This is a genomic window from Methylobacterium hispanicum, assembly GCF_022179285.1.
Lineage (GTDB): Bacteria > Pseudomonadota > Alphaproteobacteria > Rhizobiales > Beijerinckiaceae > Methylobacterium > Methylobacterium hispanicum.
In genome coordinates this window covers 1-54,776 of sequence record NZ_BPQO01000020.1, presented here as the reverse complement: position 1 = coordinate 54,776, position 54,776 = coordinate 1, and the positions used below count along the sequence as shown (strand labels likewise).

Here is a 54,776-nt window from a genome sequence, read left to right as displayed (position 1 = left end):
AGGAGACCACGTCGAATCCGACGCCGCCGTCCTGCGCTTGGCCGCCCGCTCCGCCGATGAGCCGATCGTCGCCTGCGCCGCCCGACAGGACCGCGCCGACCACGCCCTCGCCGAAGAGCGCGTCGTTGCCCCCGCCGCCTTCGACCTGGGACACGCCTCCGCCCGCATGGATCTCGTCCCCGTGGGCGCTGCCGACGATCTTTTCGATGCCGGTCAGCCTGTCGCCCGCGGCGGATCCCGCGTTGCGGGCTTGGTCCGTCATGTCGAGGACCATGCGCGAGGCGGCGTTCCGCCACGTAGCCGTATCGAAGCCGTCGCCGCCGTCCATCCGGTCGATGCCGCTCGCGACGAACAGATCGTTCCCAGCGCCGCCCTCCAGCCAGTTGCGGCCGGAGCGGCCGTCGAGGACGTCGTCTCCCCTGCCGCCGAGCAGGTGGTTGTCCGCTGCGTTGCCCGTGATGCGGTCGTCGCCGTCGCCGGCCACGAAGTTCTCGAGGTCCGTTCCGGCCGCGACCGAGACCGCGCGGCCCGCGATGGTGCCGCCGGACGAGAGATCGAAGACGATGTTCTTCGTGACGGGGGAGGCGTTGAGCGTGTCGATGCCGCCGTCCGCGTCGCGCATGGTCGCGCGGGCGCCCGCCCCGTAGAGACCGAACTCGTCGGTGAAGACGTAGAGGTCGTCCGCGGTCTGCCGGGCGCCGAAGGCCGTCAGGCTCGCGCCGGTGAAGGTGCCGCGCGTGCCGGCGGTCGAGTCCGCGATGCGGACGGTCCAGGCGCCCGCGCTTTCCTCGCCCCGGAACTCGTTCGACATGAGCTGCCACCCGCCGGTGATGGCGGAGCCCGGCGCATTGTTGCGCAGCAGTTGCGAGACGGTGCCGGCGGGCGAGACCAGCTCGATCGTGAGCTGCCCCGCGTCGCCGTGACGAAGGCCGACGAGGTCCAGCACCATGTGCTCGACGTCGACGCCGGAGCCGAGCGTAAAGCGGTACTCGCTCGACCCGCCGTCCACGATCGCGTAGTCGCCGTTCGCAAGAGCACCCCGGACCGAGACCTCGTTGGCGCTCGTCTGCGCCGTCCGCCCCACGAGCCACGTCTCGGCCAGCCTGACGGCCGCACGCGCGTCGAGCAGGCCGTTGCCGTAGTCGTTGGAGAAGTGCAGGCCGCCGCCGTTCCAGTTGCCGGCGCCGTTGAAGGCCCAGGCGTCGCGCTCCGCGTACTGCGTCGGGGCGCCCACGGCGGAACCGACGTGCCGGGCGGAGTAGGCCATGATGTTCTGCGCGTCGCGCCAGCCGATGTCCGGGTTCGCGTCCAGCATCAGGGCCCCGACGCCGCTGGCCTGCGGGGTCGCGGCGGAAGTGCCGCCGAAACCGGTCGTGTAGTCGCCCTGCGAGTAGCCGCCCGCGCCCGTCCGGTCCGTCGTCGCGATCCCGGCGGCCCCGCCGTTCGAGAGACCGGAGACCAGGAGGTTCGCCCCGGGCGTGGAGTAGAAGGCGACGAAGCCCTGGTCCGTCACGGCCCCGACCGTCGTCACGTGCCGGTCGACCGTGAAGCCGTGCACCTCGGCGCTGTCGCCGCTGGCGCGGCCGTTGCCAGCCGCCACGAACGAGAGCGTGCCCAGACCGCCCCGGCCGTTGTCGGCACCGTCCCGGATCCCCGCGAAGAAGTACGCCTGCCAGCTGGCGTTCGACGGGTTGTCGGCGAACGCGCTGGTGAAGCCCCAGGAATGGTTGACGACGTCGAACCGCGACTGGATCCGCATCGCGTCGAACAGGGCTCCGCCGCCCGCCATCACGTCGACGCCGGTGATCTGGGCGTCGTAGGCGATGCCGACGGTCCCGATGCCGTCGTTGGCCGCGGCGATGATGCCGGCGGCGGAGGTGCCATGGACCCCGCCCGAGACGGAGTTGTCGGCCGGATTTGTGGACCTGAGCTGGCGCGATCCGTCGTAGCGGCCGGCGAACTCGCGGCTGGACGCGTCGATCCCGTCGTCGAAGACGCCGAAGCGGACGCCCGCGCCGGTATATTCAGGCCATACCGACGCGACGTTGAGATCGAGGCCGGGGCGGCCGCCGGCCTGTCCGGTGTTCTGAAGGTACCACTGGTTCCGGAACATGGAGCCGGCTGCCGAAGCGGACGCCGTAGGAGCGACGGAATGCGTCGACGGAACCGCGGAGACGAGCGCGCCCGCCGCTGCGGAACCGATCCGTCCGGCATCCTCGTCCCTTACGTCGTCGATCATGTCGTCTCCCGGTGCCGCCGCGGACCTCGTGCGGAGTCATAGCCTCCGGGATCTGAAATCCATGTTCCCGCGATCCGAGCAATTTTACCGTTCCGTCGATTGGCGGCGCACGAAGGATTCGCCACGTCGGCCATGGAAGGAACGAGGTTGACGGGTGCGCCTTTCGCGGCGAGACAATGCGAAGGAACGGCACCCGCCAAGGAACCAGCCCACATGACGGAGACGGTCACGTTTCTCGGAATCGTTCAGGCGAGCGGGAGCGCGCTCGCCCTCTCGGCAAGGGGCATCGGACCGTTCGTCCTCTACCTCGTCCTGATGGTCGCGTTCGTCGCGCTGCACCTCGCGGTCTACATGAAGGCGACCGCCCACGACGAGATGCGCCTGATCCGCGAGGGCAACCTCTCCGCCGCGTTGTCCACGGTGGGAGCGATGCTCGGCCTAGCCGTTCCTTTGACGTCCGTCGTCTCGATGACGGGGTTCCTGCTCGAGACCGTGATGTGGGCGGTGGTGGCGCTGCTCGTCCAGCTCGGCGCCTATTTCGCGGCCCGGCTCGTCGTGAAGGATCTGAGCCTGCGCATCGACCGCGGAGAGGTCTCCGCCGGCCTGTGGGTGGCGGGGGTATCGCTCACGGCCGGCCTGCTTCAGGCGGTGTGCATGAAGACCTGAGGCCCTGGGCATGAAGCGGGCACGCACCATCACCCTGGTCTCCTTCGCGGCGACCGTCCTCGCCTCCTGCGACGGTCCTCCGACCGTGCAGGAATGCTGGGCGGCCGCAGCCGCTGCCGGAGGCCGCGTACCCTCGGTCTGCGAGCACGTCCTGGAGCGGAACGAGGCGGCTTTCCTCACCGGGGGCGGCCTCCAGCCCGACGCCGACCAGTGTCTCGCCTTCGCGCGCAACGACAGCTACCCGGAATCCTGCGAGCGCCACGTCGACCGGGCGACCGGCACGGTGAGCGGTTCGGGCGGAGGCAGCCATGCCTGGATCTTCGTCGACCGCCGGGGCACCGCGTCCCCGGCCACGGCACTCCGCTCCCGCGGCTGGGCCCGACCGGCGGAATCGATCTCCTCGGCGCTGAAGTCGACCACGGCGATCCCGCGTGAGGCGGTTTCGTCGCACGCGCCCGCCCCGCGCGCCTTCTCGATCTTCGCCCCGTCCCGCGGCGGCTTCGTCTCCGGGAGCGGAGTCCGCGGCGTCAGCCCCGGCGGCTGACGCCGCGTGCCCGAGCCCCATTCCGGCCCGCGACGACGCGAGCCGCCACATACCGGTGCCGCATGCGCCGGCAACAGCGAGCGACCCATGGGCTTCCTGTCCGATCCCGCCTGGACCGAGTACGAGAGACGGATCGACGACGCCTGGAAGCGCGGCGACCGTCTCGGGCGCGAAAGGCTCTACGCATCCCCGCCGATGCGGCCGACGGCTTGGGACCGGGCGACCTCGTTCGCCCAGTGCACGCTGCTGGCTCCGTTTCTGATCGCGGGCGTGGTAGGGACCGTCATGGGGCTGTCCGGGTCGCCCCCGCGCCCGTCGCCGCCGTCCGCGGACCACGTCGTGACGATGCGTTTGGACTTCCCGACATGCGGGTCGTGGCTCGATCCCGAACAATGCCGCAGGAACGCCGTCGTCGGGACCGCGGACCGCTGAGATGCGCCGGCTGCCTTCGCCCGAACGTCCGGACTGGCGTGCCAAGGCGCGCCGCGAGGGGTTCGTCTTCCACACGCCGGCCGGCGCTCCCTACTGGAGGGAGGATGCCCGCTTCGAATTCACGCTCCGGCAGATCGAGGACGGGATCGAGGTTCCCACGGCCGAGATCGACGCCATGGTGCTCGACATCGTCCCTGACCTCGTCGGCGACGAGCTCTACCTGGCCCGGCTCGGCTACCCCCGGGAACTATGGGACTGGATCGCGGAGAGTTGGCGCAGCCGTGCGCCGTCCGTCTACGGCCGCTACGATCTCGCCTACGACGGCGCGGGTCCCGCCAAGCTCCTGGAGGCGCAGGTCGACACGCCGACGAGCCTCTACGAGGCCGCGGTCTGGCAGTGGGGTTGGCTGGAGGACATGATCGCCGCCGGCGGCCTGCCGCCAGACGCCGATCAGTTCAACTCCCTCCACGACAAGGTCGTCGCCGGTTTCCGCGCCGCGCTCGACCGTGGCCACGGCCCGCGGCTCCATCTCCTCCATGTCGGCGGTCACGTCGAGGACATGTCGAACGCGGCCTACGTCGAGGACTGCGCGAAGCAGGCCGGCTTCTCGACCACCCTGGTCCCTCTGGACCAAGTCGGCTGGGAGCCGGGCAAGGGCTTCGTCGACGCCGACGACGCGACGATCGACACCGCCTGGAAGCTCTATCCGATCGAACTCATGGCGCGCAGCGCCTACGGACCGATGCTGCCGCACGCGCCCACCCGCTGGATCGAACCACAGTGGAAGGCCGTGCTGTCCACCAAGGCGCTGCTGCCGGCGCTCTGGGCGCGTCACCCCGGACACCCGAACCTGCTGCCGGCCTTCCACGACGACGACCCCGGGGCCGCCTCGCTCGGAGGCGACTACGTCCGGAAGCCGCTGTTCGGCCGGGAAGGCGCCAACGTCGAGGTCGTCGGCCAGGGAGACGTCGTCGCGAAGACCGACGGGCCGCACGGCGACGAGCCGCTCGTCCGCCAAGCCCGGGCCGACCTGTTCCGCTCGCCCGCAGGCCACGCCGTGATCGGCTCCTGGATCGCCGACGGTCAGCCCGCGGGCATCGGGATCCGGGAGAGCCGCGGTCCCGTGACCGGCGACGACGCCTGCTTCATGCCTCACGCGATCGTTGGCTGACGCACCATGCCGCGACCCCATTCCATCGAATCGACTGGCGTTCAAGCCTGGATCGGACAATGCTCGAAGGATCGCAGGTCCCGATCCGCGCCGAAGGAACGAACGATGCTCCGGATGGGCCGGACTGTACGACGGCATGCAGGGAAGGAGCTCGTTTCCTTCGTGACCGAATGAGCTTCGCGATATCGATGGCCGGCTCCAGGGAACCGGACTCGTCGGACGCCCGCCGCCGCGCGTCCGACGAGTCCGCTCAGCCGCGCGGCAACCGGCTGGTGTTCCACATCGGCGGCGCGTGTCTCGGCATAGCGATGCCGCTCCTCGGCATCATCGGCGGCGCGCAGTGGAGCTACGCCGCCCGCGAGCGCCAGGAGGTCGAGGCGAGCGCGATCGCCCGCGCCCGGGACGTGGCGGCGGCCGTCGATCGGGAACTCGTCGGCCTGACCTCGTCCCTCGACGTGCTGGGTACGGCAGCCAGCCTGCAGCGCGGCGACGTCCCGACCTTCGGCGAGATGATGGCGGCGGTGTCGAGGCGGACCGGCGTCGTACCGATCCTCCGCGACGTCGACGGACGTCAGATCATCAACCCGCTCCTGCCCGCGGGCGCCGCATCACCGGAGCCGAGGATCCTCGACATCGACCGGGAGGCCCTGAGGACCGGCGAGGTGCAGGTCTCGAACCTCTTCGACGAGCGCTCGACCGGAGCGCCCGTGTTCGCCCTCGAGCTGGCGGTGCGGCGGAAGGACCAAGCCGCCTATCTTCTCGGGATCGCAGTGCCGACGGACCGGATCCGCGCCGGCATCGCGCCCCTGGCGGCGGGCGACTGGTCGGTGTCGGTCGTCGACGGACGCGGGCGCCTGATCTACGGCACGGATCCGGACGTCAAGTCCGGCGACCGGGTCGCTCCGCTGCCCGAGGGTGCCGCGCGCCTCCGCCAGGGGTTGTTCGTTCGCGAGGAGGCCGGCTCGCCCCGCGTCGTGGCTTTCGCGCGGTCCGAGCGGAGCGGCTGGACGGTCTCGGTCGAGACGAGCCAGGACGCCTACGAGGCGCCGCTGCGGCGCTCGCTCGAGTTCTTCGGGCTCGCCGCGGGGGCGGCGATCCTGCTGTCCCTGGCCTTCGCCGTGGTGGCGAGCCGGCGCCTCGCACGGTCCCTCGTCAGCCTCGCGGACCGCGCCCAAGCGGTCGGGCGCGGCGAAACGGTCGCTGCCGAGGTTCCCACGAGCGTCGCCGAAGTCGACGAGGTCGCGAGAGCCCTCGACAACGCGGGCGAAGAGGTCCGGCGGCGCATCGAGGCCGAGGAGGCCGCAGCGGAGGCCGGACGGCGCGTACTGTCCACGTTCGAGACGATCGGCGAGGGCGTCGCCGCGATCGACCGTGCGGGCACCTTCACCTACCTCAACGGCCTCGCACGAGCGGCCTTCGCGGGGGACGCGGACGTCGTCGGCCGGCCGGTCCGGGAAGTGCTGCCTCCCTCCGAACTGCCGGGTCTCGAAGTCCTTTTGACGAAGGCGCTCCAGGACGGCGCTCTGCAGCGGGGCGAGATCGCCCATGCACCGGCCGACCGGTGGTACGAGATCGCGGCCGTGCCATCGGCCGCCGGCTGCACGGTCTTCTTCCGCGACGTGACGGAGCGCCGGCGCAGCATCGACGCCCGGGAGATGATGGTCCGGGAACTGCACCACCGGGTGAAGAACACCCTCGCGACCGTGCAGGCGATCGCCGCAGCCTCCTCGCGCACGGCGACGGATCTCGACGAGTTCCGCGACACCTTCGCCGACCGCATCGTATCGCTTTCCCGCACGCACACCCTCCTGCGCGAGCAGTCATGGGAGCACGTCGACCTGCGCCAGCTCGTCGCCGGAGAGACCGCCGCCTACGACGAGGCGGGGCGCGTGCGCATCGACGGCGCCGAGCTCCATCTCCCGTCGGGTCTGGGCATGACGCTCGGCATGGCCCTGCACGAGCTGACGACGAACGCCGTGAAGTACGGCGCCCTTTCGGCTGCGTCGGGCTGCATCGCGGTCTCCTGGATGGTGACGGCCGACGAGGACGGCGAGCCCCGCGTGCGTCTGACGTGGTCTGAGAGCGGAGGCCCGCCGGTCGCGGAACCGACTTGGTCCGGGTTCGGGAGCCAGCTCCTCGGCAAGATGCTCGCGCGGCAGTTCGGAGCGCGGGTGGAGAGGGACTGGGATCCCGCCGGTCTCAGGGTCGTCATCGACACGCGGCTCGGCGCCTGAGAAAGGCGCCGAGTCCGTCCATGATCGCCCTCGGGCGATCGATGTCCCGGCCGTTCCCACGAACGCCTCGGCCCGCGCTGCCGATATGACCGGGCCCTCGTCGATACCGCTCCCGGCTCGGACCCTGGCCGTGCCTGAAGGCGGCGAGAGGCGAAGTGCGCCACCTTCGGATCTTGGCCCCGAGATCCAGCAGCTGAAGGTGGCTGCCCCTTGGGTCAAAACCCAATCAGCTTGCCCGCGTGAAGGACCGTTGAGGGTGGGAAGCGGTCCTTACGTGACGCGAGGTGGTAGCGCCCCAACCTTTCTCCGCTGATCCTGTGTGGCCCAGTATAGTAGTCGAGCTTTTGGCGGAGCCTCGCGGCAAATATCGAGATCTGCGCCACGCTCTCTCAAAAATCGCCTGAAGCGTGATGTGTTTTTTCGACCATATACTCCAATGTATGTCTTCCAAGGCCACCAGCACCGATAGGCAACATGCCCGCTGAATGCCCAGTCGATCTCCTTCTTCTGTATGAACTTTTCGGTCCTCGTGCGCTCCGCTATGCAAACGAACGTGTCGCCATCAGGGGCGAAATTTGGGTCACGGAACACGTAGACGCGCAGTGGCTCTGCCATACTCGACCTTAGCGCTAGCCTCACTATGTCCGCAACGGGTCGAAACCAGCCCCTCACATGGCCAAGCTGATTGGGTTTGACCCTAGAGCGAATACCCTAAGGTCCGCCAATCCGCTCGACGGGAGAGAAGCCGCTTCGTAGGATCGCATCCGTCCTCCGACTGCGGCAGGGACCGCAGGGTCGGACGATCTGTACGAACCGGAAGCGAGCGATGACCGACCTTGTGGATCTCCTCAGGCAGAATCTCGTGCAGCCGCTTGGCTACAAGGGGAGCTTCATCCGCCATCAAGCGCAGGGGGCCATCCCGAACGGTCGACGGATCTACAAGCGAAGTTCAGATAGGGGCGACACGACGCCCGACGGCACCATACTGGGCTCCTTCGACGCCGGAGACGCGGTCGGCGTGGGCGGGATCAACTACTTCGTGGCTTGGGACCGCGACCCGCTGATGCCGATCCTGCTGCCGAACAGAAAGGTCTCCGAGGAGATCCCGACCGCGCACGACGAACCGTCCGCGCCTTCGGCGCCGCGCTGCTGAGGTCCTCGTGAAGACGCTCGCGGACTTCGGATTCGACGGCAGGGCGGTGCTCGACCATCTCGTCGCCACCTCGCCCTGGGGCTCGATCGATCAGGCGATCGCGTCGCTGGCGGCATTCCCCCATCGGGACGTGGTCGCCGCCGTCCGCGGCCGTGCCGTGTTCAGGACGGTGCGGGGGCGACGGGGCGAGATCGTCGGGGGCGTGATGGAGGACGACAACGCGAGCCCGGCCGAAGCCTTCGAGTTCGCCACGGGTTTCCGGCGGGGCCCGGGTACGGACGTGCAGTGCTGCCACCTCTACGCGGCGTCGAAGGACCCGGATGCCTATACGGATCTCCGCAACATCTTCATGATACCTCAGTGCCTTGCGAAACGGACGGACAGCCAAGCCGCGGTCCTCCCTTCGCTCCACGCCTTGCACGTCCTGCGGTACCGGGCCTTCGAGCTGTACGGCTATCGCGGACCGGGCGGGACGACCGAACCGGGCAGGCCGGACGGCTACGACGCGCTCCGATGGGCCGAGCCGGTCGGCGCCGGCACGGAGGCGGGCGGCCTGGAGAGCAGATGGCGCATGCGACACGCCCGCAGGCGCCGGGACAGAATCACGAAGTCGGTCGCGCTCTGCGGGTGGACCTTCTCGGACTACAGGCCCGATCCGGCGGTGGTCTACGAGGGCGCCTGACCTCCGCACCGGTGCGCGGGAGCGGAACCGCCGGAGCGGCCGGGGCCAGCCGCCCTTTCCGCTTGCGGGAGGATGCGCGGGTCGTCCATCCAGGGTCTCGACGTCAGATCACGTTGAAGACCATGCGGTGTCCCGCATAGTAGATGAACATGAAGAGCGCGAGCGCCGCCCCGTAGGCGAAAGGTGCCAGTGCGACGTGCCGGACCCGCACCTTCGCGGGAGCGTCGTCGACGAGCACGGCGAGTAGGGCCGCGACGATGAGCGCATGCCCGATCGCGTCCACCTTGCCGAATTCCCAGACGGCCGAGACGAAGATGCCGATCAGAACCGCGGCCGCGGCACGACGGACGAGAGGCGTCCAGATCAGCGCGAAGGCGAGCACGAACTCGACGACGCCGGCGGCCAGCATGAAGGTCTCGGGAGAGAATCCGAACGCGAGCTGCGGCTTCTGCTGAAGGAGCGGGAACGACCACTCCGGGTAGGCCCACTTCTCGACCGACGCCCACATCAGCGTGATCGAGCCCGACCAGCGCAGGACGTCGACCGGCCGGGCGCCCCAGGCGGTTCGGCCGAGCCCCGTGAGCGCCAGATAGGCCGCGACGCCCAGGAAGACGGGGTAGTCGGCGAGATGAAAGGCGCCATACTTCGTCAGGGCGTAGGCGAACAGGCAGACGATGCCGACCGAGACCACGGGCAGGGTCGCGCGCCACAGTAGGCAGACGGCCATGCCGAGCTGGATCCACGAAACGAAGGCGAGGTCGGTCTTCAGCTCCGGGGTCAGGATGATGCCGCCGACGTTCCACAGGGAGACCAGGAAGAAGGCGGCGGTCGCGCGGAAGACCGTCTCGATGTTGGAGCGGACCCATGCCGTCGAACGATCCAGGCTGCGAAGGAGCGTCGCCCCCAACGGGGAGTACTCCACGCAGCAGCCGAGGATCAGGGCGCCGAGCGAGAGCGCGACCAGCTTCTCGAAATCGGGGCAGAGAACCTGCTCGAGGCCGCGCGGGCTGCCCGAGAGATCGTAGGCGCAGAACCATTTGACGTGGGCGAGCGCCGCCCCGGAGCCCCAGGCGTTGACGAGCAGGCCCGCAAGGAGCGGAAGGCCCAGGTTTCTGAGCGAGCGCATGGGCATCGAGGTTTCTAGAGCGGAACGCCGCGCGGAGGCGACGCGCAACGAGCCTCGGATATTCCTCCGGCGCGGCTTTCGCGCTTGTCGGCACTTGAATGCAAGGAATGGAAGAAGCCGCTCATTCCGGGTAACGATGCCTTCATGCCCGACTGACAAGGAATGAATGGATCATACACGACTGAAAGGAGCGGGCAATGAGCGGCACGGCATCGCGCGACCTCGCGAGCGAGATCGGCAGGATGTTCCAGGAGAACGACCCCTCTCGGGCCGTGGCCTTCATCGACGCGCTGATCGCTGGCGGCGACTACAGCGACATCGACCGCCTCCGCGCGGCGAACCCGGGGCAGGGGGCCCATGCCCTGCGAAACCTGCTCTCGCGCCGGATCGACACCGCGCCGCTTCCAGGCGGCGGCATGGCGGCGGTCTTCGCAGTGACGGTTTTCGGCTGCCCGCGATCGTTCGATGCGGATGCGCTCGCGGATCAGATCGCCGCTTCATGGGGGCCCGGTCTGACGTCGCTGTCGATCGACCGCAGCTACCGGGGGTCGACAGGGCTGCCGGCAACGCCGGAAAGCCGCATGGCACTGGCGAGCCTCGCGGCCGCCGCCGGCCCGGCCGCCGCGATCGCGGCCCTGCCGCGCGTGAAGCGGAAGCCGAAGCGCCCATGGGATCCGAGCATGATCGTCTGCGTCGCGACCACCAAGCGGGGGCGGGACGAGTACGAGATCGGCAGCAACATCCTCTTCGACAGCATCTCCGATGCGTTGGCGACGGAATGGAGCGATGGGGCCCGCGAGCGATGGGCCGGCCTCCGACACCCCGTCTACGTGCCCGAGCTGCTTGGTTCCGCCATCGAACTGTCGAGGCAGCGCTCGGTCCTCCAGAGGATCGGGATCGTCGCCTCGTGGGCGAAGGGTGGCATGCTGGACATCCTCCGCCTGCAGGACGGGGACATCGTCATGACCTCGCTCCACGGCGGCTCGGAGCGCGTCTCGGGTGCAGGTCTCCTGCACGAAGCGAACATCCTGAGCGCGGCGATGTCCGGGGGCGCGGTTCCGGAGATCCGGCACCCGCTCTCCATCGCCCGCTGCCACTGACGCGCGTGGCGAAGGCCCGACGACGCCTTCTGAGGCCGGACCGCCCGGACGTGAGCCCGGCGTGCTTCGGCGACCCGGGGCGCCGTTTCCGCATCGCGGCCGACGGCACGCTCGCGATCGGCGGTACCGTGTTCCGGTTCGTGGATGCGGCCGACGCGCCCGCTCCCGGCACCGAAGTCCACTTCACGGTGCTGCCGCACGGCTTCGTCTGCACGACCGCGGCGGCTTTCAACGCTTCGCTGAGCCTTCCCTTCGACTGGGAGCCTGGACATCGGGTGGTGCTGTCGGGATTGTCCGCGTCGTCGGCCGGCAACGGCATGAACCGGGCGAGCGTCGTGCACGTGACGACGACGACGGCCTTCGCCCTGGGACGCCTGCGCCGTTCGGCCGGGCAGTTCCTGTGCTCCACGCACGTCGACGCCTACGGCAGCGACGCCGGAATGCGCCGGGCGGCGGGCGCACGCGTCACCTGCAGGTCCTGCCTCGCGCAGGCCGATCGCCTTCGGGGCGCCCGGGGTCCCTTCAAGGAACCGTCGCCGGACGCTACACCTGCGGCAAGCCAGGAGACGCCAGATGCCGGATGAAGCTGACGAGATCGCCCGCCAGCACGTCGTCGAGGACGTGATCTCCCGCCTCCACCGCGCGACCGAGGAGGGCACCGACTACCGCTCGATCTTCACGGACGTCGCGCGTCAGCTGCTCGACCGCATGGATGCGGCTGGCACCGCGTGGAGCAGCCCGACGAGATACGAGGCGACGGCGCTCCTGATGCGCAAGATCGTGGATCCGGCGGCGCAGCGGCATTCCGCCGACCTGCATGAGCGTCGGATGCTCTACGCCGACTTGTTCGGCAAGGTGAGCGGCTCGGTGGTGAGCGGCGTGCGGGCCGACCGGATGCGTGCGGAACTCGTGCCGGACCCGGCCTGAGGGCCGCTCGGGGCCGCGACCAGATATCGGCCGGCCCGACCGTTCCTTTGCCGCGTGCGCCGATCCGTGACAGCATCCGAGCATCGCAGGATCGAGCCCGCGCCCGCGGGTGGACCGGAGTACGACATGTCCCCGTTGAGCGCGGACCAGCACCTGGAACGCATACGTCTCGCCGTCGTCGCCAGCCCCGTCTATCGCGACGTGGACGCGCTGCGCAGCGCGCCGAGCGACGTCCTCGACGGCTGGGCTTTCGCCCGGGAGGTGCAGCCTCTCGTCGACCAGGGGATTCTCGGAGCCGAGCCCGTCGAGCCGCGCGACCGCACGCTCGGGAACGAGGTATCCTGGCACTTCACCGACAAGGGTCTGGAGATGGCACGCGCTTGGCTTGCTCCTTCCGACCGTGCGGAGCCGGAGGCGTCGGCGCCGAGGATCTGATCGGCGCGGAGGGGCGGCCTCACGACCCGCCGACCGCGGTCGAAGGCACGACACGCAAGGAATGGATCCGGCGGCGAAACCAAGCTAGAAGCGCCGTCTCCACCACGGCAGCGCGACGGGTGCCTCCGCAATCTCAGGAGATCGAAACGTGGACGGGCTGATCAAATACCCCCGCACCCGCCACATCAAAGGCTCCGGACTGCAGAAGGGCGACGAGGATCTCGAGGTCGTCGACATCGCCCGATACAAGGGCTGCCGGCTGATCGTCGAGGAGAAGGTCGACGGCTCCAACACCCGCTTCGGCTTCGACGCCGGCGGCGAGATCTTCGCAGGCTCGCGTGGCCACCTGATCGACCTGTCGCGGCGCGACGTCCACCGCGAGCGGCAGTGGAACCGGTTCAAGGACTGGCTGGCCATTCATGCCGACACGCTCCTGGCGGTCTTCGAGGACCGGTACCGTCCCTTCGGAGAGTGGTGCTTCGCGGCGCACACCTCCTTCTACGACACGCTCCCGCATTGGTGGTTCGAATTCGACATCTTCGACCGATCGCGCGAGGCCTTTCTCGGCACCGACGAACGACGGGCGCTGCTGAAGGACCTCCCGGTCGTCTCGGTCCCCGTCATCTACGACGGGCCGGCGATCTCGTTCGAGCATCTGATGTCGATCGTGCCCCCGCGAGCGCCGGACCATCCCGACCACGGCCGCTCCTGGACCGAGGCCTCGCTCTACAAGAGCCTCGACTGGCAGGACGCGCTCGACCGTTCGATCCGTCGCGAAGGTCTCGATCCGGCCCGCAACGTCCACCACTTCGAGCCGACCCGCGCGGCCGAGGGCCTCTATCTCAAGATCGAGGAAGACGGGGTCGTGAAGGAGCGCTTCAAGCTGGTGCGACCGGATTTCACCCAGGCCGTGCTCGCATCCGACGATCACTGGCACAACCGGCCGATCGTACCGAACGTGCTGGTTCCCGGTGCCGACATCTACGCGTCGGCCCTCCATTGGCTGGCGCCGGCGCAGGTGCCCGAACCCGAAAGCCCGAGGCCGTGATCCCGGTCGCCTCCTTCCTGCCGTCCGCCCCGTCCTGGTCCCTCGACTGGGACGGCATCGACGCGGCCTATCCATGGATCGCCGCCCTGCGGGGCTCGGCGCACGATCCGATCCACCACCGGGAGGGCGACGTCTGGACCCACACCCGCATGGTCGTCTCCGAGCTCGTCGCCGACGCCGAGTGGCGCGGACTTCCGGAGGACCTGCGTCTCGCCGCCTTCGCGGCCGCGCTCCTGCACGACGTCGCGAAGCCCGCGACCGCGAAGATCGAGATGGTCGACGGGATCGAGCGCGTGCACCATCACGGGCATTCCCGCGTCGGCGCGGTCATGGCGCGCGGCATCCTCTGGCGCCAGGACTTCGAGCCCCGGCTGAGGGAGATCGCCTGCTCCCTGATCGCCCGGCATCAGGTGCCGTTCTGGGCGCACGAGCGCGAGTACGAGGACGCCCGCCGCATCGTCGCCGATCAGAGCCTCGGCTCCGGCAACCGTCTCCTCGCGATCCTGGCCCGGGCGGACGCCCGCGGCCGCGTCTGCGACGACCGCGACATGATGGAGCTCGCGGTCGAGGAGTACCGCGAGATCGCCGACCGGCACGAGTGCCTCGATCGACCCTTCCCCTTCGCGGGGGAGCGGGAACGCTTCCTCTACCTGTCCCGGCGCGCGGAGCTCGATCCCCGCTACCCAATCGGGGGCCCCGCCGACCGGCCCGAGCTGACCGTGATGTCGGCTCTGCCGGGCGCGGGCAAATCGACCTGGATCCGCACGAACGCCGGCGACCGTCCCGTCGTCTCGCTCGACGAGATCCGGCGGGCCCTCCGGATCGATCCCTCGAAGCCGCAAGGGGCGGTGATCGAGGTCGGCAAGGAGGCCGCCAAGGAGCATCTGCGCGCGAAGCGGTCGTTCGTCTGGGACACGACGAACGTCACCCGCGACATGCGGGAGCGGATGATCGGCCTCGGCGTCGCCTACGGCTTCGCGATCCGTATCGTCGCCCTGGAGGCGCCCCAGCGGGAACTGCACCTCCGCAATCGGGAGCGCGAGCACCCGGTCCCCGGCGAGGTCATCGAACGGCTCGTGGCGAAATGGGAGCATCCGGGACCGTCGGAGTGCGACCGCCTCGAAGCGCCCGCCCTCGGGCCGGCTCCTGAACTCGCTCATCTGCCGATCCCGGCCGGGAGCCCAGGTCCGTGAGCGATGCATCGCTCCCGTTCGGGAAGGCTCCCGCAGTCCTTCCCGCTCTCCATCGCGTGGTTCGCCGACCACCGCCCGGTGGTGGTGCAGTCTGGCCGCCGCGCGCGGCTTGAGGGCCGATGCCTCGCGCCGGAGCGGCATCTCGACGATATGGGAGGGGCCCGCCCGGCGTAGGGCGTCCGCGACCTCGCGGGGCATCGTCGACGACGAAGGGCCGCCTCAGGACCCCCATCCCTCAGCTTGGGGCAGACCTCGAGCCGTCTCCGGCGGGGGCAATCGCCGCTTCGCCAAGGTGACGATCAGTAAGACGACGCCGACGAGAGCCGCCAGGGCTGCGATCAGCAGGGCTCCGTCGGACACGTAAAGGACGTACTCGTTGACTCCGGCGAACGGCTTGCCGGGGCTCTCGATCCGCTTGGCGATGGCGAAACAGGGCGGGTTGCCGCATCCGAGACGGTAGGCCTCGAGACGGCTCGACAGAAATCCGTCCGCGATCGGCTTCGCCCCGTCCCAGGCATGGATTCGGCTGTCGCCGTACCGGACCGCGAAGAGGGTCACGGCGCTCGCGACCATCAGCACGAAGACGGCCGCCGTCGTCCAGGAGATGAGAGGCGATCGGTTCTGCTCATCCTCGAACGTCGTGTTGGGCGGTACGCGCGCGCCGCTGCGGTTGCGCCGCGCGGCCCGGACGTAGAGGGCCCAGGTCACCGCCAGGAGCGCCGCCGCCCCCAGGCTCACGAGCAGGCCCCAGTAGCCGCGGGAGATCAAAGCCTCCGCCGGCACGGCGGTGTCACCTCCCCCTCGGGCGAAATAGGCCCACGCGATCGCCAGGGGTATGAACGCATGCCCCGTCCAGGTCCAAAGCCTCGCGAAGGGTTGCATGATCGGCTCCGGGTGCGTCTTCCCGCGTCGGTGCCAGTATTATGTCAGGCTGCCGGGCCCTCCAAGGCCCCCCGATGGCCCTGCGGAAGCGGCGGCCGTGCGGGGCCGGATGCGGCGGAGGTGGCTCCCGGGCGCCGCCGGTCGCCCGAAGAGGCATCCGTTTCAGTGGCGATACTGATGCGCATCGACGGCGAAAATCCCGTATCCGGTCGGATCTCAGGGACGGGGCCCCGCCGGGACTTCCGCCCGGTCCTCGAAGATGGCGCCGTCGAGGGATCCATAGGCCTCGGAGATCACGTCGGAGCGGCTCTCGAACCGTACCGTGAAGTGGCCACGTTCGCTGTCGGCATCCGGATGCTCCGCGTTGCGGAAGTAGACCTTGCGGGTCATCTCGTCCCCTTCGTTCGTGTACTCCCAACCATCGGCATCTTCGACGTCGTTGCCGTCGCCGAAGTCGAAAGCCTCGAATTTCGCGTCCGCCGCAACACGCCTATCGTCGATCAGGGTCCGGGCCGCGGTCGGGCGGCGGTCGGCTTCATCCAGTGGCATGGCTCGCTCCTTCGGTTCGAACCGAAGGATAAATTCGGGCTACGCAATGCGCCAACGCATCCTGGCTTGAGGCTTTCGTACCGCTCCCCGATGCTCGGGCGAGATTTCTCCGAAGGAACACCCGATGTCCGATGTCGCCGCCTACAAGGAAGCTCTGAAGGCTGCCGTCGGGGGTGCGATCGATTCCGGCTTGTCCTACAACCGGGATGTCGATGCCTTCGTTGCGAAGCACTGCAGCGTACCCGATCCCGCCCGGGAGGTTTTTCTCGGCATCGTCGATCTGCCCGTCCACGATCTTCCCCAGGCCCGCAAGACCCTCGGGGAGATCGAAGCGAAGGTCGCGGCCGAGCCGCGAGGGACCTGGGCCGTCACGAGGAAGGTCCTCGAGAACGATGGACAGACCCGCACGGTCTACCAGCCGCTCCTAAGCGACGGGTCCGGATCGCTGGCCTCCGGCTGCAGATCCGACACGTCCTACGAGCCGCCAGCCTACGAGGCCGTGCTCCGACGCGCCTTCGAGATGGAGGTCTACGTCGCAAGGCGCGAACTGGAGGCCGAGCGTCTGTCGGCCAGGAACCGCGAGGCGGTCGAGAGCGGGCGGATCACGATCGGCGGCGAGTTCCGCGATGTGACAATCAACTCGCAGAAGTTTTCACGTGCGAAGGTCGTGGGGGTCGAAGCCGCGACCGGCAAGGTCAGCATCGAACTCACGAAGCGGGGCTCGCGGCGGCGCTGGAAGTGCGACGTCGACGCGGCGGCCCTCTCGCCTCCGCCCGCTCCGCGGAACGCGGACGAGACTATCGCGCCGGACAAGCCCGCCCTGTAGCCGACACCGCGTCGGGAGCCGTTGACCAACCGCCGAGGTTGGATACGAAATGCAGGCATGCCGTCCACGAAATAGGGGACGGCAGCGACGATCGCTCTCGCCAAGCGATCCACGTGCTCCGAGAATGCCTGCATGCGACACCTCAGATCATGCCTCCTCGCGGCTGCGGCTCTGCTCGGCTCGCAGGGCGTCGGCGCCCAATCCCTCTCCGGCCTCTCGTTGTCGGACACGCTCGCCAGGACGTCGACGATCGGCATGGCTCCGTCGGCCTCCAACGAGATGGGGCCGCACAGCCTCCGGAGATGGACGTTCCCGGACGGGAACGAGCTCTCCGTCACGGCCCGTCGATCGGACGGCCGGATCGTCTACATGGAGTCGAGCTGGGGCGGCCGCGTTCCGGGCAGCCCGACCGACTATCCCGGTGTGAAGTTCGGCGAGACCACCCTGACCGAACTGCGCCGCCTGATGGGCAGCAACGGCTTCACCTATGCCAGCCGCGCCGTCTTCAAAACCGACGAGGGCATAGGCACCTCGAACTCCTACGAGATCGCCGGCCGGCCGGGGGCCGTTCTGACGTTCATCACCCTCGTCCGGGGCAAGTACGTCGACGACGTCGGATCCGGCAAGCGCAAGCTCGGGGACGTCGCCAAGGTCGACTCCGTCATCCTGGCCGATGCGGGCTACCTCGAGGGCGCCTGGGGCAAGGAGAGAGGCATGGATCCGGCCGCGCGGCCGGTCGTCTGGACCGAGGGGGTGGAGCGCACCGCGAATTCCGCGCCCGCTCCGTCCGCATCCTCGGACGGTCCCGCAGCGCCGCTGCTACGCGCTCTGGAGTGCCAGAGCCCGTTCAAGCCGGAGAACGTGATCGGCGCCCTTCAGAGGTCCGGCGTGATCGGCCGGAAGCCTGCCCAGCGCATGGACGGCATCCCGTCGTACGTGCCCACGGTGCCTGTGACCTTCAACGGACTGACTGCGTTGACGATCGAGGCCTGGAATTATGAGGGCAGCCAGTTCACTCGCGGGCCCGGCACGGCCCCGCCGGTCCATGTCGCCATGACCGTGCTCGGCGACGAGAAACAGGTCACTGAAACGCTCAAGCGCAACGGGATCGCGCTGAAGGCCTGGGAGGACGACAAGCCGAACCTCTACGTGACGGACGGCGGCTACTCCGATCCCAAACTCGCCGCGCAGTACCGCGGGCGGAAGCTCAGCAGCGTGATCTGCTCGCTGCACTGATCCGCGATCCAGGCCTCGGAAGCGGCGAGCGCGTGCACGATCTGCGGATCGAGGCACGGATCAGATCAGCGAAGCCGCCGGCAAGCCGCCCCAGGTGACGAGTGGGCCATCGGCTTCCGACGGCTCGACCTCGACCGCCTGCTTTTCCTCAATCCAAGCGACGTCGTCCGGGTCGCCTGGCTCGCCGTCGAGAATGCGGCAGGAGAGCATGTCCTCGCGGCCTGCAACCGCGCGGATGTGCGCCGGGAGTCCGATCCGCAGACGTTCGAGGATGCGGCGCCGCGCACCCTCCGTGTCCCCCGAAGATCAAGGACGTCCCAGACGCAGCCGTTCGCGAACGCCGTCTCGAATGCCGCACGATCCTCCCCGACGAGGCCGGCGGCCTCGCGCCACGCCGTCATCATGGCCACCCGCGTCCAGCTGTGGCCGAAACCATCCCGGCGACACGCCGAAGCGGCGTTCGAACGAGGCGAGATTGGCGACGAGGTCAGCGACGGCGAACTTCTTCGAGCTCGCGTTGGTGGCCCCCACCAGCCTGTCCGGCTTCAAATCGGGCGCAGCGCTCACCACCGTAGTCGGTGTGCTGATCGAGGTGCCGGTGATGCTCTCGGTGGTGTGGATCGTGAACCGCAGCCGGGGCCGGTACGAGCGTGGAGCACGTCGGAAGCCATCCTTGGAGCCGGCGTCCCGGCAGGGCTGACCTTGCCGTCCGAGCCGGTCGCCAGGGCGTCCGGAAGCGCGGCCCCCTTCGGACGGCTCCGACCGGCAAAGCCCACATCATAACGCTGATAAGCGATCCTTGTTGGGGTTATTTCCAAAAACCCATAATATGAGCGACATGACGTCGCCATAGGATGGCTTTTGTGAACCGGGATCACCTGACTCACGCCGTAAGGCAGCGCTTGGTCCGCCTCCCGGCCCCGCACGACAGCCACTACGGCGTGGTGCCGCTTCCCCCGCCCGAGAACCACGTCTCGCTCGATGGGACGCTGGACCGCTTGGTCGCAGCCAGCGCCGCCCTCGGGAAGGTGCAGGCCATCGCCCGGGAGATGGCCGACCCCTACCTGATCAGCCGCATCCTCAAGCGCCAGGAGGCGGTGAGCTCGTCCTCCATCGAAGGGACCAATAGCACGCTCGACGAGCTCCTCGCCGTCGAGGACGCCAACGAGGACGGGCGGTCCGAGGTGCGGCAGGTCCGCGACTACGCGCAACTCCTGGACCGGATGCTACCGGCCGCGCTGGAGCGTGGCTACGGGGTCTTCGACCTCGACTTGGTCCGGCGCCTGCACGCGGAGGTGATGAGGTCGAATACGGACTACAAGGACGTGCCCGGCGAGCTTCGCGACAGCGTGGTCTGGATCGACGGCAAGGGCCACATCGCTTACTCCACCTGGAATCCCCCGCCCCCCGCCCAAGTCCTCCCCTGCCTTCTCGAAACCATCGACTACCTGCGGAACGAGGGCATGCAGTCCATGACGCAGAACCTAGTGGTCCGCATGGCGGTGGCGCACGCGCACTTCGAGGCGGTTCACCCGTTCAGGGACGGCAACGGTCGCGTCGGGCGTCTGCTGCTGCCGCTGATGATGGCCGCGGAGGGGCAAGCGCCCCTCTACCTGTCGCCCTACATCGACGCGCACAAGGAAGACTATTACGCGGCCCTGAAGCGCGCGCAGCAGCAGCTCCGATGGGAGGCCATCGTCGGCTTCGTCTCCGATGCGGTGGTCGCCACGGTGGACGAGTTGCTGGTCACGCGCGCGGCCCTCGCCACGCTGCGCGAGGATTGGACCGGCCGTCGCAAGTTCCGGAAGGGCGCGGCCTCGACACGCGCGCTCGACCTGATCACCGACCACCCGGTCCTCACGGTGAAGCGCCTGGCCGGCCTGCTCGACGTCACCGTGGCGCAGGCGAACCAAGCGGTCAAGCAACTCGTCGAGGCGGGCATCCTCTCCGAGCGCACGGGCTATGCCCGCAACCGCATCTTCGCCGCGGCGGAGGTGCTCACCATCGTGAACAGGCCCTTCGGGCATCCTCCCGCTTTTCCCGCGAAGGACGAGGAGGCGGAGCCGGCCGAAGAGGCAGGGGCCTTCGGCTTCCCGCGCTGAGATGAGCCAACGTGGCGCTACCCGCCGCCGGCCCCGCGCGACCCCGGGCAGCCTCACGCGTCCGGGGGCTTCTTGTCGTCGCTCTCGAACAGGACCTACGTCCGGTTGGTGATGTAGACCTTCTCAATCACGACCTTCCTCTTGCCCTTCCTGTCGGCCTCGGCCTTGGCCTTCCTGATGGCGGAGCGGTAGGCCTCGACGGCAGCCTCGTCGTCGAAGGTGCCGCTCCGGGTCGTGTCGGGATAGGCCCAACTCAGGCCGTCCTTATCGGGGCGAACCACCCGCCCTTTGCCAACTCGCTCCGGACGATGCCAGGGGGTCGGGACTGATGGTCTGCAGGTCATAGGTCAGCAGGTAGGACGGCATCCATGGACGTGCAGAGCGCCGTTCGCGGCCGCCGACAGGGATAGCGAGATCTGAGACATCGGAGCAGGCGGAAGGCTGGGATGCATCCACGATTGTCCGGATCCGCGTCTCCCGCACCGAGAGACTGCGCCGGCGGCATGAACAATTCGACGAATTCGGGAAGGCTCCTGGCAGAGCGTCCGAGGGTAGGGTGTCCGAAGTTGTCCGAGACGGTGCCCCGCATGAAGACCCGCACATTGGCCGCGATGACGGCGCTGACCTTCTCCGCCTGGGCCGCTCCCGCTACCGCAGACCGGTTCAGGACCTACGAAGCGACGCTTGCCCGTCTGACGAACGTCGCTCTGGGATGCGTGGAATCGGAAGGCGCCACGGCCTGCAGGGGGGACATCCAGGACGTACGCGACGTCCTTCTGACGCGCATGTCGCGCCCCCGGGCGGAGGCTTAGATCCGCGACCGGATCATGCGTGAGGCTGCCGCCCCGCAGACGAAGCCCTGCATACTGCCTGCTCTGCAGGCCGCACCTATCCAACGCGAAGCCAATCGGCTGATCGACCAGATGCGGCTCCGTCGAGACCTGATCGGCAAGAAGTTCGCCGTCACGGACCTCGACATCGATCTGTCCGGTTCTGCCATGAAGGTGAAGCCGGGCGACCACGAGAAGGCCCGGAGGCTCTCGGAGTCGAACGAGGAGGTCGGCGCCTGCTTCCCCTACTTCAGGACCCGGATGGAACAGCTCCGGGCCGAGTACGACCGCCTCGCCGCCCGGCGCTAGGGCCTCGGCCCGGAGGCCGCCGCGCCCGGCGGCGCGAAAGGCGCATAGGTCTCGGGATCGGCGATGCCCGCTGCCAGAGCGAGCCAAGCCTCCGCGATCGGCGCCATGGCGGCGAGCGTGCGCGCGAGGCCGTCGTCGAGGCCGTGGTAGTGGATGCCCCTGGGGTCGAGCGCCTCCCAGCGCGCCAGCAATTCGTCCAACCCCGGGAGCCCGAACTGCGGCAGAGACAGCCGAACGTCGAGCGAACGCATCAGCTCGTTCTCCCGGCGCAGGTGGTCGAGTTCGTCGCTGGCCTCGACATCGGGCTTCCGCTCGTAGAACTCGTCCAGCCGGTGGTTGATGTCCTCCAGGTGGTTCGCCCGCCTCAGACCGGCCAGAAGACGTTCCGAGAGCATCTCGCGCTCGTCGCACTCGTCCTCGTCGCCGTGGCGCAGTGCGCTCTCGTGGGCGGCCATCCGGTCGCGGAGGTAGGTGGCGACCGCTTCCTGGAGCTGCCTGCCGGGGCAGTCCACCAGATGCTCGCGCCACCGGGCGGCAAGCGCGAGGAGCCGTGCGTGCTGCTTGAGGGATTCGGCGGGGTCGATCTGCATCAGGCGGCGCAGTGCATATGATAGGGCTCGGCCTCCTTCATGCTCGGCGCCGGCGGCATCGAGTAGGGCAGCATCTCGCGACGAAGGTCGCTTGCGGTGAAAAGCGGCCCCTTCGCCACCTCAATCCTGTCGACATCGTCCTGAGACATCGTGCCGGCCAACAGGGAGACCATCTCCTCCTTGGTGAGGTACGCTTGGACCTCGCCATCCTCGAACAGATAGCCCGGCGCTCCAGACAGGATGCTCTCGCGGCTGGCCTCTCCGAGGTGCATGTGGAACAGCTCGTGCGCGCACGAAGGATCGAGGGCATCGATATAGAAGGTGTCGTCCTCCGACTCGATGCGGACATGGTAGGCTTTGTCGGTGTCGCGCCGCTGCATCGCTTCGCGCACCTCGTCGACGTTCATGCCGACGACTTCCTCAAGGAACTGGGGCACGCCCTTCTTGGGCATCAGCATGCTGCGCCCTTGCTTGCGCTCCAGCTCGACGTAGCGGTTGAACAGTTCCGGGTTGTGGACGGCAGCAGTACGCAGGTCAGGCTGAGAAGCCATGATGCAAAAGGCGCAGCTCAATCTCGACATTCCACGCCTGTAGGCCCAGTGTACGTCCCTTCCAGCCTCGCGGATGGTCTGCCACACCTGCTCGAGCTTCATATCGTGGATGGGTAGCCAGTCGTACCACTCGCGACCGGCCACCGAGTTTTTCTCATTGAACTTGAACGGTGCGAGTTTTTTGCGCCCGGGGGACTCCTCGGCGCGCATGCCCATGCAGTTCACGATGAGCTTGCGCTCCAGGAAGCGCTCGTTTCCCGGCTCCTTCAGAAAGTGGCGGATGGCCTTCTCCATCGGGCCGCGCTTCAGATCGGACGTGCACTGACGGCGCTCCGGGTCCGGGAACATACCCCGCTTCTCGACCATCGACAGGAAGGTCTTCCTCTCGCTCTTGCAGACCCTGAACGGCAGGTTGCCCGCATCCCTCCTCGCGTGTTCGAGTGTTCCCTCCCACTCGACATCGCCGAGATCGGCGTGTAGAACAAGTATCTGGTCGTCTGGCACAATCGATCTTAAGACTACGAGTTGGGCTTGACTATCCTTGCCCGCGCTGTGGCAGCATACGAATAGTGCTCCTCGATCAACCAGACTTCTGATGGTCTCGGAGAGGTCCATGTTTTCTGGCGTCACGGCGGAACCTATACTATCGAAGTGCCTTTGCGCAAGCTCGCGGCAGGGACTGTGGCGGCGAGCCTCGCAAGACGCAAACGCCTCCGACGGGCGCGGCGCAGCCGGACGCTGTTCCTTCGGCCATGCCGTCGACATTAACAGCCTGTCGATGCGCGCCGACGACGTCGCCCGGAACGCGGCCGCGCAGGGCACGGGTCCGTCGGGTCCGAAGTAGTCGGCGTCGGCCAGAACGGAGCCGGGGGTTCCAGAAGCATGGCCGTCGTCCGGATGTCGTGCCGTGGAGCATGCCCGCCGACCTAGCCGGCGCGAAGGTCAGAGACCGGGGCCGGCGGAGAAATCGACGACGGCCTCGCCGCCGTCCGGGACCTCGACGTAGCCGATGGAGGTGCAGAGCCGGGGCTTGTAGTCCCTGTCCAGCTCGTTCTGATTCTCGAAGGTGGCCTCGACCCAGTAACGGCCGGGATAGACGTGGTCGAACGCGAAGCGCCCGTCCTGACCGATCGTCGCCGTACGGAGATAGCTCGCATAGCGAGCGTCGGTGATCAGGAAGGCGTCCGGATCGGAGAAGCAACGCAAGCCCTTGAAAAGGGTCCGGTACCGCGCCTGCGCGTAGTCGGTGTGGGGAACGAGCCTCACCTCACCTTGGGCATGCAGGGTGCCGATGTTGAGGACCATCTTGGCGACCCCGACGACGCGGGTATGGCCCGGCATCGTGATCCGAGAGGCCTCGGCCCCGTCGAACTCCACATCCACCTTGACGAGGGCCGCACGTTCGGGAGCGGGCTTGTCCCGCTTCCGGGCGATCTCGGCGTCGTCCAACGAGGCGAAGGAAGCTGCGGGCGAGGGGCCCCTCGCCGACCTCTCGCTGGCGCAGGCGGACAGTTGCGCCCCCGCGAGGGCGACGAGGAGGAGCCTTGCGCCGATCATTCCTTCCGCATGACATGGATCACAAGGAACGTGAACCCTCCGCTTACCGCTTCGTGGCAGGCCGCTCCACGCAGTCGGCTGTCGCCACACCTATCTGCGAGCCGTCAGGCAACTCGATGCGGGACGTCGTCGTCGGAGGCGGACAGGTTCGCCCGTAGGCGTAAGGATCTGTCGGCGGGACCGCCCGGGGCGGCCGCGCCTCGGCGCCGGGGTCGCCGGATGCCGTCGTGGCGGCCGCCAGGAGGAAGCCCAAGGTGGATGCCGTCTTCATGTCGCGAGGATGCTGGAGTCGGGTAAGCAACGCGTGAAGGACGGGCCGTCGATTGTACGCGTTTGCGGTTTTCACGATCCTCGCCGATCATCCACGGACAGACCGCTCCTTCCGAGCGACAGGATGACCATCGCTGTCCGCACCTGCCTCGCCCGAACCGCGTGTTTCCACTCGACGATGCCGCCGGGAAGCCTCGCCGTCGGCGAGTGCGTCGGATCCATGAGCTTGCAGCCGTGATAAAACGATGACAGATCTCCATTCTGATCATCGAATTATCACGCAGGAGGTCGGGGTGCGCAACGACGCGCGGCAGCAGGCCAAGGATGCGATCGCGGCCATCGTCGCCGACGGACGGCTCCACGCCTCCGCCGACTTCACTTCGGCCGGCATCCACCCGACCTACCTCGCCAAGGCCCTCGCCGACGAACGCGTGGTCCAGTACGGCCGCGGCATCTACTTCGGCAGTTGGGAGCAAGCGACCGAGCACGTCGATCTGGCCGCGGTGTCGCTCTCCTATCCCGGTGGTGTCGTCTGCCTGGGCAGCGCGGCCCAGGTCCACAACCTGTCGAACGAGGATCCGCCCGCGATCTTCTACGCCGTCGACCGAACGAAGATCCGGCGCCAACTGAAGGTCGGCCCCTCCGTGCCCGTCCAGGGCGTCTACTGGACGGGCCGCGATCTCGAGGTCGGCATCGAGGTCCGGACGGTCATGGGCGTCGACGTGCGGATCACGGATCCCGCCCGGACCGTCGTCGATCTCCTGCGCTACCGGAAGAAGCTCGGGGACGAGCCCGGCACGAAGGCGCTGACCGACTTTCTGCGCGACCGCCATGGCACCGTGCGTCTCCTCTGGAGGACGGCCGAGGAGCTCGGATGCACGTCCCAGGTCGAGCCGTTCCTCCGCCTCGCCGAGGAAGTCGTCGAAGCCATCCCACCACCCGGATACGCGCCAGGAGCCTGACAATGTCGCCGCTCGCAGCAAGCCGCCGTTCCCTTCTGCAGACCCAGGCCAACAAGCTCGGCATCAGCAACGAGCTGATGATGCGGCGCTACGTGTTCGAGCGGTTCCTCGACCGCCTCGGCAGTTCCGGCCACCGCGACGAGCTCGTCCTCAAGGGGGCCATGGCCCTCATCGCCGTGACGCAGACCTTCGGCAGGCCCACGAAGGACATGGACATGCTCGGCCTCAATCCTCTTTCGCAGGGCGACGCCCTCGAGCTGATCCGGCAGGTGGCCTCAATCGCGCCCGAGCATGACGACGCCGTCGAGTTCATTCCTTCGAGTTTCAAGGCCTCCATCATCAACGAGGAGGCCAAGGAACCCGGCACCCGAATCCTGGGAGAGGCCCGGATCGGGACCGCCCGGATCCCGATCAAGATCGAGATCTCGCATGGCCAAGCGATGACGCCGGGCGCCGTGCTGATGGACTACCCGACCGTCCTCGGCGGCATGGCCGCTCCCAAGGTGCTCGTCTACAGCAAGGAGACCATGCTCGCCGAGAAGTTCGAGGCGGTGGTGAGCCTCGGTACCCACATCTCCCGGTTCAAGGATTTCTACGACATCCGGCAGCTTGCGCGCCGGCTCGAATTCGACGGCTCCGTCGCCGCTACGGCTTTCCGCAACACCTTCGGCAACCGCGGCACGGATATTCCGGCTGCCGAACCGGCCGCGTTCGCGCCCGCTTTCGCCGCGGTGGCCGGCCAGCGCGGATGGTCCTCGTTCCTTCATAAGCAGGTCATCAAGGACCCCGCGACGTTCGGCGAGGTGATCGACGAGATCCGACCTTTCGTCATGGAGGTCGCCGCCATGGCCCGCGGCGACGCGCCGGTCCGCAACTGGGCGCCGGGCGGCGGTTGGTCGTCGCCTGTCGAGGTTCACGCGCCGGCGCCGGGGCCGCGCCTCTGAGGGCGGCCGATCCGAGCGGACGACGGTCCCGTGAAGAGACAGTCGGTTAACCGCGGCGGCCGGTCCTGCTTCACAGCCGCCCCGCTGTCGCGTCGCGTGAACGGTTCCTTCACCCGTACCTCGCGACGATCGCGATACCTGGATCGCGGATTCATTGCATGCACACCAGAGCTTCGGCCGCGCTGCTGGCCTTGTGTCTCGGTTCACCGGCGTCCGCGGCTGGCGGCGACTTCCCCTTCCTCGGCACCTACGGCGTTCCGGACTCGAAGTGGGACGGTTGCGCGGATGCGCGCCTCCAGCGGGAAGGCCACTACGTCACTTTCGGCAGGGGGACGATCTTCGTGCACGAGTCCGCTTGCACACTGGTATCCTGGCGACAGTCCGGTGCCGACATCTACGACGTGACGGAAGCCTGCCCAGGCTCGCGCAAGCCCGTCGTCGAGCGGTTCAGGATCGACCGCGAGACCTTGACCTACCGGGGCGCCGTATACCGGCGCTGCCGTCCCTGAACGCCGTGGCAGGAGCATCGAGATGAACCTACGATCCGTCGCGGCGACCGCCCTCGTCGCCGTTCTGTCGATGGGCGGGGCCGCGGCCGCGAAGGACTGTACCGGCACCTTCATCCGGCGCTCGTGCAAGCTCGGCGCCGCCGAGGGCAGGTGCGCCTACCCGAGGGAGAAGGGTGCCGTGGAGGACTTCATGGGCTGGGAGCGGGAGGACGGCGTCCTCGGCTACACCATCTATCGGCTCGGCGCCTATCCGGCCAAGGACATCAGGCTGCAGAAGGGCTGCCGGCTCAGTCGCTACAACTGATAGCGCCAGGGTCGGCTGGCCCCGTGACATCGTGCGGGCGGGCCCGCCTCTCAGGGGCGCGGCGCGGACGACGGCTGCTCGAAGCCGATCCAGTCGCGTCGCTTCGCAAGTTTACGGACGTCGGCCGTCGTCACTGCTTCGACGCTCTCGGGTAGGAGGTGGACCATGTCCTCGGCCTCTCTCGCCACCGCGCCGAGAGGAGCGACATCGTGGGGGTTGTCCCGCACGTGGGCTTCCATCGCCTTGCGGGCGGCCTCGACATCGTCACCGCCGATCGCGAGGTAGATCCGAGCGTCGTGCCAGCGGCTTCCGCCGGCGTGGTCGAGCATCACGGTGACCCGATAGAGCTTCACGTTCGCCTCTGGGTTGGAAAGGTCGGGTGCGCCTCGACGACCATGGCACAGGCCTCTCCTGCACGGAAGGAACGGTCGTCCGACGATACGGGCAGGGCGAACGCCGGATCGCCGCGTGGCCACGGGTCTATCAGGCGCGCGGGCCGGTCGAGCACGTCGCTTGAATGCCGAGGGCCGCCAGCAGGCGGTCCGCCGTCCCCGCCGCCGACGCGGCCAATTCGGGTCCGACGGCCGGGAAGCGTCGGTGGGCGTGCCGACCGCGGGTGAGCGCTTCGATGCCCGCGGCGTCGAACGGCTCCTCGACCGTGGCCTCCTCCTCTTCGGGATCGAACTGCAGATCCTCCAGAAGCTCGGGCAGGCCGCGGATGCCCCCTATGTCGAGATAGAGCTCCTCGTCGCCGGGAACCACGACCATCGCGTGGGCGAGTTCCGTCCGGCGTCCCCGCGCGATCCAGACGACGGCGAGATCCCACCCCGTCCGCTCGGCGACCGCCAGGGCGAGCGCGTGGCAACCCCCTTCGAGGAAACGGGTCCGCAGCTCGTCGTGATCTTCGTCGTCGAAGAAGGCTTCCGGCATCGGATCAGGCTCCCGGAGCCGGGGCATGCGTGCTTCGAGCACAGGTGATCGCGGCCAGGACTTCGCGTTCGACCCCCGCATCCCGCCTGCGTTCGGCGGGCATCGTCCGCAGACGATCCTCGACGATGCGGAGACCGATCGGCAGCAGGTCTGGATAGCCCCTGGATCGCAAGAGCGCGACCGGCTGCTCCTCGCCGCCATCGTAGATGCAGACCCCGCTCCCCGTGCCGACGACGGCGGACATGTCGGATTCGAAGATGGGATGGTAGAGGCACTTGGTGGATGAGAAGGTGCCGCAAGGAACGGGGTCGCCGGCCGACAGGACGAGTTCCGCCCACCTGTCGCGCCATGCGACGAAGACATGGCCCCACGTTTCGTGTGGATGATGCAGATCGGTACGTCCGTGGATCGTTCGACCGTTCCACTCACGGTCGGCGCCGGGCCTCCCGAAGAAGTTGGGGATGTCCCGGGCAGTGCCAGGCACGGTGCCGAGCCTCTGTTCGGGCAGCGCGCGGGCCCCCTCGCGCTCGAACCACCAGTTCTCGGCCGCGACGACCAGAGCAAGGATGTCCCGAACGTCCGAGGACACGAAGTCGAGATACCGCCTGTCGACGTGCCAGAGGCCCTCAGCCGGGAATTCGACCCTGATCGCGTATTCCGAACCGCCGTCGGAGGACGTCAGCACGTCCAGGTGGAACTCGAGCAGACCTCGCGACCAGACGTCCCGCATGTCCGGGCAGTCCTGGAGCGGTCTGCTCTTGAGAAGGTAGTCGGACGCGTACCTATCGTGCGGGTTCTTCGGTTCGAACCCCGCGGCGGCAAGGTAATCCGCGTCCGGCGACCGGAGCGGCGCGCCCAGCAGAGCGCGGAGCCAGCGCTCACGGTGCGCCTCGTAGAGGACGCCCCAGCACTCGACCGGGTTGGCGATCTGCTCCGTTCCTTCCGGATCGACGCGGGTCGCCCAGTCCCCGTCGGGGCCATGGAAGGGCAGGGGAACGCCTCCGGCAGACGTCCACATCGAGCGGACGGCATCGCGGGCGACGACGTGCGGAGCCTCAAGCCAGTTGCGGTAGGCGAGGGCGAGCGCCGCGACGTCGCGAACGTCGGCGGTGTCGAAGACGAGGGTTCGATCCTTCATGTAGACCATGGCCTGGAAGGTCTGAGCCCTGCGGTCATGTACGAGGCGAAGGGCGGCCCGCCTCGCGTCCGACGGAAGGCCCGGAGCCTTGTAGACGAACTGTACGCGCCGACCGGTTGTCCGGCCCGTATGACGGAAGCCACAGCGGCGAATGATCTCGGTCGGCGTCATCGCGGCGTCCCTCGGCACCGGAAAGGCTGTCCGAGCGGATCGAAAACCGCAAACGACGGGGCGCTCGGGCCCAGCTCTCGATCCCGTTCTCCGGCCGATGCAGGTCGTCACCCCGATCCGGCCGGGCGACCTGGGCCGTCGCGGCCCCCAGCGGAGTCGGCACGAGCCGTCGCGGACTTGCGATCCCGGACTTGCGATCCCGGCTTACCGTCCGAAGGGGAGTTCGGCGGGGCGCCGACGTCCCGCCGGACGGCCGCGTCGTCACGCACGATCAGGAGTGCGGTGGGTGCCGACCCATCGACATCGATCGTGAAACTTCATCGGCACGAGGCCGGAAATGCTCGGCCGGAGCCGCGCACGCGGCTCGGATGGAGTCGTTCAGGACTGTCCCTCGGTCCGATCCACCGCCGCGCCGTTGGCACGGATCCTGAGGATGTCCCCCATGTTGTCGGAGACAAGTCTCAGGAGAAATTGGGGGAAGCGTTCCTGGGCACGGCGCTCGGTGAGCGGGTATGGCCGGACGATGTACAAAGCGTCGCTGTTTCTGCTCCAGCCATCGGGCAGGCCCTCCGCACCCAGGTTCAGATCGTGCTCGTCGGACCCGAGCAGGACGAACGCGTGCTCGTGCTCGGGCAGCGGCGGCACCGCTTTGGCGAGGTCGCCCGAAGGAGGCGCGAGGCACAACCCGTACCCGACGTACAGCTTCCCGGGCCCGTCCAAGTAGGTCCAACCCCAGACGCGTCCTTGATCGTAATCGGCGATGCAGTCCTGCCCCTTGCGCACGAACTGGCCTCGAAGCCTCTGCAGCAACTCCGCTCCGACCTCTGAGAAGACCGGCTCCGTCTTCCGTAACGGAGACATCGCCACGTTGATCGCAGAGATCTCGATTGCGCTCAGGTCGGACGAGTCCATGGCGTTGATCTCCAGGAATTTGCACAGTTCAAGGCCGACGAACCTCCACGCCGGTATCCCGTCCGGGTCTTCCACCGGACCGATGGTCCGGCTCAGGATGCCGTGGAGATTGCGCCAGAGCTGCAGGTGGGGCACTGCCCCGTAGGTTCGATCGTTGGACTCGACGAAGTCGGCGGGAGGCCGCGACGCGTGCGTCAGGACCGTCAGAACGCCGGGCCACCCGGCCGGCTTTCGGGTCTCGCGCAGCCAGCGTCCGTAGGTGACCAGCTGGTGGTCGTACTCGCGTTCGGAACGCTCGTTCATATCCGCTTCGGCATCGGAGATCTTCGGACGGACAACCCCGGCGGAAGATTTCGGCGTGACGGCATGCATCTGGAAAGACGCGTGGACCTTGTTCTCCACCACGACGAGAGCTTGGTCCTCGACCTCGACGATCAGATCGAGACACTTGCCGTTCGGCAGCCGGCATTGGGTCCGGGCGGCGATGTGCCCGTGGCCGGAGGCGTCGACGAAGGCATCCCGCAAGCTCGGAGGGACGAAGCATTCGCCGATGAATCGGACGGCCTCCGCGCGGGGCGCCCGATTGATGAAGTCGGCGAGGATCTCGGAAAGAAAGTCCTCGACCGGCCTCCGTTTTTCGCTGGCGCGGTATCGGAACAGGCGGTTCAGGAGCGAACTCAATCGGGGGCCCTCCGCGTCGGGACCGGCGCCCGAGACCTCCAGCATCCGGCTGTCCGCACGGACCTAGGCCATCGCTTCCGGGCGACCAGTCGCACCGAGCCCGCCGCCGGCTGTGCCCGTGATCCCGAAGGGTTTCGCCGCGACCGCCGGCGCGGCGGGAGGCGCTATCGGGCGGGAACGTGTGGGCCGGCGCTGGGCGATGCCGCTGCGAGGATCGCGCCTGCGCGCCCGTCGCGCCACGCGACGTACTCGTGGCCCCAGTTGCTCCAGGGATCGGCGACGACGATCTCTCCGTCCCGCTTGGCCACGACCTCCCAGTCGCCATGACCGCCGGCGAACGGATTGTGGATGGCCATGCCGGAACCCTCGTGGCCGAACGTGCGCTCCTCGGGGGCGCAATAGCCGTGGCGGCTGACGGTCTCGCTGTAGCAGGCGTCGACGAAGGCGATGACGTCGCGCGCGTCGCCGGCACGGTAGACCACGTCGAGGATGCCGGGCTCGCCGTCGGTCCAGCGTACCGTGAAATCGGTCGATGCCCCGTCGGGCGTTCCGCCATGCTGCGCGTCCACGACCGTTATCCTGACGGTCTCCCCCCTGATCTCGGCCGGCTCGTTCCCGAAGCCTTCCATGGGCCGGAGCACGATCTCCAGGTCATGGCCGCCTTCCACGAAGCCCGCCGCGCGCAGGTACTCGAGCGGCGTCGCCGCCGGCGGCCGACCCTCGTATCGGAGCGCGAGACCGTCGCGGAAGTCCCGGTAGATCGTGCCCCAGCGCGCTTCGGGATGATCCAGGTGCAAGGCGCCATCGCCGCCGCGCCGGACGAGCCACGTCTCGCCGTCGGCCGAGAATGGGTTCGCGACCACGCCGTCGGGGGTCGGCATGACGGCAGCCGGGTCGATGCCGCCACGAACCGCGGATGCGTTCTGCAAGGCGACCACGAGAGCCGTCAGATCCCGGACGTCTTCGGTCCTGAACCGGACGGCCTCGGTCCCGATGCCCTCGATCGAGGCGTGGTAGGCGATCCTGCCGTTCCATGGGCGCGCTTCGACGTCGATGCGGGCGCTCCGGATCCGGTCGAACCTCAGCCGGATCCCGGGGCCGGCTCCTTGCTGGACGACGAAGCCGCAGCGCTCGAGAAACTTGGTGGGCGTCATCGCAGGATCCCCTGGTCCGTCGAACTATCGCCGCCGGAGGCGCAACGGACAAGATCGTCAGCGCCGACCGATCCCGAGCAGCCGCGCCTCGACCTCGGCGAGGGGTGTTTCGAACAGCGTGCCGTGCACGGGCAGGCCGCCCGGCACGCCCTCTGACTCCAGCGTCCCGCAGTCGCCCCCGAACGGCCCTTCCCGGCTCTCGGCGAAGCGGTGGCCCGAATGCAGGGCGTGCTCGAACCGGACCGACGCCGGCGGGAAGGTCTCGATCAGACCCTCGTCCGCGTGCCCGGCGGGCATCGCCTGAAGGAAGAGCGTCCGTCCCTGGTCGTCCTCCAGGAAGGCGCAGAACCAAGTCGCTCGGCCTGTCCCCAGGAGCCGGACCGCGACGATCCTGTGAACCGTCTCCTCGACGAGCCCCGCGCGGAGATCGCGATTGAGATCGCCGGCGGCCCGGCGCACCCCCGTCATCTTCGACCAAGCGGTCCGGAAGATCAGGACGAGCGCGAGGGCGAGCAAAACCGCGATCGCGAGCCGCGAGGCGGTCCCGACGTCCCGTGCGCCGCCGACCGCGGCCATGACCGCCTCCACGACCGCAGCGCCGTACGCGATGGCGCAGTAGGTGCACAGGGCGGCCACGGCAGCGACGTCCCTCAGGGCCAGCAGCAGCCGCCAACGGGACGACCTGAGGCGCCCGGCAAGCGCCGCGCGTTCGGAACCCGTCATCGGACGGATCTGATCTCCCCCGACGGCGCTCGGCCGCACCGGATCACACGCGCTCGCGGAAGGACGACCAGAGACCGTAGAGCACCACGGTCAGGACGACGTTCAGGACGAGCGGCGGGCCCAACTCGCTCGCCGAGGGCCATTCGGCACCGTGGGCGACGCCGTAGAGCATGTTGAGGCCGACGCCGTAGCAGAAGCCCAGAGCCGAGGACGGGAAGGCCGCGGCCGCCGCGAGGATCATCGGGATCCAGTACGAGAGCTCTCCCACGGTCGATCCGCCCGCCTTGGCTTCGTCGGCGTGTCCGGCGAGCCAGCATGCGAGGAACAGGAAGCAGAGGAGTATGCCGAGCACCATACCGGTCGAGACCGAGGCGATCAGGAGCAGCAGCAGGTTCGCGGTCCGCAGGGATCCCGACGCGGAGAAGGCCTGCAGGAGCAGGAAAGCGGCGAAGCCGCAGGTGAAGCTCGTCAAGCAGAAGATCACCAGGAAGCGGATGGCGAATCTTCGGACTTCGAAGACCGTCCGGGCCGTGCCGGCATCGCCTTCGCTGAGAAGCACCATCGAGGCACGTTCGAACACACGCTGCGGTTTCGTCACGGGACCAATTTCTCCCTGATCTGCCGGAAGGTCGCCTGCATGCTCGATGCAGGCGTGGAACCGGCGGGCTCCGCGTCTTCGTCCCGACGGTCGTCCCGACCCGCGGCCGGCGCTTCGCGGCGCGGCCTGATCTCGAGCCGCGCGCGAGGGTCCGACGCCCAGCAGGTCGCGCTCGCGAGCCAATCGATGCGTGCGGCGTCGACCCTGCGGAGATCGGCGATGCCGGCGATCACGTCCTCGTCGGAGGCGAGATAGAATCGGCCTCCGTCGCGCTCGACCCAGATCTCGGAGGCGCCGAGCTCGACGCGGTCGAGCGCGTGACGGAGACGCCGGGCCACATCCTCGGGCTCGAGTCGTCGCCCCAGGAGCCGGGTCACCTGGGCGGCGAGGTCGGCGGGCGCGGCCTTGGTGGCCAGGCCGTGACTTGCCATGATCCATCGGGCGTTGGCCGCGGAGCGTGCCGTAGCGCCATCCGCCGAGAGCCGCTTCTCCGAGGCCCGCTCGACGTACCCCTCCAGCCTCGCGAGGACGTCGCCGCCGCCGGCGCGCACGTCCCCGGCGATCATCGACACCGCGGCGGCGCCCCCTTCGGACCGGGCCACGATCCCGACCCTTCGACGGAACTGCACGAGGCGCCCGTAGAGGTCGCCGAGAGCGTCCCTCGACAGGTCGTACCAGCGCGCGAGCCAGTCGCGGATGCTCGTCAGGAGCGCGGGAAGTCCGTCGCCGCTCCGGTCCGCCTCGAACCTCGCCGTCGTGCGGTCCCGGATGGAACGCGGCTGGTCCTCGTCCGGCTCGTCGTTGGCCTCGGCTCGGAGCGCGATCGAGAGCAGGAGGAAGGCGGCGATGCCCATGACGACGAGCAGGATCTGGAAAAGTGAAGCCCGCGCCACCCCCTCCGCCCTGTCGCCGCCGATCGGGGCGTTCAGGGCGCCCCACAGGGACGCGTCGTCGGCGACCGTGGACGCCTTCGGCTCGACAGCGGTGCCGATCGGCGAGCCGGAGCCGACCTCGATGGGCCGCGCGGTGTCCGGCAGGTCGGCGGCCGTCGTATGAAGCAGGCCCATGCCGGTCGATTCCGGACCGCCGACCATGACGGCGCCGATGAGGAGAACCGCCAGCAGGTTCGCGACGGATTTCTCCTTGTCCGCCGAAGGAACCGCCAACCGCCACAGAGCGACGGCCACCGTCAGGAACCCGGCGAGTTGCACGGCGGTGCCGAGCGCCTTGAGGACGAGCGCGGCGCTTTCGCCGGCGCCGGCTGCCGCCATCGCCGAGGACGGCACGAGCGCTAAGACGAGCGCGGCCAGGGAACGCATGTGCCACCACGAAGGAATGCAGTTCCTTCGGACATAGCCCGCAAACGGCTCCTGCGGAAGCTCGGACGCATTCAGGGGCCGGGCGCACGGCTCGCGGGCTCGGGCGGGGATCCCTGCAGGCCGGGGTGCCAAGCCGAAACCTCGTCGTGACCGCGCCTGCGCGAGATCTCGCGGATGCCTCGCGCAAGGCGGTCGTCGGCGTCGGGCGCGGGGGGGGCGATGCGGTCGAGGGCCATCGCGATCGGCGATCCGTTGGCGGGCTCGTGCAGGAGAAGGTGAAGGACGTCCCGCAGTTCGGCGGGTACGTCCCTCATCAGCCTCACCCGACCGACGTTGGCGAGACAGATCCCGACATGGTCGCGCAGTTCGTCCCCTTCGCTGGCCCGCAGCCGCATGTCGACGGACTCGTTGGGAAGGAGCGGCTCGCCCAGGCGGCGCGCGAGTTCCGGCACCACGCACCAGAGCACGTGCTTCGTGTAGGCGTCGCCGCCCGAGGCGGGCGACGCCATCTCGGGGACCGACGCGCGGATGCGCCGGGCCGCGCTCGCGATCTCACGGGCGAGCCAGCGGTCCGCCAGGCCGAAGCAGCGCTCGACCTCTGAACGCGTGAGGTCGAGACGCCGACGGGTTTCGGCATCGAGCAGTGTCGCGAAATCCAACGGCATCTGATATCGTCCAAGGGAAGGAACGGGGCGCGATCGGGCGCCTTGGCCGACGCCCCCGCAAGACGCCACATCCGGGAGATCTCCATGGTCGATCGTCACCGCCGCGGTCCCGGCGACGCCAATCCCGGCATCGGCTTCCGCTCCTTCGAGGAGGCGGGCGTCCGATGGGCCCATACGATCGGCCTGCTCGATCGGGGCATGCCCGAACTCCTGGTGTCCGGCCTCGACCGCGATACCGGCCTCGCCGTGCTGCGGAAGGCCACGCAGGATCTCATCGACCGCTCGGGCGCCGTCGACGGCGACGTGTCGGACCGCATCGCCGACCGCAGCGTGATGTTCCGTTCGCTGCCACTGGAACGGGCGGGACGCTTCGCCATGGAGGCGGCCAACCGCGATCCGGCCCAGTTCCACGCCCTGCAGGTCGTCTGGCCCGACGGAGACGGACGATTCCCCTGGGCGCCCGGCTGCGATCCCGAGGTCGCCCGCGCGCAGCGGGTCATCGTGGATCTCGAGCCGCCGACCGCCGGGGCCTCGCCCCGCCCGTTCTGAGGTAGCTCAACGTTCGGCGCTCGCCTTCTCCCTGAGAAGCCCGTCCGCACGCGCCATCGCATCCGAGAGCGCGGCATGGGGCTGCCGCACGCCCTGGAAGGCGTGGTCGAACGCGGCGTCGAAATATTCTCCGATCTCGGCCTTGCCCCGCAGCCGGGGCGAACGGGAGGCCGCGGTCGGCAGCTGTCCGGCGAGCTCGGCGGCGGCTACGGCGAGCCCAGGCTCGGACGCGGTCGCTCCCTCGACCTGGGCGCGGCGCCAGCCCTCGAAGGTCGACGGGATCGAGCCGATCTCGCGGGCGAGCCATGCCTGCGCCTCGGGCGATGCCAGAAAGGCCACGAACTTGGCGGCCCCCTTGTTCTCGGCCGGCGTGCGGCCCCGCAACGCCCACACGGCGAACCCGCCCGGCAGCGACGGCTTGGGCGGATTGATCACGTCGTCCAGGAAGGGAACCGGCAGAACCCCGACGTCGAACGGCGCCCGCCCTCGGATGTGGCCCAGCAGACCGGACGTGCCGAGCAGCATGGGACAGGCCCGACCGAGAAAGGCTCCCACGGGCTCGACGCCGCCGGTCCTCGGCCGGTAGGCGCCGCTGCGGGCCATGTCGACGAGCCTCGCGAGCTGTCGCGCGGCCAACGCGAGATCGACGGCGAGGCGCGCGTCGGGGCCGCCGCGACCGTTGTCGAAGGAGGCGACCGGACGATCGTGCATGGCCATCAGATTCTCGACGGCGATCCAGGTCGGCGCCTGCATCGCGAAGGCGCAGGCGCCCCCTCTGTCGGCCGACAGCTTGGCGGCGACCTTCTCGAGGCCGTTCCAGGTCCTGAGGTCCCTGGAAGGGTCGAAGCCGGCACCCTGGACGGCCTTGGCGTCGTAGTAGAGGACGGGCGTCGTCAGCAGGAACGGAAGGGCCAGCAGCGAGCCGGACGCGTCCGAGAAGCTCGCCCTGACGGCCGGCATGAAGGCATTCGGGTCGTAGGATTCGGCCATGTCGCGCAGCAGGTCGGATACCGGATAGGCGAGCCCCGAGGTCCCGGCCATCTCGCCCGACGCCGTCTCCGACACGACCGCCAGAACGGCATGCTGCGGCCGCATGAGCCGCAGCTCGGCGCCGATCTTCGACAGGACCGCCGACGATTGCTGCATGGCCGTCGGCTGCACGACATACTCGGGCTCGGCCCGGTTGAAGGCGGCGGCGGCGGCTTCGAGGGCGACCCGCGGCGGCCCCGACAACGCGTGCCAGACGTCGATCCGCGTCTGCCCCGCGGCGGGCGAGGAAGCGATGAGCGCCGCCAAAAGGTACAGGGTGCGCAAGGCTGGGTCCTCTGGGTGCCTCTCCGAGGTAGCCGAAGGAACGAATGCTGTCGAGAACGCCGCGCGCCGCGGGCGACGGCGCTGTTGCGGTTTTCGAGGTGCTTCGCGAGCCTCCAGGAAGGAACGCAGGAGGCACCGATGAAAGATGCAGCCGTCGCCCGACGCTATGCCGCCACGGCCATTTCGACGTACGTACCCGAAGGCACGCGGCCGGAGCAGTCGCGCATCATGCGCGCCACCGCCATGCTCGCGCTGGCAGCCGGCATCGGCGTCACGCTGCTAGCCGGAAAGGGGCCCGACCTCTCCGAGGCCTTCGGTCGGCGCCACTCGATCCACATGGACGGACAGCAGGCCCTGGAGGTGATGCGGATCCAGGCCTACGCCGCCCAGCCGTCGTCGAGCCCGTACTTCCGCTGAACCTCAGTAGGGACTGCTTCGCCTCGACGGCAGCGGGGGAAGGGGCAGCGGAGCCGAGATCGGGGCAAGCTCGCGCACCGTGCGCTCGTAGTGCGTCCGGCGCGCCTCGGCGACGCCCGGGGGCAGGCCGGGGAAGCCGCCGACGATCGGAACGATGCCGCCGCCAAGCCCTTCACCCGTCGGGGCGGGGGGCAGCCCCGGCTTCCAGACCCACTTCTCGCCGCGGTCCTTCAGCCAGCGTCCGCCGACCGAGGTCACCGACCAGAACGGGTCCTTGGACACCCAGATCCAGCTGCCGTCGTCGTTCTGCCGGTACGTGCCGTTGTTCGTCGGCGTCCAGCCGAGGCTAACTTTGGGCACCCAGACTTCGCCGTAGCGCTTGGAGTCCACCCAGCGCCCGAAACGATCGAGGTCGCCGCTTGGTCCGCCTCCGTCGCGAGCCAGCGCGCCCGTAGCCCCGACCAGAAGCGCCGCAAGGATCGCCAACAATCCGCCCGTCATCGACCGACTCCGCTGAAGAAGACACAACGTACGACGAGCGGAGCCGTTCAACGACGGCTTCCGACCCGTGCGAGGTGCGGCATCCCGAGTACCGTGAATCCCTTCCGCAGTTCCTTCGGAACGATGACGAAGCCGCTCTCCCCGCCCTGCTCCAGCCAGGCCATGCGAAGCTGCTCCCAGCCGCTCCCCGCGAGGAACGCCGCCAGCGTACCGCAGAGCGAGACCTCATGCGGATCAAGATCTCCATACCGGCCGGCCCCCGCGGCGGCGACGCAACGTCCCACCGCTGCGAGCAGGCGCTTGGCTCCGTCCCCGGCATCCCTCGGGACGCGGAAGACAATGCGCGGCTCGGGCAGCAGGACCACGCTCTCGACGAGCGCCTCCTCCTCAAGCCGCAAGCTGGGATCGCCATGGCGGAACAAGGAACCGAGCGTTTCGATGAGGGCCGCCAGAGAGGACAGGCTGCCCACGTCGTTCGGGCACGACCCGCCGTCGACGACCAAGCGGTCGTAGCCGATTCCTTCCGTCGATCCTTCCATCATCGAAACTCCCGCAGCGGGCACCTCCAGAAGGAGCCCGGGGCCTCTGTTGGTGGCCTGCACGTCGCCAGTCAAGTTCGGTCGGCCGGGACCGCCCGTTGTTGATCCGGTCTGTGGGTCGTCTCGCTTCCCTTGTGGCCCAGCCGGTAGTACCGGGACACGGTCCGTGCCCATTCCCCCGCCGCGCCGTCGATCACGACGAGATGCGACGTCGCGACCGAGGCTCCCTCTTCGATGCCAGGGTGTCCGTAGACGCGGCCCTTCAGCACCGCGCCGCCGAGAAGCCTGTCGACGCCGAAGGATCAATCCGTGAGAAAGGGCGCGCGGGCGAGTTCCGCCTTCTCCGGCCCGGCCGCGGATTCCTCCGCGATCCTGCGGATGGCGGCCGCCAAGCTGGCCTCGATCGCCATCGCCGCCGGGTATCCAGGGTGTCTCAGGGGGGCCTCCCACTTGCTGCCAGTCAGGGCATCGCCGCACGGCGGTCACCCCCGCCAGCGGCCGACGGCCTGTCGCGGGTTGTAATTTGCGGAGGGCGGCGGTCTTCTGACCCGAACGGCCGCCGGAGTCCTCCATGTCGCGCTCGCGCATCCTGTTCACCGTCCCCGCGGAAGCCGCCGGGATCGCGGACGTCCTCGGCGACGCCGGCGCCACGGTCGACGACCGCGAGGGTTTGGACCACGACGCCATCGCCGGCCATCTGGCCGCGCTGGCGGGGCGAACCGTCGAGGCCGTCGTGGACGACGACGATCCACTCTCCCCGATCCACGACGTCGTCGAGCTCCTCGAACGGACGGGCTGCGCCTATTTCGCCGTCGTCGATGCGTTCGTCGAGAACTCGCGGGGCATGCGCATCGTCGGCCGGCTCTACCTCAACCGCGACGGGGACGGAACGAAATTGGAGAAGCCCATCCCGTGGGATCACGGCGAGCCGCAGCTCGACGCCCGCACCCTGGAGGCGGCTGGCATCGACCGCGAAGAGGCGAGGCAGATCGAGCGCTTGTTCATAGCCAAGCTCGGCGATCGGCCGCGCGCGACGACCCCGCGCCCCTGACCGGTCGGCTCACCAAGCGCCAAGCGCTCTCCCTACGTATTGCGCCAGTTCGATCACCCCGTACGCGGCCAAGATGAGGATGAATGCCGCCAGAGTGAACGCCAGTTCCAGGACCTTTGCGGCAGCGAATCCCAGCACGATCCCGATTGCGATTTCGCAGATTTCGTTCTTCGGCATGAAATTGGACTTTCTCGGCATCTGCGGAGGGACCGCCGCTTTCCATCCACAGCCGAGAGCCGCTCCTGTTTTTATGCGGCACGGGAAATTTCCGTCACGGCGACCGACGATCGCGGGTCGGTCGAACGACCGTCTCGTCCGCGCGCGCAAGCGCCGACGTCTGGCCCTAAGGCATTCGTCAGGATCGAACGCCCTCCGCAGGGGGGCGGCGGCATGGAGCGATCAGGCGCGGGGGGCGATGGCCGCAGGGACGTCTTCCGGTTCCGGAACGTCGGCCGGCTCAGGGGACGGCATCGCCCTGAAGGCACGCCTCTGATCGCCGCGCTCCTCCTGTTCCGCATCGTAGGCGTCGGCCAAGGGCAGCATGCGCCAGTCGTGGTCGATGCGCATCGTCGGATAGTAGCCGTTCTCGGCGGTGAGCAGGCCCTGGAAGCCATCGAACCGGGATACCTCACCGACGACCCAGTCGAGGATCTGCGGACGGAACCGCTTCGCGTAGGCGCTCCAGCCGTGCGCGACGACGCGCTGGTCGGCGACGACGCGTCCCGAACCGGTGATCGCGTGACCTCGGGCGGTGGCGTAGGCGCGGGCGAGTTCCAGGAACCGTTGCGGCTTCGGCAGCATCAGGAGGGCCGCCACGGCCGCTCCGTTCTCGTCCATGTGCCCGTTCGAATGCATGATGGCCCCCTGCGCGCCGCGGATGATCGCTCCCTTCCGCGCAAGGATCAACGCGCGGTCGGGCCGCTTGATCGGCGGACGTTTTCGTACCTTACTCGGTGCGACCCGTTCCTTCGCGCGATGACGCGATCCTCTCGGAGCTTTCGTATGTTGCGCCGCCTCGCCGGCCTCCTTCGGTTCAGTGCCGGACCTTCGATGCCCTTCTTCGACCACGTCGCGTCCACGAGAAGGATCGGGCGTGAACTCCGGGGAGTCATGACGGCGGGCGAAGCGATCGAGGCCGTCCGGGACCGCGTCGCGCTGGGCTCGAAGCCGTCGGACGAGATCGACTACGTCCTGGCGGCGGCCGTGGAGGCGGCCCGGGTCACCCTGGGCATCGATGTGCACGACGTCCAGATCGCCGCCGCCGTCGCCCTTGCCCACGGGCACGTCGTCGAGATGGCGACCGGCGAAGGCAAGACGCTGTCGGCCTGCTTCGCGGCCGTCGCCGCATCCCTGGACGGAACCCAGGTCCACGTCCTGACCGCCAACGACTATCTCGCCTGCCGCGACGCGGACTGGATGGCGCCGGTCTTCGAGATGCTCGGCGTCGAGGTCGGCTGCGCCGCGGGTCTCGGCCAGGACGAGGACGATCGCCGCCGCGAGATGTATGCGAGGCCCGTGTGCTACGCGACCGTTCCGACGGTGGGTTTCGACTACCTGCGCGACAACATGCGCCTGCGTCGCGAGGATCAGGTCCTGCGCGCCTTCGGCATGGCGATCATCGACGAGGCCGATTCCATCCTCGTGGACGACGCCCGCGTCCCCCTCGTCCTGTCGGGTCCCTCGGACGTCCCCCTCGATCTCTACGTCAAGGTCGACGCGGCGGTGGCCGAGCTCGAAGACGCGGACGTCGCGGTCGACCACCTGACGCGGACCGCGGTCCTCACCGACGCCGGCGACGAACACCTCGAGACGATCCTCCGGGAGAAGGGCCTCCTTCAGGGCGAGGGCCTCTACGACGGCGCAAACGTCCGCATCGTCCACCACGCCCTGATGTCGCTCAAGGCGCACCGCCTCCTGGAGGCGGAGCGGGACTACGTGGTGGCGAACGGCGAGATCGTGGTCGTGGACGAGACGACGGGCCGCTTCGTGGACGGGCGGCGTTGGTCCGACGGCCTGCACCAGGCCGTGGAAGCCAAGGAGCGCGTCGCGATCCGTCCCGAAAGCCAGAGCTACGCCGGCATCAGCTTCCAGAACCTCGTCCTGCTCTACCGGTATCGCGCCGGCATGACCGGCACCGCCTCGGCCGAGTCCGACGAGTTCCGGCGGACGTACGGCATGACCGTCGCCGCGATCCCGTCCCACAGGCCCTGCCGCCGGATCGACGAGGCCGACGAGGTCTACCGCAGCCGCGCTGGCAAGCTGCGTGCGGTCGTCCGCGAGATTCTGGCCTCCAAGGAGCGCGGACAGCCGGTCTTGGTGGGCACCACGAGCATCGCCAAGTCCGACGAGCTCGCGGCGATGCTGTGCGGCCACGGCTTCGAGATCGTCGATCTGGCGCGGGACGACGCCTTCGAACCGCTCCGGGCGGATCCGGCCGCGCGCGTGGTCGCCGTCCTCAACGCCAAGCATCACGAGCACGAGGCCAGGATCCTGGCCGATGCCGGTCTGCCGGGCGCGGTCACGATCGCCACCAACATGGCGGGGCGTGGCGTCGACATCCGCCTCGGCGGCGCCGACGGGGACCCGCATCTTGCCGCGGCCGCCGAGGCGGCGGGCGGGCTCTACGTCATCGGCACGGAACGCCATGAATCCCGGCGCGTCGACGACCAGCTGCGCGGTCGTTCCGGCCGGCAAGGCAATCCGGGCCGCAGCCGCTTCGTCCTTTCGCTGGAGGACGACCTGCTCCGCCTGTTCGGTGCGAAGGGCCTCGACCGCTTCCTGTCCAGGGCCGGCTTCGGCGACGACGACGCGATCTCGCACCGGTTCGTGAACGGCCTGATCCTGAATGCGCAGAAGAAGGTCGACGGTCGCAACGGTGAGCAGCGCCGCGAGGTAAAGCGTTACGACGACGTCCTCGCCGGCCAGCGCACGGCGTTCTACGACCTTCGCATGCGGGCCGTAGACGGCGCTGCGGAGGAGATCGCCCGGGATCTGGTCGAGCGCGCCGTCGAAGTGCTCGCCTCCATCCACGCCCCGGAGGACGTGGCGCCGGACGACAGGGACGTGGCGGCGATGGCGCAGGACTTCCGGATGCGCCTAGGCATTCCTGTGCGGCCGGATCTGCTCCGGGAGTCCGGAAAGGTGATCGTCGACGCGGCTCTCGCCGCGATGGCCGCGAAGCGTGCCGAGAAGATCGCAAGGGCCGGCGAGCAGGTCTACGCCGAGCTCGAGCTCTACGTCGTGGTCAGCTCCCTCGACATCGCGTGGCGCAACCACGTCGCGGCACTCGACCACCTCCGGAGCGTCGTGTCCCTGCGTGCCTACGGCGGCCGCGACCCGCTGACGGAGTTCAGGACGGAGGCGGTCGAGATGTACGAGGCCCTCCTGGAAGCCGCCGCCTTGTCCGCCGCGACGGGTCTTTCCTTCGCAAGCGTGAAGCCGCAGGCCGCCGCCGCCTGAGCTCCGGCGAGGTGCCGGAGTCTACGGCGTCCGAATGCCTATCGTCGACGGGGTCTGCACGCGGTCATGTAGGAGCGGATCTTCTGCTCGCCTCCGGCCACCGGAAGCCTGTCGAAACCGAGGAAGATCGGGCTCTCCTCCGTCGACCGGAGGATCGTCCCGACGGTGCCGGCCGAGGCGATGGCCTGGACCAGCGCCGGGCTCAGCGGATACACCCCGTTGTACCAGCCGTTCTTGATCTCGCGGGCGCCGGGCGTGATCGGCCGGTTCCTGCCGTCGATGACCAGGTCGTGCTGGTTCAGTCCCATGACCTCGTCCTCCCGCCCCTGCGGATCGAAGATCACGTGTAGGATCGGCTGCGACCTGCCGTTGCAGTAGATGATGAACTTGTTGATGCCGTATACCGTCTCGCGCTCGCCTTTGAGATATACGAGTTCGTTGGCGCCCTCGATCGTCCATCTGGGCTGCTCGAATCCGTAGTTGACGACCTTCAGCTTCGCGAGCGTAGCGTGAGGGACTTCGTACATCTCGTCTCCGCCCTTGAGGGTGGATAGGCGGAACAGCTCGACGTCTATGTCCATCTCCTTCATGTAGCTCGTGACGACTGCCGAAAGCATCTGCGCCGCGTCCGCATCGCTCTGCCCCTTGTCGGGCCAGTAGAATCTGTGGACGCCGAACTTGGATGCCTCGGGGAGGAAACGGAATCTGCCGCCGAGATACGCGAGCGTGCAGGCGCTCATGCAGATCCCAGGCGTGGTCCCGTCGTATTCCGGCTTGACCTCCTTCCTGCCGACGTCGGTCCTGAGGCCATGCTTCCGGATGACCTTACCGAGCTCGATCCCTCCGAGGAGGCTTCCACCGGAGGAATTCAAGACCACGGTCGACGTAGAGGAAATCTTGTTCTCCTTGATGAAGGTCTCCAAGCGGTTGCCCGCCTGGGCATCGATCGTCCCGTCGAGATAGACGAGACGACCGTTGCCCAGGACCCATCCCATGAATCCCCGATGTTCCCTGGACGCCGAGATCGTCAGGGCTCGATCACCGGCTGCGGCCGAAGGCCCCGACCAAAGACCAGCCGCGATGCACAGACTGAGAGCCGCGAACCTCAACACCGTTCAACTCCGGGTTCTGCTGTAATTTCCGCGTCTCTACGTTCGGGTCGCCGTCCCGAAAGAGAGCGGGAGAACCAGGAGGGCGGCGGGCATCGACGACTTGGGCATTCCGCTCGGTCCATGCCTTTGCATGCTCGGAAACTCCAGAGCATGGGACGCGCCCGTTAACAAAACGGGCGCGTCGCCGCGTGGAAACCGACTCCTTCGCCAGGAGAGCTCGGGCAGCCGTTCGAACGGCCAAGTCTCACTCCGCCAGCGGGACCGCCCAGTACACGAACGAGATCCAGTCCCTGGGCACGTCCCGATGGACGCCGAACTCCATGCCGCGGGCGTAGAGATCGGCTTGGCTCGGTTCGTAGACCCGCTGCAGAAGCGGCATCCCGGCCTCCTCAGGGGTCCGGTCGGCCTTTCGGAAGTTGCAGGGCATGCAGCTCGTCGCGAGATTGTCCCAGGTGTCCCGTCCGCCTCGGGAGCGCGGGATCACGTGATCGAAGGTCAGGTCCGAGACAGGCTTCTGCTCGAGGCAGTAGCAGCAACGGTTCACGTCCCGCGTGAAGACGCCCCAGCGTGTGACCGAGACCCGCTTTCTGGGTCGGACGAAGGTCCTGAGGCGCACGACCGAGGGAAGCGGGATCAGCCGTCCGCCGGCCGTCCGCGCCGTCCTGTCGTAGACCGCGACCACGTCGACGCGCCCGAAGTAGACGGCCGTCAGCGCGTCCTTCCAGCCCCAGCTGGAGAGGGGGTGGCTGGAGAGCGGGCGGTAGTCGGCGTTCAGCACGAGAGCCGGATGGGCGGTGAGATCGGTCATGGACGTCCCCTTCGTCTCCACGGCCGGGGCCCGAAGGTCCCGGCCGTCTGTTCACTCGGCGGCTTGAAGGAACGCCGAGGCCTCCACGCCCCGCCTGGACGCGAAGTCCCGCAGCTCGGCGAAGCCAAGAAGTCGGTGCCGTCCGTCGACCAGCCACGCATCGCCGTCTCGGACGATCGCGTAGCCCTTGCGGCGCAGGCCGGCGACGACCTCGTCCACGGGGTCGAGGACGACCCGGGTGGCTCCTCGCTCGCTCAGGAAGCGGGCGATCGCCTCCGAAGCCGAACGGCGCACCGCTAGGGCCTCGTCCCGCGTGGCCACCTTGGCGGTCCGCTTCGGCGCGACGGGCCGCACGACGCCACCCGCGACGTTGCCGCCGCGGCCTTCCGTGACTGCCTCGGCCCGCGCGACGCGGAGTTCCCGCCCCTCGCACTCGCGCTTCGCCGCCTTTGCGACCTCCGCGAGGCGCTTCTTCTCGGCGCGCTCGCGCTCCCGGCGGAGGCGTTCCTCGGCAGCCGCCGCCTCGCGGCGTCGCGCGACCTCCTCGCGCTCGAGGCGCTTGGCCTCGGCCGCGGCGCCCTTGGCGGCAGCGGCCCGAGCGGCGCAGGCCGAGCGCTTCGCCTCGCGCTCGACGCGCTTGGCTTCCGCGAGGATCGCGTCGGCGGCGCGCGTCGCCTCCGCGTGCGCCGCCCGGCCACGCGCCCGAACCGCCTCCGAACCCGTGCCGCCGTCTCGACGGCCGATCGGAAGCCGCTTCGTCGGCGGCGCATCGGGACGCACAGCCGCCCGATCGGCGGCAGCCGGCTTCACCCGGGGAGCCGGCGCGGGCCGGAGCCCGATCGTCCGGGCGCCGCGTCCTCGCTTCAGGCCGAGGTCGCCGAGCTTCCACCGGATGCTGCCGATCGGCCGCTTCATCTCGTGCGCCATCACCTCCGCCGACCGACGGGCCGCGAAGAGTTCACGCAGGTGCTCCACGGCGGCCTCGTCCCAGTCCTGCCGGGCCAGACGCACGATACCGAGTTTCTTGGCGCGCACGTTGATGCCGCCGGACGGCCGCCCGAGGATGGCCGCCGCCTGCTTGGCGGTGAGGCCGTCGTCGACGAGGAGCTTGCGGAGCTGCGCGTCGAGGTCGTCGGTCCAGGGTCGGGACATGGTCTCTTTCCTCGGCGGATGGGTCTCCGCCGAGGGGAGGGCGCTTGACCCTTCAACCGTTCGGACCGGAGGCTGGGATGGCTCCGGTCTCGCTGCTCCCGCGGGAAGTCAGTCTGTCCGGGGCTGATGCAGTGCGACGAAATTGCCGGCGGGCGAGGCGAAGGGGATGGATTCACCCGCTTGCGGGAGGCACGCGACAGCTTTCCCTGGGCGCGATGCGGCCAAGGTCGTGCCGATGTGCTCGAAGCCCGTCCTGCTTCCGGTCATCGTCCAGTTCCAGCCGATCCATCAAGCCGGTCGGCTTCGGCGAAGATGCGCACAAAGGCACGGATGAAGCAACGCCGCCTCGTCGAAGTCGTTCCGCCATCCCTTGCGGCGCGGGCAATGAAACACCTCCGGTTGGATCGATCAAATTGCATCGACGGCGTATACCGGTCCGTAGCCTGGACGGCGTATGAAGGACTCCGCTCCAGGAGGTCCGTCGTGCAGTCGGAAGCACCTACGGCATCGAGCCGGGAAACGAAGGTCACGGCAAGCCTTCTGCTCGCCACCCGGATCGTCGAATTCGCCCTCGGCAACGACCTCGTCCTCGATCCGCAGGTCTTCGCCGCCTTCCACGCCTACCTGGGCGATCCGGATGGCGAGGCCGCCGCCGAGGTGGCCGTGCTGGTGGAGGCCGGCTGCCTGTCGGAGAAGGGACTTCACGAGATCGCCGTGCGGATCGCTCCGCCCGATGCCCGCCGCCGGACGCAGACGGTCCAACAAGGCGTCGCGGATTCGCTCGCCGCCATCACCGAAGGCATGGATGCCCACGCGGCGGCGCTCGACGAGGACGAGCGCATCGTCGGCCGGATAGAGCAGTCCCTCGCGGCCCTGCCTTCGGCCAAGCCCGGCCCCTTGGCGGGCGCCCTGCGGGCCATCGTGTCCCTCCACCGCCAGCGGCTGGCGGCCCAGCGCGCGGCCATATGCGAATTCGGCGCTTCGTTGAGGGCGGAGCAGGTCCGCATCCTCGAACTCCGCCGCGAACTCGAGGCGCTGCGCACGGAAACGACGCTCGACGGCCTTACAGGCCTGCTGAACCGACGCGGCCTCGACGCGCACCTCAGCGCCCAGAACGGCACGGCCTTCACGCTGCTCATGATCGACATCGACCACTTCAAATCGATCAACGACCGTTTCGGCCATCCCGCGGGCGACGGCATCATTAAGTCGGTCGGAGCGATGCTGCGCCACTGCGTGCGGGAGCGCGATTTCGTAGCCAGGATGGGCGGCGAGGAGTTCGCCGTCATCCTGCCGGCCACCGGCGAGGGGGCCGCCGATATCGTCGCCGCCAGGATCCGGGCGAGCGTCGCCGCGCGCAGGTTCGTCAAGCGCCACACCGGCGAGCCGATCGGATCCGTCACCGTCTCGATCGGAGGTGCGTGCGGCGACGGCGCCGTCGGCGGGGACGTCCTGATGGAGCGCGCCGATCAGGCGCTCTACGCTTCCAAGCGCGGCGGCCGCGACCGGGTCACCTTCTTCGCGGACAACGCGTGGAACATGGCGTCGTAGGATCGACGTTCGTTCCTTCGTCCGACGCCGGGCGAAAGACATCGTTAATCGATGCGAAACCTCGACCATGCGAAGACGTTGTCCGCAAGCCGCGCCTCGCGACGTCGGCCGTGCCGGGAGGCTTGAATGAACGGTTTGCCGATGCTTCGGACCTACGCCCTGGCGGAGGTCTCGACCGACGGCGGCGATCCGATCTGGACCGCCTACTGGCCGATGTCCGCCCACACCATGTGGGTCGACAGCTATCTCGTCGCCGCGATCCTCGCTGCCGTTCTGACGCTCGCGCTCCTGTCGGCATGGACCAAGTTCACCAAGCGGTCCCGCCTCGCGATGGGGCTTCTGTCGATCGGGCTGGCGATGCCGGCGCTGGCCTACGTGGCCACCGTCCGGCCTTCGCTGGTCGACGGCGCCGTCGTCCTGAAGCAGGACCGGCTCGTCGCCGTGCAGCGGGACATGGCGGGCAACCGCTACATCCGCACGATCCTGTTCGCCGACGTCGTCAACGCCACCGTCGTCGAGGATCCGACCGGCAACGTGGTCGCGACCTTCAAGGCCTGCCGCCCGCAGCCGCAGGCCGAGTTCGTCTTCATGCCTCGCGCCACGGGGCGCGCGCTCGCGGACGCCATGCGGACCACGGACATCCGTCGGCACCAGGGCGAGCGCTCCTGCGAGGTGAAAGGCCTCCCGATCTGAGCGATGCCGGTCCCCGGGACGCGTCCTATCGGGGATAGCGCCCCCTGAATGTGTAGTTGCCGTCGATCCACCAGCGTGGCGTGTACGCCTGCCGGATCGGACAGCGGACCAGGGCCTCGCCGTCGATCCTGGTCGGCCCCGTGGCGGGCACCGAGACCACGATCTCGGCCTTCTCGCCCGCCCGTCCCGTTCTGAGATCCGCGTCCGGGACGCCCACCTTGGCGCAGTTGCCTCTCAGGATCGCCTGGAAGCCCGCATCCGCGACCCGGTCTCCGCTCCCGCTCGTGACCGCGCAGTAGCGGCCGTAGATCTGGATCGCGGGACCCGTCAGGCCGTTCAACTGCACCGATACCCTGTCCTGAGCGGTGTCCTGCGGGTTGTCGCAGCCCGCGCCCTGCGGCGCCAGGATGCCGTCCAGCCGGCCGGCGACCTTCTCGAGGTACGCGGAGGTCTCCGCCGGGGCCATCGCCAACTGCCGGACGCCCAGGACCTTCACGATCGCGGCCGGGCTGCCGGGCCGGACCAGCGCTTCCACGCGGCAAAGGGCCTTCTGATCGCAGACCGACTGGACCAGACGCTCCGGATCGCTGTCGGCCTGCAATGCGCAGGCGTCTCCGACGAGCGATCCGGCCATGCCGGATCCGCTCTCGAACGGGCCCTCGCAGACCGTCCTGCGGAGCGGACCGCCACGCTGCTGTCCGGCCGCGTGGGCGGAGGTGGCGGCGATCGCGGCCGCCAGGACGATGGTTGCGTGCTTCATGGATCCTCCCGGTCGCGATCGTAGAACGCTTCGCCTCCGCGCGCACCTGGGCCGTGCCGGACGGCCACCGGTCCGGGCGCCCTCGGCCAAACTCCTTCGCCGTTCCTTCCGGCTCTCATGCTCACCGATCGTCGGGATGCGCAGACACGCGATCGGACCGGTCGCGAGCGGCACGCCGACCCTTTTCCTCTGGGCACGATGGACGAGGGCGGGCCGATCCGCATCGTTTTCGATGTTCCGCTCAAGCCGACCCCTCAGGCGTCGCGGGTCCGCTGGACGAACCCGCGGGCCAGTCGGCATCGACGTACGATCAAACTCCTGGCGGACATCGGGCTTCCGACGGGGTTACCGGAGAGCAATCTTGCGCGCCGCGAAAGGAGCAATCCGGGAACATCGATTTAACCTCCTTTCCGCGAATGTGGTCGATGCCGTTTTAGTTCCTTCCAGGAATGCGGCCGCGAAGCTATCGTCGTCGCTCGGATGAACTCGAACCGGCAATCGCACGGATGGCGAATTCCAGGACAGGCGGCCGCGCGGAAACCGCGCCGACGATCACCGCCAGCGTGCTCCGCTTCCCTCCGGTCATGGCCGGTGCCGGAAGGCCGCCCGCCGGCACGCGTCTGACGACGCGGTACGGCGACGTCCTTCTCGATCTCGCCGAGCCCGGCTCCCCCGTGGCACGCGCAAGCTTCGAGGAGGGGCAGTTCGTCGTCGACGGCATGGCGTTGGGCGTCGAGATCCCGTTCGCCTACAGCGAGACCTCCTGCGCATTCGTCTTCGGGTTCGCCGCCGGACCCGTAGTCTGGTGCGGGGGAGGGCGCCTCGCCGACATCGAGCGCGCCTACGCGGCCGTCGGAGCCGTCCAGGACGCCGTCGCATGCCTCGCGGATCGCAACCCCCGGATCCTGGCGGTCGCGCGCGTCGAGACGATGTCGCGTCGGCTCGTGGCGCTCGACGCCGATATCGCCGCCTCGTCCGATCGGTCGAAGGCCGCGCTGCGCGCCGAGCTTTCCGTCCGGCTCGTCGCCGCGAGGCGCGCTCTCCTTTCCGAGGTGAGGTCCCTGTCCGGCCTTCCCGACGCCGCCTGATCGGGTTGCCTCTTTCGATGCGAGCCCGGATCCTTCTCCGTGAAGGAACGAGGGCAAGATCGATGAACCCGCTGGGCAACCGCATCGCGAACTGGCACCACGCCGACGGCTTCCGTCGCGATCTGACTTTCGAAGGCGGTCGCACCATGATCGTCGTGGCCGCTTCGGCCTACAACGCGGGCGGCCTGATCGGCAGCGAGTACAACGGTCTCGTCGTGATCGACGCCGACAACGGCTCCGTCGTGCTCCTCAACCATCTGCGAAGCGGGAGCGGAAGCAGCGGGCCGACGCGGGCCCAGCGGGACGAGTTCGAGCGCGTCTCGACCATGACCGACTGGCGCGACTTCGCGACGTGGTTGAAAGCCACGCCGGGCTATCTAGGCAACGTTCCCGACATCGACGATCCTCGGCCGACCCCGCCGAGCGAGCACGCGATCGTCCTCAAGGCCGCCAACGCCGGAACGGTCCCCGGCCTCCCGGGGGACGACATCCTGCCGGAGGACCTGCGGGCTGCGCACGACGCGGCATCCGTCCCTTACGTCTATCCGCACCGCACCCGGCTCGACATGGCGGCTTTCCTCGCCGGTCACGATACCCACGGCGAGCGCTACGGCGGCAGCCATCTCGCCTGGAACATCAAGGTCGGCGGCGCGGACATGTCCGGCAAGGTCGAGAACGGCGAGGCCGAGATCGATGCTGGCCTCGACGCTCTCTGGGGGAAATACGCCGAGCGGCACGGCGAGCGGCTGTTCCTGGACGCCTGCCGCGACGGGATCAGGAGCTACCTGGACGGCGAGGCCACCACCTACCCAGGGACCGACCAGGGCGACTTCGTCTTCGGCACCCAAGGACGCTCGGGCGGATGGCTCGTCCTGGAGAAGTGGCGGGGCCGCGACCTTGGCTTCGGCTCCCGCGCCGAGATGGTCGAGGCTCTGCTGGAGATGAAGCCTGACGACCTCGCCGCCCTATACGCCGCCGTGGTCTGCTTCGACCGCGACATCCAGCCCGAGCTCGTCTTCACCCATCTCGTCGCCCAGGCCCGCGCGGCGGTCGAGGAGGAGGAATGGGCCACGCCGGAGGCCGCCGAGGCCGCGGCCATGGAACTCGGTCTGGAAGGCTGGTCCCATCCGTCACGCGCGCCCGCACCCGCCGCGGCCTGAGGCCGTCGCCGAGCCGCTTCGCAGGGGCGCCTACGGGCGCCCTCGTCCGTTCCGAGCAACACCCGACGCAGCGCACCGCCGCAGTCCGCACGGAAGATGCTCGCGGAGAGCTGCGAAGGAACGAGCATTGACAAGCGACGCAGAGGGGTGGAGGTCTGGCTTGGTAGCCTGCGCGGCAGCAGGCATTGCTTCCGGAGCGCATACCGAGATGTACGTCGCCACCACAGCGAAGATCGTCGATGAGCGCCGCATCGGCGGCCTCGGCATCGGGGCCGCCGTCCTCTTCGTCCTGGCAGCCGCCGCGATGCTGGGCCTCGGCCTCTGGGTCGGCTTCGAGCCGGCCACTTGGTCGACGTCGAGCTCCGGACAGCGCATGGCCGCCGCGGGGGCGCTCGGAATCGCCAGCGGCAGCTTGTTCGCCCTCGTGGCGGATGTCGCGCGCCGGGCCATGCGCTAGGGATCCGCGATTAGATCGCCGGCCGCGCCGTCATCTCGGCGCGGCGCGCGCCGACGGCCTGCATCATGATCGCCCAGTCGTCCGTGGCGCAGAGAGGCTCGCGCGCGTCGACCGGATGCTGCCCGTCCTCCGAGACGGTGAGCGTGAAGCGAGGCATTCCCTCGTGCTCGCGCCGGGCGCGATTCTGGTAGTCGATCCAGAGGAATGCCTGGGCGGCTTGCACGTGGAAGCAGGGGCAGCTCTCGTTCCGCCATGAAACGTCGCTGAAATCCGAGGGGACCTCGACGTCCATCGTCCCGAAATCGGGAAATTCCGTCCGGTAATCTCCGGTCATCGAACAACTCCGTAGCCTCCAGGCATTGCACCTGTTCCGCGGGCAAACCGCAAGGCATGGCTGTGCGCAGGCGATTGCCCAGCTGCGTTCCAAGATGTGCAAATCCGGCAAGAACGGGGTATCTCACCGCTGCCGCCTAAGCTTTGCATCCAATACGACGTAAATGCCGAGCCCAGGCCTGACGGCTCGCAGAGGATCCTGCCTGAGCTCAACCTGAAGCAATTCGTAACGATCACGCATGAACAGGGCCGGGATCGGTTCCCCAGGCGGCGGAAGTCGAAAACGGTCAATCCTGCAGTATCGGCGGCACGCATCCGCTAAAGGGTTCAGACGTACCGCCTTCCCTGTCAGGTCCGGCCACCCCGCTGCCAGTTGCGGGGGTGGCTCGATCGCCGTAGATGAATCACTGAGGCACCACGTAATAGTAGGTCTTATAAGCCGTAAGCGGCGTGTCGTAAATCCTCCCCCAACGGTCGCGAATCAAAAATCCAATACTTAACATGTTCGAGCCGGTTTTCGGGTCCGTAGCACGACGCAGACCGGCCTTGCCTGAGATCCTGGCGCGCACAGGATCGAACGTCACTCCCTGCGGAAGCCAAGTGCCTCGCATCTCGAAGTTATAGTCATCGTCATAGGGAACCCATGCGCCCATGGGTCGGTTGCGACTGAAGCCTGTACGAACATCTATAAACTCATTGTAGTCGAGGGTCTGCTCCGGCCCAATATTCGATAGGTCCATGAAATACGGCAATTCCGCAGCATTGCCGTCCGCATAAGCGCCGTCGGTGTAATCAGCATTGCTCATCGGGTACATTCTCAGATCTACGTCGTAGTTTAATGTCTTTGTGATAGCAAGGTAGAACTTCCGCCCAATTACGGGCCGCCCGAGCTGCCATCTTCCGTTAGTTTTGTCATACCGGGCAATGCCCGCATACTGCTTGCCCCCTCCGGATTCAGAATCGTAATAAACATTGATATCATTGTCTGTTCCGATTGGGTTATTGATAACACGGACGCAATCAACTTTTACAGGAAACGGATATTCGTATTCGATTGACGTATTTGCATACCTAACTTGGTCGTATTTTTTGACATTCATATAGCTCATACCAAATGCGTTATTTCGAATCCTTCCCGTATAATAAGATCCATATTCGAACGTCCCGCCAAAGCGGTATCCATTAGGCTGAACAACCGCGACTTTCGAAGGGCTGACTTGGCCCGGCGTTGCCATGTCTACAACGGTGATCGATCTGATTGCGGTATTGGAGCATGTCGCCCTGTTTCCTTCTGCGTCTATCGCGACGCAGCTTATGGGGAAGTTTCCCAGGCTCGTTGGTACGCCCACGATAGCATGGGCGGCGCTATTCAGTTTCACTGAACGGAGACCCGGCGGAAGGGATGTAAACTGAATGTCATAGGGGCCGAAGCCTCCCGTCGCTGTAACCACCGCACCAGAAAATTCCTGCCCGACAATTCCGATCCTATTGTATGGAGACCCTATGATTTGAAGACCTCGCCATGTCCTTACAAAGAACGAAGTGTCAATGTATTCCCCCGCTGCGTCGCTTAGCCGGACCGTGATCGTGGAAGAATAATCGTCGGGTATACCCGCGGGCGTCCCTGCGATCTCTCCTGTGTCGGGATTCAATGCAACTCCGCTGGGAAGCGTCCCGACCGTTATTGTAAATCTATACGGCGCTGCGCCACCTGCCGGCTGGACGGACGCTGAATAGGGGTGACGGTTGTTGTCGATGTTCGGGTAGAACCCATTCAGAGTCAGCCTGTTGCTCGATGGGGTGACAGCCGGGGCGACCACCGAGATCCGTGTCGCGGCGCTGTCCGTCCGTCCATCCGCATCCGCCACCTGAAGCGTGAGTGTCTGATCCGTAGCATTGGGCGGCGTGCCCGTGATGCTGCCGTCGTCGCGATTAAGCGATAGCCCGGTCGGCAGTTGCCCGGCCGAGACTGTGTAGGTGTAGGGCGCTCGTCCGCCCTGCGCGCTCGCCTTGCCCGAGAAGACGCTGCCCGAGGTGCCGGGCAGGATGGCGGCGACGTTCAGTCTGAGAGGGGACGAGACCGCGATGGCGAACACGTCCGTCAGCGCGACACGACGATCGACGTCGGTGACCCGAACCTGCAGACCCGATGCGACCTGGACGGCCGTGG

60 protein-coding genes and 1 pseudogene (1 of these 61 running past the window's edge) are annotated in these 54,776 nt (G+C 68.3%); 31 read left to right on the top strand and 30 right to left on the bottom strand.

Annotated elements, in window-relative coordinates:
- Positions 1-2,113, bottom strand: the 5' portion of a protein-coding gene (locus MFF56_RS20915; protein WP_238230829.1) for a S8 family serine peptidase. 899 nt of this gene lie to the left of the window's left edge; 2,113 of the gene's 3,012 nt are visible here — the first part of the coding sequence; it begins with the start codon at positions 2,111-2,113; the stop codon falls past the left edge of the window.
- A gap of 339 nt (positions 2,114-2,452) precedes the next feature.
- On the opposite strand from MFF56_RS20915, the gene MFF56_RS20910 reads away from it, so the two are divergent.
- The 7 genes from MFF56_RS20910 (at position 2,453) to MFF56_RS20880 (ending at position 9,121) form a co-directional block, all read left to right on the top strand.
- Positions 2,453-2,905: a DUF350 domain-containing protein gene (locus tag MFF56_RS20910; RefSeq protein ID WP_238230827.1), complete on the top strand. Its 453-nt coding sequence runs from the start codon at positions 2,453-2,455 to the stop codon at positions 2,903-2,905.
- A gap of 10 nt (positions 2,906-2,915) precedes the next feature.
- On the top strand, positions 2,916-3,449 hold the full coding sequence (locus tag MFF56_RS20905; RefSeq protein ID WP_238230825.1) for a hypothetical protein: 534 nt from the start codon (positions 2,916-2,918) through the stop codon (positions 3,447-3,449).
- 87 nt (positions 3,450-3,536) lie between these two features.
- Complete coding sequence (locus tag MFF56_RS20900) at positions 3,537-3,881, top strand: hypothetical protein (RefSeq protein ID WP_238230823.1); 345 nt, start codon at positions 3,537-3,539, stop codon at positions 3,879-3,881.
- Position 3,882: 1 nt separating this feature from the next.
- Positions 3,883-5,052 carry a glutathionylspermidine synthase family protein gene (locus MFF56_RS20895; RefSeq protein ID WP_238230822.1) on the top strand — a complete coding sequence of 390 codons (1,170 nt, stop codon included), beginning with the start codon at positions 3,883-3,885 and terminating at the stop codon, positions 5,050-5,052.
- 188 nt (positions 5,053-5,240) lie between these two features.
- Positions 5,241-7,286: a sensor histidine kinase gene (locus MFF56_RS20890; protein WP_238230820.1), complete on the top strand. Its 2,046-nt coding sequence runs from the start codon at positions 5,241-5,243 to the stop codon at positions 7,284-7,286.
- A gap of 826 nt (positions 7,287-8,112) precedes the next feature.
- Positions 8,113-8,439: a hypothetical protein gene (locus MFF56_RS20885; protein WP_238230818.1), complete on the top strand. Its 327-nt coding sequence runs from the start codon at positions 8,113-8,115 to the stop codon at positions 8,437-8,439.
- Between the two features lie 7 nt (positions 8,440-8,446).
- Entirely contained in the window at positions 8,447-9,121 is a 675-nt protein-coding gene (locus MFF56_RS20880) for a hypothetical protein (protein ID WP_238230817.1), read from the top strand.
- Between the two features lie 103 nt (positions 9,122-9,224).
- On the opposite strand, the gene MFF56_RS20875 is transcribed toward MFF56_RS20880, so the two are convergent.
- Positions 9,225-10,247, bottom strand: coding sequence for a hypothetical protein (locus tag MFF56_RS20875; RefSeq protein ID WP_238230816.1), 1,023 nt, complete (start codon positions 10,245-10,247; stop codon positions 9,225-9,227).
- Positions 10,248-10,444: 197 nt separating this feature from the next.
- Here MFF56_RS20875 and MFF56_RS20870 point away from each other — a divergent pair, with 197 nt between their 5' ends.
- From MFF56_RS20870 to MFF56_RS20845, 6 genes are all read left to right on the top strand, one after another.
- On the top strand, positions 10,445-11,347 hold the full coding sequence (locus tag MFF56_RS20870; protein ID WP_238230814.1) for a hypothetical protein: 903 nt from the start codon (positions 10,445-10,447) through the stop codon (positions 11,345-11,347).
- A 50-nt stretch (positions 11,348-11,397) separates the two neighbouring features.
- Positions 11,398-11,931, top strand: coding sequence for a DUF8336 domain-containing protein (locus tag MFF56_RS20865; RefSeq protein WP_238230812.1), 534 nt, complete (start codon positions 11,398-11,400; stop codon positions 11,929-11,931).
- Entirely contained in the window at positions 11,921-12,274 is a 354-nt protein-coding gene (locus MFF56_RS20860) for a hypothetical protein (protein ID WP_238230810.1), read from the top strand. The genes MFF56_RS20865 and MFF56_RS20860 overlap by 11 nt, the downstream gene beginning before the upstream one ends.
- A 126-nt stretch (positions 12,275-12,400) precedes the next feature.
- Positions 12,401-12,709 carry a hypothetical protein gene (locus MFF56_RS20855; RefSeq protein ID WP_238230808.1) on the top strand — a complete coding sequence of 103 codons (309 nt, stop codon included), beginning with the start codon at positions 12,401-12,403 and terminating at the stop codon, positions 12,707-12,709.
- Between the two features lie 148 nt (positions 12,710-12,857).
- A complete protein-coding gene (locus tag MFF56_RS20850; RefSeq protein WP_238230807.1) occupies positions 12,858-13,757 on the top strand; it encodes an RNA ligase family protein in 900 nt (299 codons plus the stop codon).
- Positions 13,754-14,950: an AAA family ATPase gene (locus MFF56_RS20845; protein ID WP_238230805.1), complete on the top strand. Its 1,197-nt coding sequence runs from the start codon at positions 13,754-13,756 to the stop codon at positions 14,948-14,950. Before MFF56_RS20850 ends, MFF56_RS20845 begins: the two co-directional genes overlap by 4 nt.
- 219 nt (positions 14,951-15,169) lie before the next feature.
- Here MFF56_RS20845 and MFF56_RS20840 read toward each other — a convergent pair whose 3' ends face one another.
- Both MFF56_RS20840 and MFF56_RS20835 read right to left on the bottom strand, forming a co-directional pair.
- Positions 15,170-15,832, bottom strand: a complete 663-nt coding sequence (locus MFF56_RS20840) for a hypothetical protein (protein WP_238230803.1) — start codon at positions 15,830-15,832, stop codon at positions 15,170-15,172.
- Positions 15,833-16,048: 216 nt separating this feature from the next.
- Entirely contained in the window at positions 16,049-16,381 is a 333-nt protein-coding gene (locus tag MFF56_RS20835; RefSeq protein ID WP_238230801.1) for a hypothetical protein, read from the bottom strand.
- 124 nt (positions 16,382-16,505) lie between these two features.
- On the opposite strand from MFF56_RS20835, the gene MFF56_RS20830 reads away from it, so the two are divergent.
- Both MFF56_RS20830 and MFF56_RS20825 read left to right on the top strand, forming a co-directional pair.
- Entirely contained in the window at positions 16,506-17,207 is a 702-nt protein-coding gene (locus tag MFF56_RS20830) for a hypothetical protein (RefSeq protein WP_238230799.1), read from the top strand.
- Between the two features lie 132 nt (positions 17,208-17,339).
- Positions 17,340-18,443, top strand: coding sequence for a hypothetical protein (locus MFF56_RS20825; RefSeq protein ID WP_238230797.1), 1,104 nt, complete (start codon positions 17,340-17,342; stop codon positions 18,441-18,443).
- 60 nt (positions 18,444-18,503) lie between these two features.
- On the opposite strand, the gene MFF56_RS20820 is transcribed toward MFF56_RS20825, so the two are convergent.
- Entirely contained in the window at positions 18,504-18,653 is a 150-nt protein-coding gene (locus MFF56_RS20820) for a hypothetical protein (RefSeq protein WP_238230795.1), read from the bottom strand.
- 286 nt (positions 18,654-18,939) lie between these two features.
- Here MFF56_RS20820 and MFF56_RS20815 point away from each other — a divergent pair.
- Both MFF56_RS20815 and MFF56_RS20810 read left to right on the top strand, forming a co-directional pair.
- A pseudogene (locus MFF56_RS20815) lies at positions 18,940-19,143 on the top strand (arsenical-resistance protein); the annotation flags it as partial.
- A 202-nt stretch (positions 19,144-19,345) separates the two neighbouring features.
- Positions 19,346-20,545: a Fic family protein gene (locus MFF56_RS20810; RefSeq protein WP_238230793.1), complete on the top strand. Its 1,200-nt coding sequence runs from the start codon at positions 19,346-19,348 to the stop codon at positions 20,543-20,545.
- Positions 20,546-20,640: 95 nt separating this feature from the next.
- Here MFF56_RS20810 and MFF56_RS20805 read toward each other — a convergent pair whose 3' ends face one another.
- Entirely contained in the window at positions 20,641-20,826 is a 186-nt protein-coding gene (locus MFF56_RS20805; protein WP_238230791.1) for a hypothetical protein, read from the bottom strand.
- A 642-nt stretch (positions 20,827-21,468) separates the two neighbouring features.
- Between MFF56_RS20805 and MFF56_RS20800 the strand changes: the two genes are divergently transcribed.
- Positions 21,469-21,684: a hypothetical protein gene (locus MFF56_RS20800; protein ID WP_238230790.1), complete on the top strand. Its 216-nt coding sequence runs from the start codon at positions 21,469-21,471 to the stop codon at positions 21,682-21,684.
- Here the strand turns inward: MFF56_RS20800 and MFF56_RS20795 are convergent.
- From MFF56_RS20795 to MFF56_RS20785, 3 genes are all read right to left on the bottom strand, one after another.
- Positions 21,681-22,274 (bottom strand): hypothetical protein, encoded by a 594-nt coding sequence (locus MFF56_RS20795; protein ID WP_238230788.1) that lies wholly within the window; start codon positions 22,272-22,274, stop codon positions 21,681-21,683. The genes MFF56_RS20800 and MFF56_RS20795 overlap by 4 nt on opposite strands.
- Complete coding sequence (locus MFF56_RS20790; RefSeq protein WP_283207437.1) at positions 22,274-23,440, bottom strand: phosphoadenosine phosphosulfate reductase domain-containing protein; 1,167 nt, start codon at positions 23,438-23,440, stop codon at positions 22,274-22,276. The genes MFF56_RS20795 and MFF56_RS20790 overlap by 1 nt, the downstream gene beginning before the upstream one ends.
- Before the next feature lie 327 nt (positions 23,441-23,767).
- Positions 23,768-24,382 (bottom strand): carboxypeptidase-like regulatory domain-containing protein, encoded by a 615-nt coding sequence (locus tag MFF56_RS20785; protein WP_238230786.1) that lies wholly within the window; start codon positions 24,380-24,382, stop codon positions 23,768-23,770.
- Between the two features lie 563 nt (positions 24,383-24,945).
- On the opposite strand from MFF56_RS20785, the gene MFF56_RS20780 reads away from it, so the two are divergent.
- The 4 genes from MFF56_RS20780 to MFF56_RS20765 all read left to right on the top strand — a co-directional run bounded on the left by MFF56_RS20780 (position 24,946) and on the right by MFF56_RS20765 (position 27,371).
- Complete coding sequence (locus MFF56_RS20780) at positions 24,946-25,614, top strand: type IV toxin-antitoxin system AbiEi family antitoxin domain-containing protein (RefSeq protein ID WP_238230784.1); 669 nt, start codon at positions 24,946-24,948, stop codon at positions 25,612-25,614.
- A gap of 2 nt (positions 25,615-25,616) precedes the next feature.
- On the top strand, positions 25,617-26,558 hold the full coding sequence (locus MFF56_RS20775) for a nucleotidyl transferase AbiEii/AbiGii toxin family protein (protein ID WP_238230783.1): 942 nt from the start codon (positions 25,617-25,619) through the stop codon (positions 26,556-26,558).
- A gap of 158 nt (positions 26,559-26,716) precedes the next feature.
- Positions 26,717-27,067 (top strand): hypothetical protein, encoded by a 351-nt coding sequence (locus MFF56_RS20770; RefSeq protein WP_238230780.1) that lies wholly within the window; start codon positions 26,717-26,719, stop codon positions 27,065-27,067.
- Positions 27,068-27,089: 22 nt separating this feature from the next.
- A complete protein-coding gene (locus MFF56_RS20765) occupies positions 27,090-27,371 on the top strand; it encodes a hypothetical protein (RefSeq protein ID WP_238230778.1) in 282 nt (93 codons plus the stop codon).
- A 50-nt stretch (positions 27,372-27,421) separates the two neighbouring features.
- Here MFF56_RS20765 and MFF56_RS20760 read toward each other — a convergent pair whose 3' ends face one another.
- From MFF56_RS20760 to MFF56_RS20720, 9 genes are all read right to left on the bottom strand, one after another.
- Complete coding sequence (locus MFF56_RS20760; protein WP_238230776.1) at positions 27,422-27,724, bottom strand: hypothetical protein; 303 nt, start codon at positions 27,722-27,724, stop codon at positions 27,422-27,424.
- A gap of 130 nt (positions 27,725-27,854) precedes the next feature.
- On the bottom strand, positions 27,855-28,301 hold the full coding sequence (locus MFF56_RS20755; RefSeq protein WP_238230774.1) for a hypothetical protein: 447 nt from the start codon (positions 28,299-28,301) through the stop codon (positions 27,855-27,857).
- Positions 28,302-28,305: 4 nt separating this feature from the next.
- The gene (locus tag MFF56_RS20750; RefSeq protein ID WP_238230773.1) at positions 28,306-29,439 is read right to left on the bottom strand and encodes a hypothetical protein; all 1,134 of its coding nucleotides are present in this window, start codon (positions 29,437-29,439) and stop codon (positions 28,306-28,308) included.
- A 549-nt stretch (positions 29,440-29,988) separates the two neighbouring features.
- A complete protein-coding gene (locus MFF56_RS20745; protein WP_238230771.1) occupies positions 29,989-31,248 on the bottom strand; it encodes a hypothetical protein in 1,260 nt (419 codons plus the stop codon).
- A 119-nt stretch (positions 31,249-31,367) separates the two neighbouring features.
- Positions 31,368-32,357, bottom strand: coding sequence for a hypothetical protein (locus MFF56_RS20740; RefSeq protein WP_238230769.1), 990 nt, complete (start codon positions 32,355-32,357; stop codon positions 31,368-31,370).
- Positions 32,358-32,414: 57 nt separating this feature from the next.
- The gene (locus MFF56_RS20735) at positions 32,415-33,080 is read right to left on the bottom strand and encodes a hypothetical protein (protein ID WP_238230767.1); all 666 of its coding nucleotides are present in this window, start codon (positions 33,078-33,080) and stop codon (positions 32,415-32,417) included.
- Between the two features lie 43 nt (positions 33,081-33,123).
- On the bottom strand, positions 33,124-33,642 hold the full coding sequence (locus tag MFF56_RS20730; protein ID WP_238230766.1) for a hypothetical protein: 519 nt from the start codon (positions 33,640-33,642) through the stop codon (positions 33,124-33,126).
- Positions 33,643-33,674: 32 nt separating this feature from the next.
- Positions 33,675-34,997, bottom strand: a complete 1,323-nt coding sequence (locus MFF56_RS20725) for a hypothetical protein (RefSeq protein ID WP_238230764.1) — start codon at positions 34,995-34,997, stop codon at positions 33,675-33,677.
- Between the two features lie 71 nt (positions 34,998-35,068).
- Entirely contained in the window at positions 35,069-35,662 is a 594-nt protein-coding gene (locus MFF56_RS20720; protein WP_238230762.1) for a hypothetical protein, read from the bottom strand.
- An 84-nt stretch (positions 35,663-35,746) separates the two neighbouring features.
- On the opposite strand from MFF56_RS20720, the gene MFF56_RS20715 reads away from it, so the two are divergent.
- Entirely contained in the window at positions 35,747-36,211 is a 465-nt protein-coding gene (locus tag MFF56_RS20715; RefSeq protein ID WP_238230760.1) for a DUF4262 domain-containing protein, read from the top strand.
- A gap of 6 nt (positions 36,212-36,217) precedes the next feature.
- Here the strand turns inward: MFF56_RS20715 and MFF56_RS20710 are convergent, their stop codons facing one another.
- Entirely contained in the window at positions 36,218-37,525 is a 1,308-nt protein-coding gene (locus MFF56_RS20710) for an extracellular solute-binding protein (protein ID WP_238230758.1), read from the bottom strand.
- 138 nt (positions 37,526-37,663) lie between these two features.
- On the opposite strand from MFF56_RS20710, the gene MFF56_RS20705 reads away from it, so the two are divergent.
- Positions 37,664-37,942, top strand: a complete 279-nt coding sequence (locus tag MFF56_RS20705; RefSeq protein WP_238230756.1) for a hypothetical protein — start codon at positions 37,664-37,666, stop codon at positions 37,940-37,942.
- A gap of 3 nt (positions 37,943-37,945) precedes the next feature.
- On the opposite strand, the gene MFF56_RS20700 is transcribed toward MFF56_RS20705, so the two are convergent.
- The 3 genes from MFF56_RS20700 to MFF56_RS32230 form a co-directional block, all read right to left on the bottom strand.
- Positions 37,946-38,443: a DUF6600 domain-containing protein gene (locus tag MFF56_RS20700; protein WP_238230754.1), complete on the bottom strand. Its 498-nt coding sequence runs from the start codon at positions 38,441-38,443 to the stop codon at positions 37,946-37,948.
- Between the two features lie 47 nt (positions 38,444-38,490).
- Positions 38,491-38,985: a hypothetical protein gene (locus MFF56_RS20695; protein WP_238230752.1), complete on the bottom strand. Its 495-nt coding sequence runs from the start codon at positions 38,983-38,985 to the stop codon at positions 38,491-38,493.
- A gap of 68 nt (positions 38,986-39,053) precedes the next feature.
- Positions 39,054-39,251 carry a DUF6634 family protein gene (locus MFF56_RS32230; protein ID WP_308445280.1) on the bottom strand — a complete coding sequence of 66 codons (198 nt, stop codon included), beginning with the start codon at positions 39,249-39,251 and terminating at the stop codon, positions 39,054-39,056.
- A 302-nt stretch (positions 39,252-39,553) separates the two neighbouring features.
- Here MFF56_RS32230 and MFF56_RS20690 point away from each other — a divergent pair, with 302 nt between their 5' ends.
- A complete protein-coding gene (locus tag MFF56_RS20690) occupies positions 39,554-40,033 on the top strand; it encodes a hypothetical protein (RefSeq protein ID WP_238230750.1) in 480 nt (159 codons plus the stop codon).
- A 9-nt stretch (positions 40,034-40,042) separates the two neighbouring features.
- On the opposite strand, the gene MFF56_RS20685 is transcribed toward MFF56_RS20690, so the two are convergent.
- Both MFF56_RS20685 and MFF56_RS20680 read right to left on the bottom strand, forming a co-directional pair.
- Positions 40,043-40,210 (bottom strand): hypothetical protein, encoded by a 168-nt coding sequence (locus MFF56_RS20685; protein WP_238230748.1) that lies wholly within the window; start codon positions 40,208-40,210, stop codon positions 40,043-40,045.
- A gap of 222 nt (positions 40,211-40,432) precedes the next feature.
- Positions 40,433-41,101 carry a hypothetical protein gene (locus MFF56_RS20680; protein WP_238230746.1) on the bottom strand — a complete coding sequence of 223 codons (669 nt, stop codon included), beginning with the start codon at positions 41,099-41,101 and terminating at the stop codon, positions 40,433-40,435.
- 42 nt (positions 41,102-41,143) lie between these two features.
- On the opposite strand from MFF56_RS20680, the gene MFF56_RS20675 reads away from it, so the two are divergent.
- Positions 41,144-43,492: a preprotein translocase subunit SecA gene (locus tag MFF56_RS20675; protein WP_238230744.1), complete on the top strand. Its 2,349-nt coding sequence runs from the start codon at positions 41,144-41,146 to the stop codon at positions 43,490-43,492.
- A 38-nt stretch (positions 43,493-43,530) separates the two neighbouring features.
- On the opposite strand, the gene MFF56_RS20670 is transcribed toward MFF56_RS20675, so the two are convergent.
- The 3 genes from MFF56_RS20670 to MFF56_RS20660 form a co-directional block, all read right to left on the bottom strand.
- A complete protein-coding gene (locus MFF56_RS20670; RefSeq protein ID WP_238230743.1) occupies positions 43,531-44,487 on the bottom strand; it encodes a COG3904 family protein in 957 nt (318 codons plus the stop codon).
- A 361-nt stretch (positions 44,488-44,848) separates the two neighbouring features.
- Positions 44,849-45,412, bottom strand: coding sequence for an HNH endonuclease (locus MFF56_RS20665; RefSeq protein ID WP_238230742.1), 564 nt, complete (start codon positions 45,410-45,412; stop codon positions 44,849-44,851).
- 51 nt (positions 45,413-45,463) lie between these two features.
- Complete coding sequence (locus MFF56_RS20660; protein ID WP_238230740.1) at positions 45,464-46,564, bottom strand: ParB N-terminal domain-containing protein; 1,101 nt, start codon at positions 46,562-46,564, stop codon at positions 45,464-45,466.
- Positions 46,565-46,690: 126 nt separating this feature from the next.
- Here MFF56_RS20660 and MFF56_RS20655 point away from each other — a divergent pair, with 126 nt between their 5' ends.
- Positions 46,691-48,115, top strand: a complete 1,425-nt coding sequence (locus tag MFF56_RS20655) for a GGDEF domain-containing protein (RefSeq protein WP_238230739.1) — start codon at positions 46,691-46,693, stop codon at positions 48,113-48,115.
- 126 nt (positions 48,116-48,241) lie between these two features.
- Positions 48,242-48,808 carry a hypothetical protein gene (locus MFF56_RS20650; protein WP_238230737.1) on the top strand — a complete coding sequence of 189 codons (567 nt, stop codon included), beginning with the start codon at positions 48,242-48,244 and terminating at the stop codon, positions 48,806-48,808.
- Between the two features lie 25 nt (positions 48,809-48,833).
- On the opposite strand, the gene MFF56_RS20645 is transcribed toward MFF56_RS20650, so the two are convergent.
- Positions 48,834-49,568 (bottom strand): hypothetical protein, encoded by a 735-nt coding sequence (locus tag MFF56_RS20645; protein ID WP_238230735.1) that lies wholly within the window; start codon positions 49,566-49,568, stop codon positions 48,834-48,836.
- A gap of 563 nt (positions 49,569-50,131) precedes the next feature.
- Here MFF56_RS20645 and MFF56_RS20640 point away from each other — a divergent pair.
- From MFF56_RS20640 to MFF56_RS20630, 3 genes are all read left to right on the top strand, one after another.
- The gene (locus MFF56_RS20640) at positions 50,132-50,656 is read left to right on the top strand and encodes a hypothetical protein (protein ID WP_238230733.1); all 525 of its coding nucleotides are present in this window, start codon (positions 50,132-50,134) and stop codon (positions 50,654-50,656) included.
- Positions 50,657-50,718: 62 nt separating this feature from the next.
- Positions 50,719-51,816, top strand: a complete 1,098-nt coding sequence (locus tag MFF56_RS20635; protein ID WP_238230731.1) for a hypothetical protein — start codon at positions 50,719-50,721, stop codon at positions 51,814-51,816.
- 208 nt (positions 51,817-52,024) lie between these two features.
- Positions 52,025-52,273, top strand: coding sequence for a hypothetical protein (locus MFF56_RS20630; protein ID WP_238230729.1), 249 nt, complete (start codon positions 52,025-52,027; stop codon positions 52,271-52,273).
- Positions 52,274-52,283: 10 nt separating this feature from the next.
- Here the strand turns inward: MFF56_RS20630 and MFF56_RS20625 are convergent, their stop codons facing one another.
- Both MFF56_RS20625 and MFF56_RS20620 read right to left on the bottom strand, forming a co-directional pair.
- Complete coding sequence (locus MFF56_RS20625; protein WP_238230728.1) at positions 52,284-52,607, bottom strand: hypothetical protein; 324 nt, start codon at positions 52,605-52,607, stop codon at positions 52,284-52,286.
- A gap of 403 nt (positions 52,608-53,010) precedes the next feature.
- The coding region (locus MFF56_RS20620; protein ID WP_238230726.1) for an Ig domain-containing protein at positions 53,011-54,776 on the bottom strand (1,766 nt) is incomplete at its 5' end.

What these genes read in the sequence shown, in the direction of transcription:
- MFF56_RS20910 (WP_238230827.1), top strand. Translation starts at nt 2,453, where the DNA reads ATGACGGAGACGGTCACGTTTCTCGGAATCGTTCAGGCGAGCGGGAGC.
- MFF56_RS20905 (WP_238230825.1), top strand. Translation starts at nt 2,916, where the DNA reads ATGAAGCGGGCACGCACCATCACCCTGGTCTCCTTCGCGGCGACCGTC.
- MFF56_RS20900 (WP_238230823.1), top strand. Translation starts at nt 3,537, where the DNA reads ATGGGCTTCCTGTCCGATCCCGCCTGGACCGAGTACGAGAGACGGATC.
- MFF56_RS20895 (WP_238230822.1), top strand. Translation starts at nt 3,883, where the DNA reads ATGCGCCGGCTGCCTTCGCCCGAACGTCCGGACTGGCGTGCCAAGGCG.
- MFF56_RS20890 (WP_238230820.1), top strand. Translation starts at nt 5,241, where the DNA reads ATGGCCGGCTCCAGGGAACCGGACTCGTCGGACGCCCGCCGCCGCGCG.
- MFF56_RS20885 (WP_238230818.1), top strand. Translation starts at nt 8,113, where the DNA reads ATGACCGACCTTGTGGATCTCCTCAGGCAGAATCTCGTGCAGCCGCTT.
- MFF56_RS20875 (WP_238230816.1), bottom strand. Translation starts at nt 10,247, where the DNA reads ATGCGCTCGCTCAGAAACCTGGGCCTTCCGCTCCTTGCGGGCCTGCTC.
- MFF56_RS20870 (WP_238230814.1), top strand. Translation starts at nt 10,445, where the DNA reads ATGAGCGGCACGGCATCGCGCGACCTCGCGAGCGAGATCGGCAGGATG.
- MFF56_RS20860 (WP_238230810.1), top strand. Translation starts at nt 11,921, where the DNA reads ATGCCGGATGAAGCTGACGAGATCGCCCGCCAGCACGTCGTCGAGGAC.
- MFF56_RS20855 (WP_238230808.1), top strand. Translation starts at nt 12,401, where the DNA reads ATGTCCCCGTTGAGCGCGGACCAGCACCTGGAACGCATACGTCTCGCC.
- MFF56_RS20840 (WP_238230803.1), bottom strand. Translation starts at nt 15,832, where the DNA reads ATGCAACCCTTCGCGAGGCTTTGGACCTGGACGGGGCATGCGTTCATA.
- MFF56_RS20835 (WP_238230801.1), bottom strand. Translation starts at nt 16,381, where the DNA reads ATGCCACTGGATGAAGCCGACCGCCGCCCGACCGCGGCCCGGACCCTG.
- MFF56_RS20830 (WP_238230799.1), top strand. Translation starts at nt 16,506, where the DNA reads ATGTCCGATGTCGCCGCCTACAAGGAAGCTCTGAAGGCTGCCGTCGGG.
- MFF56_RS20825 (WP_238230797.1), top strand. Translation starts at nt 17,340, where the DNA reads ATGCGACACCTCAGATCATGCCTCCTCGCGGCTGCGGCTCTGCTCGGC.
- MFF56_RS20820 (WP_238230795.1), bottom strand. Translation starts at nt 18,653, where the DNA reads ATGCTCTCCTGCCGCATTCTCGACGGCGAGCCAGGCGACCCGGACGAC.
- MFF56_RS20800 (WP_238230790.1), top strand. Translation starts at nt 21,469, where the DNA reads ATGCGGCTCCGTCGAGACCTGATCGGCAAGAAGTTCGCCGTCACGGAC.
- MFF56_RS20795 (WP_238230788.1), bottom strand. Translation starts at nt 22,274, where the DNA reads ATGCAGATCGACCCCGCCGAATCCCTCAAGCAGCACGCACGGCTCCTC.
- MFF56_RS20790 (WP_283207437.1), bottom strand. Translation starts at nt 23,440, where the DNA reads ATGGACCTCTCCGAGACCATCAGAAGTCTGGTTGATCGAGGAGCACTA.
- MFF56_RS20785 (WP_238230786.1), bottom strand. Translation starts at nt 24,382, where the DNA reads ATGATCGGCGCAAGGCTCCTCCTCGTCGCCCTCGCGGGGGCGCAACTG.
- MFF56_RS20775 (WP_238230783.1), top strand. Translation starts at nt 25,617, where the DNA reads ATGTCGCCGCTCGCAGCAAGCCGCCGTTCCCTTCTGCAGACCCAGGCC.
- MFF56_RS20770 (WP_238230780.1), top strand. Translation starts at nt 26,717, where the DNA reads ATGCACACCAGAGCTTCGGCCGCGCTGCTGGCCTTGTGTCTCGGTTCA.
- MFF56_RS20765 (WP_238230778.1), top strand. Translation starts at nt 27,090, where the DNA reads ATGAACCTACGATCCGTCGCGGCGACCGCCCTCGTCGCCGTTCTGTCG.
- MFF56_RS20755 (WP_238230774.1), bottom strand. Translation starts at nt 28,301, where the DNA reads ATGCCGGAAGCCTTCTTCGACGACGAAGATCACGACGAGCTGCGGACC.
- MFF56_RS20750 (WP_238230773.1), bottom strand. Translation starts at nt 29,439, where the DNA reads ATGAAGGATCGAACCCTCGTCTTCGACACCGCCGACGTTCGCGACGTC.
- MFF56_RS20745 (WP_238230771.1), bottom strand. Translation starts at nt 31,248, where the DNA reads ATGCTGGAGGTCTCGGGCGCCGGTCCCGACGCGGAGGGCCCCCGATTG.
- MFF56_RS20740 (WP_238230769.1), bottom strand. Translation starts at nt 32,357, where the DNA reads ATGACGCCCACCAAGTTTCTCGAGCGCTGCGGCTTCGTCGTCCAGCAA.
- MFF56_RS20735 (WP_238230767.1), bottom strand. Translation starts at nt 33,080, where the DNA reads ATGACGGGTTCCGAACGCGCGGCGCTTGCCGGGCGCCTCAGGTCGTCC.
- MFF56_RS20730 (WP_238230766.1), bottom strand. Translation starts at nt 33,642, where the DNA reads ATGGTGCTTCTCAGCGAAGGCGATGCCGGCACGGCCCGGACGGTCTTC.
- MFF56_RS20725 (WP_238230764.1), bottom strand. Translation starts at nt 34,997, where the DNA reads ATGCGTTCCCTGGCCGCGCTCGTCTTAGCGCTCGTGCCGTCCTCGGCG.
- MFF56_RS20720 (WP_238230762.1), bottom strand. Translation starts at nt 35,662, where the DNA reads ATGCCGTTGGATTTCGCGACACTGCTCGATGCCGAAACCCGTCGGCGT.
- MFF56_RS20715 (WP_238230760.1), top strand. Translation starts at nt 35,747, where the DNA reads ATGGTCGATCGTCACCGCCGCGGTCCCGGCGACGCCAATCCCGGCATC.
- MFF56_RS20705 (WP_238230756.1), top strand. Translation starts at nt 37,664, where the DNA reads ATGAAAGATGCAGCCGTCGCCCGACGCTATGCCGCCACGGCCATTTCG.
- MFF56_RS20700 (WP_238230754.1), bottom strand. Translation starts at nt 38,443, where the DNA reads ATGACGGGCGGATTGTTGGCGATCCTTGCGGCGCTTCTGGTCGGGGCT.
- MFF56_RS20695 (WP_238230752.1), bottom strand. Translation starts at nt 38,985, where the DNA reads ATGATGGAAGGATCGACGGAAGGAATCGGCTACGACCGCTTGGTCGTC.
- MFF56_RS20690 (WP_238230750.1), top strand. Translation starts at nt 39,554, where the DNA reads ATGTCGCGCTCGCGCATCCTGTTCACCGTCCCCGCGGAAGCCGCCGGG.
- MFF56_RS20685 (WP_238230748.1), bottom strand. Translation starts at nt 40,210, where the DNA reads ATGCCGAAGAACGAAATCTGCGAAATCGCAATCGGGATCGTGCTGGGA.
- MFF56_RS20675 (WP_238230744.1), top strand. Translation starts at nt 41,144, where the DNA reads ATGACGGCGGGCGAAGCGATCGAGGCCGTCCGGGACCGCGTCGCGCTG.
- MFF56_RS20670 (WP_238230743.1), bottom strand. Translation starts at nt 44,487, where the DNA reads ATGGGATGGGTCCTGGGCAACGGTCGTCTCGTCTATCTCGACGGGACG.
- MFF56_RS20665 (WP_238230742.1), bottom strand. Translation starts at nt 45,412, where the DNA reads ATGACCGATCTCACCGCCCATCCGGCTCTCGTGCTGAACGCCGACTAC.
- MFF56_RS20660 (WP_238230740.1), bottom strand. Translation starts at nt 46,564, where the DNA reads ATGTCCCGACCCTGGACCGACGACCTCGACGCGCAGCTCCGCAAGCTC.
- MFF56_RS20655 (WP_238230739.1), top strand. Translation starts at nt 46,691, where the DNA reads ATGCAGTGCGACGAAATTGCCGGCGGGCGAGGCGAAGGGGATGGATTC.
- MFF56_RS20650 (WP_238230737.1), top strand. Translation starts at nt 48,242, where the DNA reads ATGAACGGTTTGCCGATGCTTCGGACCTACGCCCTGGCGGAGGTCTCG.
- MFF56_RS20645 (WP_238230735.1), bottom strand. Translation starts at nt 49,568, where the DNA reads ATGAAGCACGCAACCATCGTCCTGGCGGCCGCGATCGCCGCCACCTCC.
- MFF56_RS20635 (WP_238230731.1), top strand. Translation starts at nt 50,719, where the DNA reads ATGAACCCGCTGGGCAACCGCATCGCGAACTGGCACCACGCCGACGGC.
- MFF56_RS20630 (WP_238230729.1), top strand. Translation starts at nt 52,025, where the DNA reads ATGTACGTCGCCACCACAGCGAAGATCGTCGATGAGCGCCGCATCGGC.
- MFF56_RS20625 (WP_238230728.1), bottom strand. Translation starts at nt 52,607, where the DNA reads ATGACCGGAGATTACCGGACGGAATTTCCCGATTTCGGGACGATGGAC.